This window comes from Anabaenopsis sp. FSS-46, from assembly GCF_029891665.1.
GTDB classification, from domain to species: domain Bacteria; phylum Cyanobacteriota; class Cyanobacteriia; order Cyanobacteriales; family Nostocaceae; genus Anabaenopsis; species Anabaenopsis arnoldii.
Window position 1 is genome coordinate 1 of the sequence record NZ_JANQDG010000054.1, and the last position, 57,671, is coordinate 57,671.

Genomic DNA, 57,671 nt, shown 5'->3' on the forward strand with positions numbered 1-57,671 from the left:
AGCTTTTATAAAGTTCACATGAAGTAATTTATGTAATATTGAATGTGGCTAAAGCCACTCAATCGCTTTAATGCGACTAAAGTCGCTATCGACTTATCCCCATGTCTGAAGCCAGGGGCTTGCGTCTCGTTTGTGGGTCAAACAGTCAATATTCAGTAGGGTGTGTTACCACTAACCGGGTTTGGATGACCTGGAGAAAGTGACAATTCACCGTAACACACCACATTAAACATGAAACATGGTTGATAGATTTCATTATCAGTAATTACCCGGTTATGATATGATATTTAACTTTGGCAGTCGTAACCTCTATAGTTATAGTCTTAATTTAGCTCCTCAAATTCTTATCACTAATGATACCTAAAAAAAGTTATAGTAATTCCCAAGCTTTCCCAGATACAACTCGTTTAGTAGAGCCAAGTCTAGAGTTAAACTCTATTTTTTCCCATGGAGAACTTTCAGAGTTAGTTCACTCATTAGAACTCAAACGGGAAATACCTTTAAAGTATGGTTACAAAGGTCCAGGTGGTAAAATATGGCATAGTTTTTATGAAAAATATCTTATCCCTCAATGGTTTAAACCTAAAAACGTAGAGATTGATTTATTACAGGACAATTTTGACTATATTAATTCTCAATGGCTAACCTCAAGGGATAGCTCTGAGAATTACCAGAGGATAAATATTATAGATGTAGGTGCTGGTAATTCTTACCCAGTGAAAAAATTTATTTCCCGACTGGTTAAATTAGGTAAAATTAATAAATATATTGCCTTGGATATTAGCCAGGAACTTTTAAGTGTCTCAAAAGCCAACTTCACTAAATGGTTTCCCCAAGTTCAGTTTGAGAGTTACACAGTTGATATAGAAAATACTCCTATTTACCCGGAGATTTTAGGGAGTGATAATATACCTAAGATATTTTTACATTTAGGTGTAACTATTGGCAATCATCAAGACAGAAGTAAAGCCTTACAAAACTTCCGACACAGCATGAACAAAAATGATTTGCTGGTGTTCACTAACGAAATTGGTGATAATTCCCAATGGGATGGAATAGCTCGGGGTGGTTTGAAGTATCATGTAGACGGAATATACAGATGGATGACTGACAAGTTAGGCATAGCTGCGGAGGATTGCCAACTTGTAAGAAAGTATGATATAAAAACAGATAGCGTTACAGCTAATATTAAGTTTCATCGCCACTATACTATAAACTTCAGGCAGTTAGGTATAGATAAAACTGTGGAAATTTTGGCAGATGAAGAGGTGACTATTTGGAGACACCATAAACATCAGATACCGGAACTGATGGAGGAGTTGGCAACGGCAGGATTAGAAATTGTTCATTATAGTTGTAATAAGTACCTATCACATATTATGGTGATTTGTCAAGTTGCTAAGTCTGTTTCTACATAGCGCCAGCGTGTCACGCCATGGTCATGGGAGCTAACTAGAATGTTGAACCATTCTAAACTTTCTAAATGGTCGCCAATGACTTGCTTTTGTCCCGGCGTAAGTTTAAACTGTTTAATGATTTGTTCTAGAGTCCAATCACCGCCGTGAGTGCGTAATAAATCCCGAATGGCTGCAAGTTGTTCTTTTGATTTTTTAGGGAATGGTTGCTGCTGTGTGGGTGTAATTGTAGTTTCTGGGATTGTGGTGATACCTGCAATGGCTACTTGGGTATTCACTTCATGGGGTGCTTGATATTCCGGACGCAACCACCGAATTAAATTATTTCGTTCTTCCCCAGCGCGTTCAGCGTTGAGGGCGACTAATTGGGTGAGAATTTGCTCATCACTGATATTTGGTGACCATCCGTAAGCAGCAAAAACCGCCGCGTCTAGTTCATCGTGAATTGATTTGAGGATGGACACTAAAGCTTGATCATTATATTTTCTATCAGCATCTGTGAAGGGTTCCCCCGTGCGTAATTTTTCTAGGAGGTTATACATCCCGGTAATTGTGACATCAGGATGTTGGCTTTGTACTTGTTTGCGGTGTGCGTCGAGTTTTTCCCCTAAGTCGCGGATTTTTTGTTTTTGTTCTGCGGTGGGTTCGGGGAAAGGGAAGGGGTCGAAGCATTTTGTTTTAACATAAACTCCACCCATCCCTAATGTCCCACCTGCTGCTAAAGCCCAAGTAACATGAATCTTACTGGAAAGAACACCTAAAAAGTAGGCATCATCAAGAGCGATCGCAATTAGTTTATTATCGGGAATAACACCTTGAGCTAAAAATATAAACACCCGGTGTTTAGCTGTTTCTACAGTGACAATATATCGCTGTATATCTTGCAATGCTAGCCTAAGTTCAGGTCTAGGGCGACCAAATACCCACCAGTTTTTGCGTAAATTTTGATCACGATTAGCATCTCGTTCTGGTTTGACTTTCTCTAAAACCCATTGATATGCTTGAGGATAAAGTTTTTCAGCTTCGGTTACACTCAGACCAAAGAAATCAATAATCTTGACATGGCGAGAGCGTTGCAATATATCTCTCCCATTAGTGTAAGTAAATAATATTTCTGACTCAATTTTAGTAAAATCAACTGGTTCTATAATAAACCCAGAACCAAAAAGCATTATACCGCGGCTGGAAAGTTGATCATTTGCTTTGAGAGGTTGGATATTAGTAAGATTAGCACCGCTTCGGAGATTACTAAAAATCACCCCGACATTTTGCCATGCAATATCAATTAAATCTGCCGTATCTTCTGGGGTTTCTCCCTCCCCCTTCAAAATTACCTCCCCCAATTGTACCACCTGAGACCCTGGGGAACCTTCCAACTCCGCCGCAGTCATAGCAATTCGCACCGCAGCACCGTCATCAGTCCAAGGGTGGTCAGGAATGGCAAAAATTAACTTAATGGGGTGCTTTGCTTTTAAATGATATTCTATCACACTCCTTAACCGCACCTGACTAATAGTATTAGTCGTAATCAAACCAAAGCGCTTTACCTGACCCTTTCTGACTAAATCTGCGGCTTTGTGCCACCAATACATGACAAAATCAACAGTATCCGGTACATCTTGATATACTTGACGCAAAGTTTCAGTATAACCATCACCCAATAATTCCCGCATTCTGGCATTACCAATAAACGGCGGGTTGGAGACAATATAATCAGCCTCTGGCCATATTGCCATCCGCGGATTACTATAACTATAAATAGGGATTTGGTCTTGAGGGTCTGGGATATCTTCCCCCGTGACTGGGTGCTTCATAGTACGTCCACCCCACCGGGTGCGGGTTTGGTGAGTGGTGGGGTCAATGGCGGGTTTTTTGCTATCCCAAGCTAACACCGCATCTCGATATTCAATATTATTAAATTTCTGTAACACTGGTTCCGGTGGGGAAGTGTTGCCAAATTGTTTAAAATACCATTGTAAATAACCAATCCAGATGACTAATTCGGCAATACTAGCAGCTCTGGGATTTACTTCAATACCTAAAAACTGAGAAACATTAACTTGGTCTAAAACACTAGATTGATATTGTCCGGTAATATCAGCTATGCGGCGAATAACCTCCGCTTCCAGAGTTTTTAGTAAATCCAAGGTGACATACAAAAAGTTACCAGAACCACAAGCAGGGTCAAGAATTTTAATAGTTCTCAACTTTTGCAGAAATTCTCTGATTAATTCTACCGCTTTCTTTTTCTGGGTCGCCGTTGGTTCTAAGTCTCCTGGAACTTTTAATAACTGGTCTACCACAATTTCTGTTTCTAACCAGTCTTGGCGTAATGGTTCTATCACCACCGGACGCACTAACCTTTCCACATAAGAACGCGGCGTATAATGTGCGCCCAACTTACTGCGTTCTTTGGTATCCAAAGCCCTTTCTAATAAAGTTCCAAAAATTGCCGGTTCTACCTGGCTCCAATCTCTTTTAGCTGCTTGTAATAATACCTCTAATTGGGACTTTGGTAAATCAAAAGCTGTGGCATTTGTAAACAAACTACCATTAAATCTTAATATACTATCAAAACCAAAGGTTCCCCCTTCGTCCATGGTACGCCATAAAGTTTCAATCTCTGGCTTAAAGCTGCTGGGTTGACATAGCCATCTTTGGGTTAATGCTTGAGTAAATACCCCTCTTTTGAGTAGTTGCACATCTTCAGCAAACATGGTAAATATACAACGCATCAAAAAATTAGCCACTTCTTGGGGGTGATGTTGCTGTTTTTCTAACCAATAGGCTAACTGAGCTAAATCACCCGCCACATCTCGTGTTACTTTGGCTCTAATTTTCTCTGGGTTGCGCTTTTGGGGTTGAGTGAAAATATCAACAAATAAGTCAAAAATATCAGGTTTTAATAAATCATTTAGTTTAATAATTTGTCTGGCTCCATAACCACCATAATCACCACTAAATCCCATCCACAACTCAAAATGGTCACCAATATCACAAGTTAATAAAAATGGTGGCTTGACCGGTAAATGGGGTGCATAAGCAGTGGCTTGAATAAATGCTTTTTGCATATATTGATCATAAGCCCTTGTGCCGCGTTTGGGTGTACTATTCCCAGATTTTATAGTTCCCTGTTTGGCTTCTAAGATAAAATGTCCCTGTTTATAAAAATCAATGCGCCCCTGTTTGATGTTTCCTGTAGACTGGGGCATTTTAACATTTTTTTCCAGACAATATGGGTCACCGGGAACCCTACCTTGAGGGGGTGGAGGTGGGACACCTAAAGCCGTACATAAATCTAAACAAAATGAGTCTTTGTTAGCTATTTCATTACCACTAGATCCTTGCCATTTATCTAAAAAAATCTCAACTCTTTGTTGATCAAGTTCCTTCATGTTACTGGTGAAAACAGGTATTTTTGTCAATAAATATCAAGATGACCGAATACAAAACCTTAGTTAATTGATGCTATACTATATATAACATTATCATTAAAGCTAACACTGCTATATAAATACCCGGAGTTGCTGAATTTGAAGATGAGCCAAAATCAACTTACCTAACCGCCATTCTTTGCGCCTTTGCGCCACCTGAAACAGCCAGTTAATTCTCATCAATAGCCCCGTAGATGAAGGTAGCAGACATCATGGTAAAAGAAATATTCTCAACTGAGCTTGCACCTGAACCAGATATCACCCATATTGTTACTGAAGATGATACACCAGTGGATAATTTCCTGTCAGAAAAACAACAGCGCTTATTAACAGAGGTATTGTACAACGGTTGGGTTCCACCCGCAGAAACACAAAATTTTATAGCTGCTGCTAATGTCGGGGTGTTTTACAGTATTGGTTTACCTCCCCTGGTCCCTGATGTGTTCCTCAGTATTGATGTTACCATGCCTTCGGATTGGGGAGAAAAAAAGAACCGCAGTTATTTTGTTTGGCAATTTGGCAAAACTCCAGATGTGGTTATAGAAATAGTTTCTAACCGGGAAGGAAACGAATTAGGCTCTAAATTGAAAGATTACGCCAGAATGGGGGTTCCCTACTACGCAGTGTTTGACCCTTTGCAAATGCTCGGGGAGCAACCACTGCGCGCTTATCAACTGAATATTAGACAGTATTTAGAAATGCATAATTTCTGGTTTGCAGAAATTGGTATAGGCTTAACTTTGTGGTCGGGGGTGTTTGAAGGTAAAGAGGATATTTGGTTACGGTGGTGTGATCAAAATGGGGATGTGCTACCCACTGGGACAGAAAGCGCTCAGTTAGCTAGGGAACAAGCTCAGTTAGCTAGGGAACAAGCTCAATTAGCTAGGGAACAAGCTCAATTAGCTCAACAGGAGGCGATCGCAGCCAAGGAACGCGCAGCCCAATTGGAAGCACAATTGAAAGCTCTGGGAATAGAACCAGACCAGTAATAGCTTAAGTAAAAAAACTTAGTTCAACTCACGTTTTGTTACATTAGTTTTAGAAGATGAGGGAGAATAGGGCAGCTAAATGCCTACAATAAAAGGTTTTGACTCTTAATCTCCCTATTGGTATACTGTTAATTTAAGGTATATTCCTGACATCGATCGCACCGCAGTGGGTGACCTCAGAAATTAACTCAAGGCTGATTTTAAATCACTTTTGGCTTCAGCTAAAGCTTCTGGTAATTTATTGGTGTCCCGTCCCCCAGCTTGAGCTAGATTTGGTCTTCCACCACCACCACCACCGCAAATTTTGGCTATAGCGCCGACGAATTTACCTGCTTGGAGTCCTTTTTGATTAACTTCGGGGCTGAAGGCTGCAACTATACTGACTTTACCAGCTTCAGGAATAGAACCCAATACTACCGCACCACGAGTAATCTTTTGTAGTAACCTTTCAGCAGCAGTTTTTAATGATTCTGGGTCAACCTCTTCCATCTGCGCTACTAATACCTGATAATCACCTACAGATTCTACTGTTTGCAGTAGACTGTCAGATTTTGCGATCGCCAGCTGTGATTTCAGGGTTGCTAGTTGTTTCTCAGCGTTGCGCAGTTCAGTTTGCAGTGTGGTGATCCGCTCCGGTAATTCTTCGGGTTTAACCTTAAAGCGATCGCTTAAATCCCTAACCACTGTATCACGAACATTGAGATAATCCAAAATAGCCGGACCAGAAACCGCCTCAATGCGCCGCACCCCAGAAGCCACACCCGCCTCTGAGATAATTTTAAAGCTGCCTATTTCCGCAGTATTACTGACATGAGTACCGCCGCACAGTTCCATAGAGACACTGGGAAAGTCAATTACCCGCACTTGTTCGCCGTATTTTTCCCCAAACATAGCCACGGCACCTCTAGCCTTGGCTTCTGCTAAAGGTAACACTTCTATGTTAGCTGGATGTGCTTCGGCAATCCAGGTATTTACCTGTTCTTCAATTTGTTGAATTTCCTCTGATGTCAAAGCGCGGGGACAGTTAAAGTCAAACCGCAACCTGTCAAAGGAGACCAGGGAACCAGCTTGAGATATACCATCATCAACAATTTTCTTAAGAGCCGCTTGCAGTAAATGTGTAGCGGTATGATTAGCTTGAGCGCGACGACGACAAGCGCGATCAATTTGAGCGGTGACAGTATCTCCTACTCGGATTGTACCGCGTTCTATGCGGCCAAAGTGGATAAAAAAGTCAGATTCTTTTTTCACATCTGTAACCCGCACCAACACAGCATCACCGGAGACATAACCGCGATCGCCAATTTGTCCCCCAGATTCGGCATAAAATGGGGTTTGATTGAGGACAATTTGAACTTCTGTCCCTGCTTCTGCTTCCTCTTGGGCAATACCATCTATTAATATGGCTTCTACTTTAGCAGTGGAAGCGGGTTGACTATAACCTAGAAATTCCGTAGCGTGGATATGTTCAGCTAACTTGTCTAAAGAACCTTGCACAGTTAAATCAATGGTTTCGTGAGCAGCTTTAGCTCGTTCTACCTGTTTTTGCATTTCAGCATCAAAACCAGCTTCATCCACAGTCAGATGATTTTCGGCGGCGATTTCTTGGGTAAGTTCTAAGGGGAAACCAAAGGTATCATATAAAGTAAAAGCACTTTCGCCGCTAATTTGAGTTTTACCTTGGCCTTTCACCTCTTGAATAATTTCCGCGAGCAGTTTTTCCCCTCTATCTAGAGTTTTAAGGAAATTGGCTTCTTCTCGTTGCAGTTCGGCTTTAATTGCTGCTTCCCGTTGACGCACATTGGGGTAAGCTGATTCTGAAAGAGAAATTGCGGTTTCTGCCACTTGGGTGATAAATTCCCCATTAATACCAATTAACCGCCCATGACGGACTACCCGGCGAATTAAGCGCCGTAGGACATAACCACGTCCCACATTAGCAGCGCGAATTTCATCAGCAATCATGTGGACTACAGATCGCACATGGTCACCAATGACTTTGAGGGAAACTTGGGTTTTCTCGTCGCTGCTGTGGTATGATATTTTAGCTATCTGAGCAGCGGTTTCAATAATCGGGAAAATTAAATCAGTTTCGTAGTTATTGGGGACTTGTTGCAGGATTTGCGCCATCCTTTCCAAACCCATACCGGTGTCAATGTTTTTATTTTGCAGTGGGGTTAAATTACCCGATGCATCCCGGTTATATTGCATAAACACCAGGTTGTAAAATTCGATAAACCGGGTATCGTCTTCTAAGTCAATATTTTCATCTCCCCGTTCTGGGTGAAAATCATAATAAATTTCTGAACAAGGACCACAAGGACCCGTAGGACCAGATACCCAAAAGTTATCTTCTTCACCCATGCGCTTAATTCTAGCTACTGGTACGCCGATGTCATCGCGCCAGATATTATAGGCTTCATCATCTTCTTGAAAGACGCTAACCACTAGGCGCTCTGGTGGTAAACCAAAGATTTTTGTGGATAGCTCCCACCCCCAAGCGATCGCCTGTGGTTTAAAATAGTCACCAAAGCTAAAGTTACCCAACATCTCAAAAAATGTATGATGGCGTTTAGTGCGACCAACATTTTCAATATCGTTAGTCCTGATACACTTTTGAGATGTGGTAGCGCGGTTAAATTCCGGTGTGCGCTGTCCCAGGAATATGGGTTTAAATGGTAGCATCCCCGCAATAGTTAGCAGTACGGTGGGGTCTTCGGGAACGAGGGAGGCGCTGGGTAAGATTTTGTGTCCTCGTTGGGCGAAGAAGTCAAGGAATGAATCGCGAATTGCATTACCGCTAAGTTTCTGGGGAGTGGAAGCCATGGGTTGAAAAAGTCGTCTTAATACTTGTTTTTACACAAAAAAATATGCCCCAGGATAGAGTATCTACGCCATAAGTGACTAACAGCCCACCGACAGGTATTTATTCTACTGTTTCTCACCCACAGCGATCTGCTTTTAGCAGTGCTGGCGCTATCACCAGGAGCATCTATAGTATAGGTGATGATGATTCAGCTGTGGCAATTATCCGCTGACAATCCCTGACAGATGCGCCCTGTTCCATCGATTTAACTAAGGCTTGGTAACTAGACCAATTTGCTTGTAATAAAGTCTTTGCTTGTAGCAGATGAAATCGTTGTTTCTGTTCACTAGCGGAAGCAGAAAAACCCAAACCTGCTAAAACTCCCGCTAACTTGCTTTTATCGTCAGTACCGCCTTGTGCATCATTGAAAACTAAAGTTTCGGCGACAATGCCTGCCATCCAGACTGTACAATAACGGTCAAGGATTTGAGCGCTAATTGTCCCCCGTTCTAATTGGGATGCTAATTCCCCATCATCAAAGGTCACACCCCCCTGTCCTGGTTGTCCTTGTTTCCAAGCATCCCAAGCAGTGAGAGTATAACCAGTCACAGGGATATTCAGCAGATGTGCAGCCAGAAAATGACCAGCTTCGTGGTGGATGATGCGATCGCGGTGTTGGGGAGAAAAACTGGCAATCCAATCTAAAATTATAGTGCCACCCCGCCCTTGTAAACTAAAACTGTCAAAAGTGACTATTCCCAAAATACTAAAGGTGGCGATCGCAGGTACTGCGGGGGACAAATGAATTAATGGCCCTAACAAGACTGATAGGGTCATGAGAAATATAGATATTGCTAATAAATTTAAACTAGTTTGACTCATTCCAGGGGACTAAACTGCAACTTAAATTATACCCACATATAGACATTATTACCATTATGTCAACATAATAGAGTGCATACAGCGAGGTAACTCTATTATGGACAACAATCAAATGACTATTTCCATTGGCGACACTGCTCAAGAGCTAGGCGTGTCAGTAAAAACGGTTAAACTTTCGCATTATCAAAGGTGATGTAGATCCTATGGGTATATAATATCAAAATTAATAAAACATTGGAGGTCGAACAATGTTACTCAGTTTTCAAACAGCACTGATACCAAACAACAAACAGGTGTCAGCTTTCCGTGCATTTCTCAAAAACCATAAGTTAGCAGGTGCAATTGCTGACTGTGGTATGTATGAATTTCGACGGCAGTTAGAGTATAAAACGGATAAATTCTCAAGTCAACTAATCATTGTTGATAGGATGTTTCCTAGTTCTCAGATTTGCTCTAACTGTGGTAATCATAGGCATAAAATGCCACTGAAAAACCGTGTTTATATCTGTCCCGATTGTGGACACACTGAAGACAGAGATTTAAACGCCGCCAAAAATATTGACCGGTGGTTTGAGAAGATTTTTATTCCTGAACGGTCAGAAACGGTAAGCTTTACCGGGATTGCTTGCGGAGCGGATAAACCTCTGAGAAGTCATTCTCAGACCGCGATGAAACAAGAAGTTAACGCTAAAATTGCCAGTGTCCAGTTAAGTCTAGACTTGGGGATTTTTGGGTAAGTTTAACCGAGCGGATTCTCTGAGTTCTTGACACTTAGCCTGTGCAGCTTGGTAAGCCGCTAAATATTCGCCACCACCCAACATCACATTACCATAATACTCATAGGGTGCATCCCCATAAACCGGTAATGGGTCATCCTCGGGATAATCTTCCTGTGATTCCTCAATAATCGCTTTTAATTGTTTCCTGGTAAAACTTTGGGCGGCAAAGTACCAAAGTTCTTGAGTTTTTTTGTTTAGGTGTGGTAGACTGGGATCTATAATCTTAATTAGAGAATCCTCCCCAGAGGTATCAGCCAACTCTAGCCAACCATGTTCAATAGGTTGGTAAGGTTTACCCCCTATAGCCAAAAACCCCTGGACATAGTTCGCCTGATCTGTGACTAACAGCGCCCTATAAGCATTATCAAAGGGCTGACGAGCCTTACTTTTAATATTTTGCGCAACTTCCATTGACAGCGTTTCATCCAGTGCCTTGTTCATTGAATGCGGGAATTATGGCATTAACTAGAATATATTATCATTCCCGGCTATGCTGAATATTGCTGATTTTCGCCGAAAACAAAGCCGGAACCTCTCCCCTAACTCCTTGTCCTGTGATCAGTTCCACAACATCCATGCCATTACCAATTACCCCTGGTACACTAGGATAGCCGGCAGTAGCCCCCACAAGAAACAAGTTAGGCAACTCTGTAATATATCCTAACCGATTTAACCCCACTTGTTCAGGTACTAACTTTGCACCGTAAATATTACCTTGGGGTTGTCCGAGATAAAATTCACTGGTGGTGGGTGTACCAGAAACCTTCATGCGCGCGTACTGGTCTACATCGGGAATTAAATCTCGAACACTGGTCATGATCTGCTGGTAAACTTCCCGTTTCTTGGCTTTATAGCCTTGGTGGTTGGTGTCTTGCAGATGTTTAAATGGTTCGTAAGGGCAGACAGTGGCGATTTCTAAGATATGATGACCTGGTGGAGCTATTCCGGCGTTATCTCTAGATTTCATCGTGGGACAAGATAGGAAAATCCAAGGTTGGCTGAGGTCTCCCTGAAATTGGCGTTGATATTCCCTGTTTAAATCTCCTGTGGGATAATACCAAATATTCCAGTTACCAATCCTATAATTTTCTGGTTGAAAGCGACTATCTAAACCCAGGTAAATATTAAATGCACTAGTTGAGTATTCGTAATTGGTAAGGCGTTGACGTTCCCTTAAGCTCAAAGCTGTGGTGTCGTGTATTAACTCTACTGTTAATTTGGGGTCAAGGTCGCTAATATAGCCCTGAGTAGCTTGGTAGGTTTGATCACCAGCAGTTACCCATTGTACTTGCTTTTGATTAACTTCAATATGCTGGACAGGAGTTGAATATTTAATTATACCTCCCCCTTCGGTGATCGCATCTGTAATACTATCTACAAACTGCTTAAAATGGTATTGAGGATAGTAAGCGCCTTCTGAGTAATCCCAAACTAGGGAAGTGTGGATCAGTAAGGCGATTTCATGAGGTGGTAGTGCATAATCACCACTTTGTCCCCCTAGTACTGCTTGTAATTTGGGTGATAAACCCACATGGTCATATAAGTCTTGTAAAGTCCAGTTGCGCTTTCTAAATAAATGGAAATATTTAGGTAACTTCAACCAGTCTGACCAATTCTGATTATACCAACGTATTTCCCCCCCTAGGCTACGCATTTCCTGATGGATCTGCGCAATTGTGTCACAGTAGCCATTAATAGCAGTTGTCTCCTCGGGAAAAGTGGAGAGTAAACGCGATCGCAAGTTTTCCCATCCTAAAGGAATTTTAAAATCTACCTGCGGTGTAATTATCCGGTCTATGCAGTCTGGGTCAAGGCTATGAAAGGGGACATGGCGCTGAATGTAGTTGAGAAATTGCCCAATAGTTTGACTAGGTGCGCATTGAGATATATAATGGACATTAGCGCAAAAACTATAGTCACCATAATCAAAAGTGTGGCAGCAGCCGCCAGGTAGGTAATGTTTTTCTAAAACAGCCACCCTGTATCCTTGCTTAGTTAAACAAGCTGCGGCGGAAAGTCCACCTAATCCGGCCCCCAGAATGACATAATCAAAATTGTGCATCTGGCTGTCCCCTTTTGCTTGATAATTTTTCTAGACCCAGACAACGTAATACTTACTCAGAACCAGATTCACCCCCACCATCTGGGGTAGTCATCATATGTGCGGGAGGTGCGGATTCTGTTTCAATTTCATTTTCTGCTTCTACTTTAATATCTAGCTGTTGATTAACAGTAGCTTCAGGGGTAGATGTGCTTGACTCTGGTTGGTCTGACTCTTGACTAAGACCGGGTTGCTGTGGGGAGGTTTCCCCTTCTTGAGCTAAAACCTGAGATATGGGATTGAAAGCAGTAACAGCCATACTGCTAAATAGTAGCATAAAGGCGACTTTGGCCAAAGACTTCATATCTTTACCTGAATAAGTTTTAACTTCATTTTCAACAATCGTCAAAATCTAGTTATCCTACTCAAGTTAGAACCGCTACAATCTTCAGTCAGATTTCCCAAGAATGGGAAAACATTTATGCTTCTAAATCTGCCAACTGAGGAATTAAAGCCTGGAGAGCAAGACCCCGATGGCTAATTGACCCTTTGATCTCCCGTGACATTTGCGCAAAAGTCAATTGCTGCTCAGGAACGTAAAATATAGGGTCGTAGCCAAAACCACCCTCACCCCTGGGTGTATGGAGAATTTCGCCGCGACATACCCCTGTGGATTGTAAAACTATTTTACCATCAGGACGAGCGATCGCCACTGCACAGACAAACTGAGCTTGGCGATTTTCTGAGTTACCTAACTCTTGTAATAACCTAGCAATGCGACCTGAGTCGCTTTGACCATAACGTGCAGAATAAACCCCTGGTGCGCCATTTAAAGCATCTACTTGTAACCCAGAATCATCACCGATCGCCCATTGTCCTGTAGCTTGAGCAATTTGGGAGGCCTTGAGACAAGCATTGTCTGCAAAAGTTGTACCGGTTTCTGCAACTTCTAATTCTGGTGGTTTGAGGGTTAATTCCCAACCAGAATTAGCGAGATAAGCTTGTAGTTCCCGGAGCTTACCGGGGTTACCCGTAGCTACTACCATTATTTTAGTCATATATTCATTTAACAGTTTAGGTCGCCCAATTTTTTGCCCAAGCCAAGGTTTGATGTACTTCCTCAAGTGTTGCTGCTTCACAATACAGACGTAACACCGGTTCAGTACCGCTAAACCGAATCATTAACCAGCTGTCATCAGCTAACCGGTATTTATAACCGTCGATGGTTTGACAATCAACTACTGCTTTGAGCGCAATTTCCCTTAATGGTTCGGTTTCCAGTTGTTGTAAAAGACGCGATCGCACTGCCATACTAGCTAAAGGTAAATCAATGCGGTCATAAGCGGAGGTGAAACCTGTTTTCTGTTGTAAATCCCGGTAATAATCGCTTAAATCGAGACCAGATGATACAATAGCTTCTAAAACATACAATGCTGATAGCAGTGCATCACGTTCGGGAATATGACTACCATAGCCGATTCCTCCCGACTCTTCACCACCTAACAACACCTGTGCTGCTAACATTCTATCAGCGATGTACTTATATCCCACTGCTGTTTCAAAAACTGGTAAATTATGCAGTGCTGCTACCCGGGGAATTAAATCTGAACCACTGACAGTTTTAACAATTTCACCTGTAAAACCCCGCCTTTGGGTAAGGTGGTCGATTAATATAGGTATTAAGATTTGGGAACTCAAAAAGTTAGCTTTTCCATCTACTGCGCCGATGCGATCGCAGTCCCCGTCAAATACTAACCCCACCGTTAAACCTGATGTGTCTGTTTGGCGGTGGCTTTTAATGACTGAGAATAAACCAGATAGGTATTTTGGTAAAGGTTCTGGCGCTCCTCCTGCAAATAAAGGATCGCGGTTGCTGTTGATTTCTTGAACCCCATGTTTGAGTAATTTTCCCAATCCCCCAGCTGCCGCACCATGCATGACATCGGCGAATAATGTCAGTTTACCACAGGCGATCGCCTCTTGAATCTTGGCAATATTAACTTTACCTTTTAAGGCTGTGATGTAACTAGGCCAGGGGTTAAATATATCTTGTTTTCCGGGTTTAGCTGCTGGTGGTACACCCACAGATAATAAAGTTTCAATTTCTTTTGTCACTTCTGGCGGTACTGAACCCCCACAATGACCCTTGACTTTTAGACCTAAATATGTACCGGGGTTATGACTGGCTGTAATAACTAGCGCCCCCAAAGCATTAAGTTCTTTAGCCGCCCAACTAAAAGCCGGAGTTGGGGCGTAGGTTTCGCTGAGTAAAACATCAAAGCCGACAGCGCAGACAGTATCAGCCACAGTGCGAGCAAAGTCCTCGGCCATAAAGCGGCGATCATAGCCGACAATAATAGTTTTGCTGCCTACTGTAGAATTATATGTATTATATAAGACTTGAGCGGCAACTGGTGCCACTAATGCTAGGCGTTCAAAGGTGAATTCATCAGCAATCACCCCCCGCCAACCGTCTGTACCAAACTTAATAGAGTTAGCAGCAACTGGCATTAAGTTATCCTCACTGTTTACGAGAGGATTTTAGCATTTATAATCGAGGAGTGAATTCTTGCAATGCTTGACTCAATGGATCCGCCGAGGAAGAATTTAACAGACTGAGATTGAGAGGATATCGACTGAGATATTGAGCATAAGAGGGTCGTAAATAAGAAGCATATTCGGGGCGATTGACAAGGTGTGCTTCCCAAAAGGCCAGATTCAAAGCCCGAAGGTAAGAATAAGCTGGCGCAGGATTTGGACCGAGTAAAGCCGGTGGTATAGGTAACACATTATTTTCTGGATCTATTTGGGCGATCGCACTGAAATGAGTAGCATTTTCAATTAATACCAAATACTTATTAGGAGTAGTCAACCAGGTAAAAGGCCGAACCTGCTCAGACACCATAGGGGTAGCAATATCCTGACTATTCGCCACCAGCATCACAGGAACTCGAATTTGACTGATTTCACTTTCACCAAAAATTGAACTAGATACAGGATTAATAGCCAATACAGCTTTAATGCGGTCATCTTGGAGTGCATAATCTTTAACTTCTAACTGCGTAACTTGACACTGTAAAAACAGCGACAAATTAAAAGAGGAAATATTCGGACTACAATCTTGTTGCAGTTGGTCAAAATTAATCTTGGCTCCTGCCAAACTTAACACAGTGTAACCACCAAAAGAATGTCCCATGGCTCCGACTTGCTCAAAGTTGAGTCCTTGGAGGTTAGGATCTGATTTTTCTCTGCGCTCAAGTTCATCCAGGAGAAACTTAATATCTAAAGGTCGGTTAATAAATTCTTCGGCTTCTAATGGCCCAGCCAAACCCGTCAAGTAGCGCCGAACACGTTCCGCATTACTCCCCGGGTGTTCTAATACCGCTACAGCAAAACCGTGGGATGCTAAATGTTCAGCCAAATAAGCAAAAGAAGAACGGTCAGAAGCAATACCATGAGAAATCACAATCAGAGGAAAAGGCGGCGCTGTTCCTTGTGGTAGATAAATATCTGTGGGTATGATGCGAAGAACATCGCGGGACCTATCCCGGAGTATCAATTCGGTTCGTCGCCAAGTAAACGGACCAGATGCAGCTAAATCCGGCCGTTGCTTCCAATTAATGGGCGCACCATGGGCGATCGCTTCTTGTTGAATCCAAGTTACAACCTCATCCCTTTTCTCTAATACCTGCGATAAATCATCAACCAACTTTAGCCCCTCTGTAAAATTTAACCGTACTGTGGGGGAGGGAAAGTGACGCAGAAAATTCACCACTGTTAAGCCTTCTGGAGAAGCAGCAGCTAGTATTAAAGCACCTCTGATGGCGTAAAAGCCATTTTGCCTTGATTCCGTGCGGATTAAGCCCCCTAAACGGTCTATGAGGTCTTCGCCTATAGGTGAGTAACTCACCTGAGATACAAGAGTGGGAGTAACATTAAATTCCTGCTGTAGCACTTCTCGTAATTGAGCCAGTTGCTGGGGATTAACCCGGCGCGCATAAAAGGAAAATTCGTCAGTGATTTTCCCTTTTTGAGCAAATATTGCTAATGAGTCCAGACTCAGGGAGAATTCCCCAAAAGGAGGGTAAAAAAAGCTAATCCGTTCAGCCCCCATTCCGGGGGTAGCAGTCATCAAAGTCCATAGCAGCCCTAAAATTGAAGATTGCCAAAATTTTTTCAATAAAATCATGTCCGTTTAATCAAACTCAATAAAAAATGTTTGCTCTTAGTCAGTACAAACTGTTTATTATTATGTATGAATGGTCGGACATTACATAAACTTTATCAAGTTTATCCGCTTATTTTGCTCCCAGGGGTTTCTCGCCTTTAGAACAACGAGCAAACCATTCCTGATATTTCTTCTGTAGGGACTCATTTGTCACAGCAATTGTAATTTTTACCTGCTCACAGCCGTGATTTTTTTCCTGAGCGATCGCATTTAAAAGTAAACTAGCAATTTTCGGCGAACTGAATTCACCACTCACATTTACATGGGTATTTAGAACCGTTCCTAATGGTCTATCATCCTCGATGAACTCAAGACCAGAAATCTCACCCTGTGTCAAGTCAATTTCTGCCAGTCGTTTATTCTCTGGACTAACTTGCTCCACAATTAATTTTTCACGCCTCACAGGTACTTGTATTATTTGAGTTTCAATTTCTTTGCGAATAATAACATCACCAAGTTTGGATTTTTTATGATCAGCTATCAATCGTTCTTCTATTAAACGAAAAGTATCTTCTTCCTCAACTTCAGTTTGACTTTTAATCATCTTGTTATTCAGCGTTTTTAGTTCAGTTAATTTATCTACTGTTTTTTGACCATCTGCTTTTTGCAGTTTTAAATATTCAGACATAAGCTCTACTCTTGATCAAATGTTTTGATTAGATCACCTTTATCAGGCCTATGGTAGAGTATTTAAACCACCATAGCCTGAGAATCGATAGTGAAGTAGTTCAACCTAGTAACTATTAAAAAAGGTACACCCGCACTTGCTCTTTAATTGGTTATTAGTTGTAATTACTGATTAGCGCTCCTCAACGCGAAGATTAGGAGCATTAACATCTAACTCTTCGTGGCGCACAGTGTCTTGAGTCTCAATTGTTTCTTGCTCTACAACCTTATCGATTTTAATTTCTTCCCGTAAAAAAGCCTCTTTGCGAATTTCAGGACTCTCTTCATGGATTTCTATACGAGCGACTTCCCCCTCACGGAAGTTAGCTTCGCTAGGAGGAACAACCTGACCCACATCTGTTGGAGTCACACGTTCAATAACAACATGCTCTTTTTCTATGGGAACGGAAACCTTGACAGTTTCACTTTCAACGTGCTTACCAATGACTACTTCTCCAGTTTTTTGGCGAACTTTGTCAGCAATTAACCGTTCTTCATACAATCGTAGAGTTTGATGGTCTTGCTGATTTAGCTCGTACAAAGAAGGTTCATGTTCATAAGTGTAAGTATCACGGTTATAAGTATGGGGGGTGGTATCGCGATAAACCCCCCTTACCTGTTCTTCATAGTCATAATCAAGTGTTCTACCTTCTTCAAACTCCGGTAAATTTTCCGCCTGTTCCCTAGTCATACCAATGGCGTAGACGCGACCAGCATCATAGTCAATGCGGGAACGTCCAACGGGTAGTAGTACTTTTTTACCAAATATCCAAAAACCTAAATCAACAACTAGATAACGAAAATGTCCCTCTTCATCGACTAAAACATCACTTACTGTACCAATCTTTTCATCAGTCTTGTCGGTGTAGACACCTAAGCCTTGAATATCATTACCTTGAATAGTTTCACGATAATTTGGAGCCACATCTGCCAATCTGTGAAGAGCCATGACATTTACCTTTGAGTTTTGATACCATCTGTTAATGAATAACATAAAGGTTAATTAGCTATTTTCCCTCTTACTATTGACTGAATTAATACATTGACATCACATCAAAAGTTATATATTTCTGATATTTCTGTTAAATTCACAATAAAAGTAGAGGTAGAGGCGAAATTTCCCCTACCTACCTTTGATATGAATCACCAAATTACATTCCCTAATTAGCTACTCAAAAGGCTTGTTCAGGGTTTCTACTAGCTGCATCCATATGTAATTCCCCTGTAGTATCAATATCTAACTGTTCTCGCCGAATGGTGTCTTGTGCTTCTACCGTGTGGCGGTCTACAACCTTCTTAACTCTAATTTCTTCCCGTACAAAGGCTTCTTTGCGAATTTCCGGCCTTTCTTCGTACAATTCTATCCGTGCTATTTCCCCCTCTTGAAATTTAAGAGCTTTTGGGTCTACCACTGTTCCTATTTCTGTGGGAAGAACGCGCTCAATCAAAACACGTTCTTTCTTCACAGGTACTGTCACCTGTGCAATTTGTGTTTCAACGTGCTTACCAACTTTTACCTCCCCAGTCTTGACCCGATGCTTATTAGCAATCAAACGTTCTTCATATAGCCTGAGAGTTTGATGATATTGTTCATTTAAGTTATATAAATCTGGCTCTCTTTCGTAAAGGGATATATCCTGTTGTTCAGAGATATCTCTACTTTCAGGGCGAAAAACAAGGCGCACCTCTTTTTCATAATCCTCATCAACATTGATAGTTTCTTGGTATTCAGGTAAATACTCAACTTGTTCTTTACTCAGTCCGTCAACATAAACACGTTGGGCGGGATAATTAATGTGAGAAAGCCCAATTGGTAGTAATATCTTCTTACTCACAGAGTCGAAGCTGGTGTCAATAACTAAATACCGAAAACGTCCCTCTTGGTCAACTAAAGCATCAGCTACTGAACCAACTCTAACTCCGCCTTCAGTGTAAAGGTCTAAGGTTTTCACGTCATCACCGCCAAATGTTTCTCGGTAGTTAGGGTCAAATTCTTCAAGTTTGTAAAGAGGCATATACTTACAGGTGTAGAATATTTATACCTATCAGCATAAAAATTCTGATGATTATCTTCCTCTTACTGGCGGCTGAATTGAGGGAATATATTTGATGATTTATAGATGATAAAATTATAATTTAATTTCGTGTCCAACTTGCGTCAGTCCTAAGTCAGACACAGCAATTATTTTAACCATCTCATGGGAAAATGAACAGGGATATTAACCTGTATTCCTCTTCTGTGAGAAAAATATCGAATGAAACACCATTAGAAAACTCGGAAAATAAAAGGATACCGCAATGGTTCATCTGGCTGACTGAAACAGTGCAACAGCGCCCAAATTGTCAATCCCCAATGCAGTGCAAAACCCAATGCAACCACAGGAAAGAACAAAATTCCCCCCAATCCAAATGTGAGAAAAGATATAACCCCAATTGGTACTCCAATTACGGTTCCCCAAAACCAAACATTAAAGTGAAAATTAATGGATTCTTTAGCATTACTCTTCACCACTGGGTCATCGGAAATTAAGTTAATGACAATGGGAACCCCAATAGAGAATAATGTCGTACTAAAGAAAATTGCCCCGTGACACACAGATGACAGCAATTTACGTTTATCAGCATTGTATCCAACTTCCATCCTGGTGTTCTCTCAAGTAGGTTGGTCATTTTCATTTTAACGAATACATCATCGGTTGGGTATGACAGTTTACCGTACTCTAGGAGTTGTTATTACTGCCTGTAACATAAACGAGGAATCAGGTTTAATCCACAGAGGATTTAAACAATGGGTCGCATTAATCCCCATACATTACAAATGCAGATTACCCGGCTGTTTGACCAGGGGCAATCATTTTTTGCTACAATCAAGGTACAGGACTGGCTCAAAGAACGCAAACATAACCCCTGAGATGATGATATTATTTTCCATCAACAGCCTGCGCCCCCTTCCTAGAAGTTATGGTGGTAGAAATTGAACTACGGCGCAAAGATGGACAGCCTGTAGATCCGTGGTTACAAGAACAAGCCAACCTTCATACCTGATAGTTTAATTTACGTACTCCTGGACAAAATGGCCAAATTCCTGTTTTGTTGTGCAAATCTCAAAACAGGATTCAGCCTAATAAATGTGGAAAGTTTATTAACATTGTGTGAGCTGTTTGCACTCTACCACAGTCTTATTGAGATTTACTAGCATTTTAGAGAAAAAATTTTCTGATTTTTATAAAAGTTTCAACTACCAAAATGGTTAAAACCTAATATTTATAGGCTTTTCAGAGGTTATATATCTGTCTGTTTACGAAAATTTACACTAAATTACTGATAAAATATGGCAATAACTCTGCTAAGATATCTTCAGAGCTTATTGAGATATATATTCATTAAACTGGGTAGATATCTCAGGGTAAAATTTCAACCCTCCAACTGCATTTAAAACTATTTATCAGGTGTCAAAATGTCAAAAAAAATTGGTTTGTTCTACGGTACTCAAACTGGGAAAACTGAATCTGCGGCGGAAATCATTCGTGATGCCTTTGGTGGTGATGTTGTGACTTTACACGATATTTCTCAGGCGGATATTGCTGATCTTGCTGAGTATGAATATCTGATTATTGGTTCCCCAACTTGGAATATTGGGGAACTCCAAAGCGATTGGGAGGGTATTTATCCTGATTTAGACGAGGTTGATTTTACTGGTAAGATGGTGGCTTATTTTGGTACTGGAGACCAGATTGGTTATGCTGATAACTTCCAAGATGCTATGGGGATTTTGGAAGAAAAGATTTCCCAACAGGGTGGTAAAACTGTGGGCTATTGGCCTACTGATGGCTATGATTTTGGCGCTTCTAAAGCTGTGCGCAATGGTAAGTTTTGTGGTTTAGCTCTGGATGATGATAATCAATCCGATCTCACAGATGAGCGCATTCAAACTTGGGTGACTCAGTTGAAGACTGAGTTTAGCTTGTAGAAAATAGCAGCCCGGCATCGCCTATGTACCTTTTCAAGAGTCCGTGGCTGCTAAACTTATCACCCCTTACACAGCACAATTACGGTTATTTATGTCTGACTTATTGGATGTTGTTTGGTTAAATAGTAGTTCAGCGTTGAAGCGTTTTGATCAACCATTACTTCAATACCTGTCTAGGTATATGAATATTGCTCAGTGGGAATATCAACAAACACGAGATGAAGCCAGTTCTGTGGATGAAGCTGTGCTGTTGCTGGGTAATTTTTTAGATTCTTGCCCTGATACAGTCCATTTAGCTGGTCATGGTATCAGTGGTGCGATCGCCTTAAGTTATGCTCGTCGCTACCCCCAAAAAGTGCGATCGCTAACGCTCTTAGCTGTAGCGTCCCAACCTGCTAATACTTGGCACGCCCATTATTACTTTCAACGACAGTTGTTCAGCATTAGCCGGGAGCAAGTTCTGGTAAATATTGTTCGTAGCCTGTTTGGCAAACAACCTAGTCATACCACAAAGAAGTTAATCGCTGCCTTAGATAAAGACTTAGAGCAATCACCGTCGCCCCATTCTCTGTTTAAGTTGGTATATTTACCCAAGGGAGGGGTTGCTATGCCCATGATGGTATGCGGTAGCAAGACTGATTGTGTAGTCAATCCACCGGCATTACATGACTGGCGCAATTGGTTCAAACCAGAAGATAGACTGTGGGAATTTCCCCAAGGGTATCATTTCTTTCACTACTTTCATCCTCAACAGGTGGGTGAGCAAATTCTGAATTTTTGGGCAGATCATAACAGGCGATCGCACCCCATATATTGCATACAGTCATGTGCATCAAAAGCCGATGAAAAAAGACTATAAATCTTAACATCTATGAATCCGCAAACAGATATCCTCTGTGAATTAAGTGATTTTCTTTATCCTCGGAGTCCATATTCCGGAGAGTTTAAACCAGAGCATTTGGTTTTTAATGCTAAACTGCAAGACTTTTCTCAACGAGTCAACTACATTTGTAGTTTACAAACTGGTGGTAAGTTGTCCCCACAGGAAGCGTACAAGCAAATTCAGATTCTTTGGAAACAGTTAAAAAGTAGTAAACAAGACTTAGGGATCAGCTAAGTGTATTTTTGATTGTGTACGAAACACTAATTGAGATTTGCCAGCACCGCCTGAATGGTCATACCATTCAGGCGCAATTGAGTTTTGTCCCATAGGCTGAAGAACTAGCCAGAAGGTGAAAACCTTAAAAGATGCCAAGTAAATATAGCTTAACTAGTGAAGACTGTCAGGATCATAAGGTAAACAGTAAAAGTCCCACAGGAGGTTTAATCTTGACTAAGTTAAAAGTTGGCATCAACGGCTTTGGTCGGATTGGAAGACTAGTATTACGCGCCGGTTTGAATCATCCCAGTCTTGAGTTTGTGGGCATTAATGACCTAGTACCACCAGACAACCTGGCTTATCTCCTGAAATACGACTCCACCCATGGCAAGTTAAACAGTAAAATTGAGGCCAAACAAGACGGTATCTTGATTGATGGGCATTTTATCCCTTGTATGTCCGTGAGGAATCCGGCTGAATTACCTTGGGGCAAATTGGGAGCAGATTATATTGTAGAATCCACTGGACTGTTCAGCGATTACGAAAGCGCCAGTAAACACTTACAAGCTGGTGCCAAGCGAGTGGTGATTTCTGCTCCCACGAAAGATCCAGAGAGAGTGAAGACACTGTTAATGGGTGTAAATCATCACCTATTTGACCCAGCTAAAGATTTAATTGTCTCTAACGCCAGTTGTACCACCAACTGCCTAGCTCCCATAGCTAAAGTCATCAATGATAATTTTGGACTGACCGAAGGGTTGATGACCACGGTTCACGCGATGACCGCAACTCAACCCACTGTAGATGGGCCGAGCAAAAAAGACTGGCGGGGTGGTCGCGGTGCGGCACAAAATATTATCCCCTCCTCCACCGGTGCTGCTAAAGCAGTGGCCTTGGTTTTGCCAGAATTAAAAGGTAAGTTAACTGGTATGGCTTTCCGGGTTCCGACTCCCGATGTTTCTGTGGTTGATTTAACTTTTAAAACTGCCCAAGCTACTAGTTACCAAGATATCTGCACGGCAATGGAGCGCGCTGCCGGGGGTGAATTAAATGGTATATTGGGATATACTGATGAAGAAGTAGTTTCGACTGATTTTCAAGGTGATAGCCATTCGAGTATTTTTGATGCTGGCGCGGGGATTGAATTAAATTCCCATTTCTTTAAAGTGGTTGCTTGGTATGACAACGAGTGGGGTTACTCAAATCGCGTGGTGGATTTAATGTTGTCCATGTCACAGAAAGAATAAATTACTTCTGGTTTGTGAATTAGTCAGCTAAGAACAACAAGTTTAATTAAAGTGCATTCTATTGGACAGCCAATTTGGGTAGAAAGCACTTAGAATAGGGCTGAGGCACAAAACTGCCAGTAAATCAGGCCAAATTTCAGTAAAATTGCCTAGTTAGTAATTGTCAGTAAAAGGATGGGGCACCGAACAAGGGAATCAAGAAAGTCCTAAACTAGCACAACTCATGGAGAGAAATATGTCTAAAAGTTTACTAGAACAATTACGTCAAATGACGGTTGTGGTTGCAGATACAGGGGACATTAAAGCCATTGAGAAGTTTACACCCCAAGATGCTACTACTAATCCTTCCCTGATTACAGCCGCAGCACAAATGCCAGAATATCAGGAAATTGTTGATCAAACTTTGCTCCAAGCTAAAAAAGATGCCGGTGCGGCTGCTAGCCAAGGGGATATTGTGACTCTGGCCTTTGACCGTTTAGCAGTGTCTTTTGGGTTAAAGATTCTACAAATTATTCCGGGTCGGGTTTCTACAGAGGTAGATGCTCGCTTGTCTTTTGATACTGAAGCTACCGTTACCAAAGCCAGAGAATTAATTGCCCAATATAAGGCGGCTGGGATTGACCGCTCACGGGTACTAATTAAAATTGCCTCGACTTGGGAAGGGATTCGCGCTGCGGAAATTTTAGAGAAAGAAGGTATTCATTGTAATTTAACTCTATTGTTTGGTCTGCATCAAGCGATCGCTTGTGCCGAAGCCGGTGTTACCTTAATTTCTCCTTTCGTGGGTCGCATTCTCGACTGGTACAAAAAAGATACTGGCAGAGATAGTTACCCATCCGCGGAAGACCCAGGGGTATTATCTGTCACCACAATCTACAACTACTACAAAAAGTTTGGTTACAAAACCGAAGTTATGGGGGCTAGCTTCCGTAACATTGGCGAAATCACAGAATTAGCCGGTTGTGATTTGCTGACCATTTCCCCATCACTGTTGGCGGAATTGCAAGCTACTATTGGGGAACTACCACGGAAACTTGATCCGGCTCGGGTAGCAACCATGGAAATCGAAAAGATGTCTATTGACAAGGCAACTTTTGAGAAGATGCACAAGGCTGACCGCATGGCATCGGATAAACTAGCAGAAGGTATTGATGGCTTTACCAAAGCTTTGATTTCTTTAGAAGAACTATTAGCACAACGCCTAGAGCGTCTCGAAAAAGAAGTAATAGCTAGCGATTAATGTAGCCAAGGGTGAGGATATCCTCACCCTATTCTGTTAGTACCTTAATGTCTGCGCCAGTCATAGATTAATCTACCATGGCGATCGCGAACTAACTGCCAACGCCCATGACGATAGCGTGCCCCACTATAGTGCTGTCTTGGTCTATAGTGATGGTGGTGTCGTCTAATACGACTTCTGTTATATCTATGAGCCTGTAAAACTTCTGGGTTAGTATCTTCCCCCATGAAACTTGTCTCCACTCCCGCATTTTGGTGATAGAGAACATAATTAAGATCAGTATTTTTAGCTTCAGCCATAGCTGAGGGATAGATGAAGGCAAACATCAGAATCCCAACTGAGTATAATTTCTGGAAACCTTTCATGTTTTTGCCTTGCGGTAAATTATGGGTAATGACTTTATTTAATAGCTGAAAATTGGCAACTATACAGTTAACTGTTCACAAGCCCCCAACCGGTAAAAGTAATGAAAGTACTAGTTTTAAATGCTGGCTCCAGCAGCCAAAAAAGTTGTTTGTATGAAATCCCCGATCATACTATGCCTAATCAAACCCCCCAACCCCTGTGGGAAGGCAAAGTTAACTGGACTCAAGACCGGGGTGTAGCAGAGATTGAAGTGAAAACAGCCACGGGTAAAACACTACAAGAATCAATTTATGGTGATTCCCGACGGGCGCACGTAGCCTATCTCCTCTACACTTTGACTCGTGGAGCCACTAAAGTCATAGATCAGCTTTCAGAAATCAATGTAGTAGGGCATCGTGTAGTCCACGGTGGTCAGGAATACAGAAAAAGTGTAATAATTACCGAAGATGTCAAAAGCAAAATCTCCAGTTTATCCAGCCTAGCCCCGGCACATAATCCAGCCGCCTTAGAAGGGATAGAAGCCATTGAACAGAGCTTAGGGGATGTCACCCAAGTGGCAGTATTTGATACTGGATTTCATGCCACCCTCCCCGATGCTGCTGCCATTTACCCCGGTCCCTATGAGTGGGTAGAGCAAGGTATTCGCCGCTACGGTTTTCATGGTATCAGTCATCAATATTGTTCTGGGCGTGCTGCCCAAATTCTCAACCGAGATTTAGCATCTCTGAAATTAATTACCTGTCATTTAGGTAACGGCTGTTCCCTAGCAGCAATCAAAAAGGGTCGCAGTATTGACACCACTATGGGCTTTACACCCCTGGATGGGTTAATGATGGGGAGCCGTTCCGGTGCAATTGACCCAGGGATTTTGATTCATTTATTGCGGCAATCAAATTACTCAGCGGAGAGGTTAGATTATGTATTAAACAAAGCATCTGGACTAAGGGGAATTTCGGGAGTATCCAGCGACTTACCCCAAGTAATTGCAGCCATCGCCGAGGGAGATTACCGCGCCCAACTCGCTTGGGATATGTACGTACACCGGTTAAGGTCTGGTATCGGTTCCATGCTAGCCAGTCTACAAGGATTAGATGCTTTAGTATTCACCGCCGGGGTAGGGGAAAAGTCCCCAGGAATTCGCCAAGCAGCCTGTGAAGCCTTTGGATTTCTGGGACTAAAAATTGACCCGGCAAAAAATCAACAGCAGCCCCTTGATCAAGATATAGCCACAGAAGACTCAACCATAAGAGTCTTAGTCATCAAAACCCAAGAAGACTGGGCGATCGCCCAACAATGCTGGCAAATTATGCAAAAATAATAACTTAATCTTTGCGTAGCTTTGCGGATACTTGGCGACCCTTTGCGTTGAAAACCAGGGGCGGGGTCAACGAGACATTTTCACCCACCCCAGAGAAGGCCAATAGACCCCAATATTAACAGTACTCAATCTTATGGCTACAGCTATTTCATGACTAGTGACGACAAGATTGAGAATTTGCTTCCCCCATGACATATACAATTGTATTCGCCCCCAGTGGAGGAAGCCCCCACTGATTGCTTGCTGGTAAGTCTGAGGAAGCCCCCACTGATTGCTTGCTGGTAAGTCTAGTGAAGCTAACCAATTAATTTTTGCCAGGTCATTTGTCCAACAATACCATCGGCAAGTAAACCATTTTGTCTTTGATATGCCCTAATGGCTGTTCTTGTCTGGGGTCCATAGATACCATCCACACCAGCACCGACACGGTGTTGTAGATATCTCACAACTTCACCGCCAGCGTGGTTAGGTCTGACTATTCGTTTAGCTAAAATCAGATTAATCGCATTCCAGGTACTTGTGTCTGCAATTCCAGTGGGTGGTAGTCCCACAATATTCTGAAAATTGACTGTTGCCGAGCTTGTGGCCTGTCCCATGATGTTATCTTCTACCAAAGGCCTACCATTACTATCGGTAATTTGTAATTGGTTTAAGGTTCTCTGCAGTCTGATAACTGTAGTGTCTATATTCAACTCTTCATCTGGCACCGGATTAACAGGGGTGCTAGGCAGTTCACCCGTCAAGCCTTTGACGATGGCATTAGCAGTTGCCTCCGATTCAAAGATATTCATATCTCTTGGTGAATCAATAAAGCAGCATTCTATAAGAATGGCAGGCATCCTAGTATTTTTCAGGACATATAAGTGAGACCCACTTTTAACCCCACGATTAAAAAATCCTAATTTGACGATTTCATTTAAAACTGGTTGAGCAATTTTCCTTCCAGCATCACTAGTTGCAAATACTTCTGTACCATTAGCCCGACCATTAAAAGCGTTAAAATGTATTGAGACAAAAACCTCAACTTTGTTAGTATTGGCCGTATTAATTCTTTGGAATAGTGAATTCGAGACGGAAGTAGACCTATCTGGTTTACAGACTATGACTTCATGTCCCAAAGCCCTTAACTTTGAGATAACTCTATTCCCCACATCTGTATTTAAAACATCCTCAGATTTGATCCCAACAGCACCTGTGTCTGGAGGCGAATTATGACCAATATCAATGCCAAATTTCATCTGTTGAACCTCTAGTTTTGCTTCTAAGTTCTAATTTATTCTGGTTATACTAGGCCAATTATCAGGTTGTGAACTACCTACACTGACCTGACGCTACACTGTAGGCTTCCGGCTTGATTGACAGATACCCACAGCAAAGTCTTTCAATCCCAAATCAACACCCAGGATTTTATCTCCAAGGGGTTCACTAAAGTCACCCTCTACCTCACAGAAGATGGAAGCAAAATATTTATCTGTAGGGGTCTTGCTCAGGGTAACGGTTTTGAATTTACCCTCAATTGGTCTATGAAAGACTGCCTTAATCAAACCAATTTTGGGAACTGCTAAACAATCCCCTGCAATCTTAACATTTTGGCGATATTGAATTGATTGCTTATGCTGCTTTCATTGAAATCTGGGAAACTTAGCACACCCGTCAAAAAAGTTAGCCTGAGAGGATGTTTGTCAAGTCATGATTAGTGTATCAACTATTGTTTGACCCCACCCTCACCTTTCCCTTATAAAGGGAAAGGTGACTGGATTTTATTGTTTTTTGTGTGTTCGGTGTGTTCCCCATTCCCTGTTCGGTGTGTTCGGTGTGTTCCCTGTTCCCTAAGATAAAAATTACCTGTTGAAAACTTATCAAACATCCTCTTAGCCTTGTTTAAACTGTCTCGGATTAACCTCTCAAGCAATACAACTTGTTTCTCCGCCACCCTAGAATCTGTCAAGATTTAGCTGCGGGTGATTAAAATTCCGCTAAATTTCCTGGTTTGCTACCATACTAGGCGTAAATTTGAGTTAGCATAACCTTGGGTGTTTGGAGAAAGGCGATGAGGAAAAAAAAATTGAGTCAAGCTGGGAACTCCCAAGGTAGTTCAACTCTGGGAAGATTTGAGAGTAAAAGGATGCATTTAACAACGCCAGTTTTAGCTATAGCTGGATTTTTGGCGGTGATGATCCCCAATCCCAGTGTGGCTGTCTCTAACGCTAATGATTACCGTGTCTGTACAGCTCGACTGTTGGATTTGGGACTAACTGAACAGGCTGTATCACAAGGATGTGCAAAAGCACTGCGTCCGAGAGACTTATCGGCTTGCGTGGTGAGAATTAATCAGCAAACTCAAATTAGTGCCGTAGATGCTCTCTCTTCCTGTGAGCAATCCCGGCGACCCCAAGATTTATCTACTTGTGTTGTTGATGTCAGTATTAATACAGATAAAACCGTAGACACAAGAGTTTTAAATTACTGTCTGCGTAGTTTGTTACCTGAGCGTTTCGCTCAGTGTGTGGTGGGTTTACGTAGTGTGATAGATATTGCACCTACCCAAGCAATGGATACTTGTATTGATGCCAGTGACAGTGTGAGTGGCTTTTCACCTCCATCTGCACCGCCTAGAGTTCCTACAAAATTTAGTCCTTCTTTTGAGGTCACTCCCATTGTAGATTATTGAGTAATCGAATAAATTAGCTGTATGAAGTACCGTGCCCCATGGTGGATGGGGTTCCCATCCCCATGAAGAAAGTCAGATAATGGCATCATACAAATGCCATGAGATCAGGGATCTGTCAGTAACAAACTATCTTAATTATATCAGACATTGGTGATAAATTCACTTACCTCTAGATTAGGCGCGGGTATGCTCCCTAGCACCGAGGACTAAAATTTAAAAGCTCTTGCTTGTGAGTTTTTTAAGTGTTTTATCCCGGTTTTATCCCGCACTGCCAAGAGTTGATACTCTCCAGTCCCCAGAGGTGGAGATTCCTGGTTTCAGGGAAGCACTTAAAACTATTTGTTCTCCCCTAGATGCCATCGCCCCCTCTAGGTGCATAAAAGCGCAGTCACTTCAGCAGCGTTGCAGCGAAAGAGCAGCCCCTACCTTTAGAGTATAGTATTCATATTTACATCCCACTGTCATAGTAAGAGGTGTTAATGCTATAACACCTCGACTATCAGTCTTCTTTTCTCCCAAAAACCATCTGCAAAATCATAGGAATCCCACCGCTTTGGTGATATTTATCCCCCCAAGCACGAATGATTTCATCCAATTCTGCCATGGCCTGATCCCATTTTTCGGATGGTATATCAAGTTCTTCTAAGGCTCGCATGGTATTTGGCCGCTGTTCTGACCAATCTTTCATCATCCGGAAATACCGGGCTGTATCTTCCACCATGATGTATGTGCGCTCTTGATCGTCTACTGGCGCATAAAAAGGACGGGTAAGAGCGTAAAAGGGCATTCCCCAAGGAGAATCAATGCGCGTGACTGTACCCGAGTATAGTAGCCGACGCTTGATATGCTCTGCTAAGGCTTCGCTCAAGGGCATTTGATGCTCCGGTGGCAATACCTCTTGCGATCGCCTGTGTAGAAATTCAATCAGATCCAAAAACTCAAGAGATGTAGTCAATTGAGCATCTGGCAGATTACTCGGTAGTTTCTGCTCAATTTGTCTTTTTTCTTCACTGGTCAAACTTGTCCCAGGTACACGAGACATCCCTGGTTGCCAGGGAAACTTTTGCATCCAAACATAAGGTAACTGAATCAGATAGCGAGGTTCTTGAGAACCTAACATCTTTAATAATTTCCCTTCTGTTAGCGCTTGTCTGACTTCCTCCACAATGATTTTTACCCTTTTCGGCTCTAGATGATGCAAGTGACCGGTCATCCGCAGATTTTGTCCTTGCTCTAGATAGGTCATGTATATCGCACATTTAGCCGCCGTTGCTGCTGCATCTAAAAATGCTCCATGCCTATGCCCACTCGTCCGCATGGCACTAAAAGCCAGATAAAGCATGATCTGATCCATGGCACTGGGGCTAAGACGCTTAATCAGATCTATGTCGTTATTCATATTACAGACAGTTGAATAGCAAGTTTACAGATTTGTTAGTCACACAGTAATAACTATTATACATCCAATTGCCGCCAGTGTCTTCAGTTTCCGGCTAATTATCCTTATTATCCTTGAATTCCCGATTTTTTGGGAGTCGCACATGATAATCGAGTGGGTATATCTGACTACAACAACTCTCGCATGGATTCAATAAGATTCCAGCATTCGTCGGTTGTTTACAGATTTCCATTCGTGGTTGGGACTTATTTAGCCATAGGGCGAACCTAATGCCATTAGGTTCACAGACAGCTTTGCCAAGTTGTAACCCAGTTGGTTAAAACTTTCAGCATTTTTTGGGAGTATAGGCAGTTGCTCTAAGGTAAAGTTATCTACCTAAAATTTAGCAGATAATTCTCAGTTCAACATACATTTTATTTTCTTAGGATATGATATTCTTTTTTGGCTTGGTTTTGTATTAATTTTATATAAAGTAATTTATTTTTCATACCCACCTCAATAGCATTAAAATGCTTAATATGCAATTATTTGTCAAGCTTCCCTGATATTTACCCAAAGATGATCATTTATATCCTCATTAGCTCTTCGGGCTGGACATGATCCCGAATAAATCTCTGATTCTCTGAAAGTACTAGGCTAGGAAAATAAGTAAGTATTAATACTCTATATATAATTAACATCAATATATTACCTGAATAATTCATCTGAAAATCGGTGAAAAAAGGACGAGACAAGTAAGCTAAGTTGGGGCATGGGGGATGTAGGCTAAAGGAGTCGTGACAGCTAGTATGGTTTTCCCCAGGTAGTGTCATTTTGCCAATTAGAAAAAGTTCTAACGGGAGGGGATCATTTTCTCCAAACTGTAAGCTGCTACGCCAATCGTTACAAATAACACTCCCATAACTTGCACAACTGCCAAGCTTTCCTGAAGTATTAAAGCAGCAAAAACTACAGTTAAAATTGGCACACCTGCTCCAATAATCGCTGATCGTAAAGCACCTAATTTGCGAATACCAACATTGTTGAGGACATAACCTACTAGAGTTAGAACGCCCAAAATAAAAGCAATCAAAATAAGTTCCAGCAAATTAGATGGCTCAACACTAATATTCAAGTTTCTTGGTAAAGGTAGTATCAAACAGATAAAGCTCAACAGGAACATGGTGCTAAAATTAACTAACGTAAAAGACACTGGATGCAGTTGACTAGCACATATCCTTGTTAAAATCACGTAGCATGCAAAAGCTAAACCAGCTAAAATCCCCGTGGTGCTTCCCAGATTAAAAATACTCGTACCTAGGGTACTAGAACCGCCTAAAACCATTAATTCACCGCATAAAATAGCAACCATAGCAGCAAATCGGAATCCATGAGGGCGATCACCGAACAGTAACCATGAGAGAAATCCGCTGATCATGGGGTAGACAAAGAACAAAGCGATCGCCATTCCAGTAGCTACCTGACCAATAGCAAGGTAGATGAGCACCTGAGATACAAACAGAAAACAACCACTGGCGATCGACATTTGTAAAATTCTTTGTTTCTTCAGACTACGATTCGGAGTAGAGTTACCACCTAATGATTCCACCAGAGTTTGTATATCTTGCCATACTTGTGGATGCATCATGGGAGCCAAGAGCAACATTAGTGGCACAACTACCAGCAGACGTAGCATTAAAATTAAAAATATATTTCCGAGTGTTGGCGAAATAACTCCCTGTATCTCCAAAACTCCCAAATTGTCCTGAGGTTTAAAAAACATCCACTTGATGACTATGTTGTATAGCGATGATACGACTGTTGACAACACAACCAACAAGAAACCGACTTGGACTGGCGAAAACCTGCGGGAGCTAAGTGACCGTCGTGATGGGGGTTTTACTTCTTTACTAGTTGCTGGTTCAGAACTAAGGGTTTTAGTCTTGGGTTCAGATAAAGTACTAGTTAATAAACTCGACTCCCTCACCTCTGGTGGTGATGGGGTTTCAGGTTCTAAAGGTTCGGTACTAGGTAATAAACTCAACTCCCTCACCTCTGGTGGTGATGGGGTTTCAGGTTCAGACACATCTCTATCGGGTAGAGAATTTGGTTTAGTCCCCAGAGATGATATTGTGTTCGACGATAAACCTAGTGTAGAAAGATCAATATTGTTACTTTCTGATAAATCTCCAGTAAAACTTGGCTCGCTGCTGCTAGTTTCGATTACTCCTGACTGTAAATGTGTCTGAGAAGAACGGGGTAGCTGTGACTCCGATGGGTGTAAGATAGTGGGCGGTGATGCTTTGACTGCTGATCTGGAGATTTCCTCCATGGTTTTGACCAGTTCAGCACGCAGATGATTAATCAACTCCTGTGCCATCACTTCCCCTTGCTGCTGTTGGCTCTGCACTTGAGACAACTGTTGAGAAAGATGATTTTGATAACTTTTCAGATCCTGTTGTAAGGACTTAAGGCTAATAATCAGGGTATCATTCAAAGTAGCAAGCATCTGTTCAACATTCTGACTGTTGTTCCCAGCTGACTGAATAGCAGGTGTTTCCTGAGAATCACCTTCTACTGATTTGCGAGCTAAACTGGCCAGTGATAATTGCAGTTGCGAAGATATATGTTTTGCTAAGGCTTCTGATAACTGACGGATTAACACTTGCTGTTCGGTGATTTGCCGTACCTTTTGTAAGTGTTCTTTTTCCTCTAATAACTGCTGAATTTCGTCAGATAAACGAGTTTTATCCGTCTGAAGCCGTTTTATTTCTTCCTGTAACGATCTGAGCACATTTTGCTGGAGACTTTCTAGGTCCTCCACCACAGCCCATAAAGCTGTCTCTGCTGCTCTGGATAGATCACCTCTAACTCGCGGGTTGTCTGGTCGCTTTTCAAATCGCCCCATTAGCTTCTCACCTCTAACACCTGGAAGATAAAGCTCCTTTTTGTCAACTGGCTTGGTACTCATACTCAATTTCTGGATTTTGTCAGACTAGCTGAAACCTTTCGCAGAAACTGCGGACATAAAGGTAATTTTGTCATGCTGAGTGCCCGGTTGGCAAAGTATCTAAATTTATTTATTTACATAACAGCCATACTATACTCTGTTATCTTCACTATCACAGAACTGCTTTTCATGACAGACTTATCTAAATTCACAATTCTCTACGGAGACTTGATGATGGAAAAACATCATACCCCATATAAATACGGTTTTTTCTGGCAGTAACAGGAATTCCTAACAACTTATGAGTAAGTATATTAAGACGACCGTATGAAAAAAGTTATGGGCTTGTATGTTAATTTTGTCTGAATTTATCTTGTGTGACAAGTTACATTCTTAATATCTATTAAACTCGTAATCACCAGAAATTGCCAGTATAATTATCCTCTATAAACTATTTTAATCAATTAACTGTTATTCTGCAAAAACACATTCTGCTTTTGGGGTTGTAGCAACATGAGTTTGAGGTAGAAGGTAGATAAGTATCAGTTGATGAACATAAATAAAGAATATATAGCAATCCTAAATGATTCATGAACAATTTCTGTTCCCCGTTCCCTGTTCCCTGTTCCCTTTCCTCACTCATAATTTCTCAAGTCAAATAGGATGACTATATATTATAGGAATGCAATTCTGGCTGTACTAAAGATGACAGCGCTCAGGATTGCAGTGATTGGAATTGTAATTATCCATGCAACTGCAATATCTTGTAAGGTGCGAAATTTAATTGATTTGGTATTTTGCACCATTCCAATACCAATTACACCGCCAACAAGAGCATGGGAGGTGGAGACAGGTAAACCTAACCGAGAGGCTAGTAGGATGGTGGTAGCGGTTGCAAGTTCGGCACAAAATCCACTACTAGGTTGTAAAGAAATTATATTTTCGCCAATGGTAGCAATTACCTTTTCACCCCACACAGCTAAACCGGCGACAATACCAGCACCACCAAGGATTAAAATCCAGATGGGGATGGTGATGCCATTAATAGGTACGCTACCAGTGAGATTAATATAGACGATAGTAGCTAAAGGAGCTATGGCATTACCCACATCATTAGAACCATGAGCAAAGGCGACAAAGCAAGCACTGAGAACTTGAAAGCGAGCGAATAGGCGTTCTACTTCTCCTCCCTCTGCTGCTAACTGTCGCCAACTAATGACCGTGAGTACAACAGCTGCAACAGCACCTGTAAATAAGGGAATGTCATAACTGGGTAGGTTTAAACCTATTTGCTGATTTAAGTAGTTGGTCAGGGGTTCCGTTAAGGAAGGGAGAAGAATTACACCGAATATAGTAAGTATAATTACACTCAACCAGGGAATCCACTGTTGCATCTGTGCTATTGAATTTGGTTGTTGTAAAATCCAGTGCTTAATTTGACTGTAGAATAGAGCCGCAATGGCACTACTAATAATTGGTGTGCAAATCCAGCCGATGCTGACTAAGCCAATGGATGACCAATTAATTGCACCTCCTCCCCCAGCTACCCAACTAAATCCGGCGATCGCACCGACCACTGCATGAGATGAAGCTACAGGTAGACCGCGAGAGGTAGCAACTTGCAGCCACAAACCACAGGTAATTAAGACTGTTACCATACCAGTTATGTAAATTTCTGGTGTAGCAGTGAATAAAGCAGGATGAGCAATTTTCGTGGCTAAGGTTTGGGATACTTCATGCCCAAATAATACAGCGCCCGTAAACTCTAAAATTCCAGCAATAATTATTGCTTGTTTTAGGGTGATAGCTTTGGAGCCTACAGAGGTTCCCATGGAGTTGGCGACATCATTAGCGCCGAGATTCCAGGCGACGTAAAAGGCTAGTAGGGCGATGATTAAGGTAATGGACATTTAGGGTGGGGGTAGATGGAAAGAAAACAGCGATTCTGTGATCAATCAATAGCAAGGGACTATCGTCAAATCACGAGCAGCGCTATAAATATTATTTTCTGCTGTTATCTTGTTTGCCCGGATTACGGATAAATTAAAATTTTGTATGTTTCTGGTGTAGGTGCGATCGCTTGTGCTACGGCTGCTGATAAATCTTGTAATGGATAGCGATCGCTAATCAAGGCTTGGACATCGATACGCCGATTAAACACAATGTCCGCTGATAAACCCTGAAGCCGATAGGATGAACTGTAACTACCCATCAAGTCAATTTCCCGACGGTAAAGAATATTCGGGTTAATGGGAATTTCTACTTGATCGGGAAATTCGGCGAAGAATAGGATTTTACCACCTTTGCGGGTACATTCCAAGGCTTGAAAGAAAGCCTTATCACTGGGAACTGCTAAGAGAGTCACATCAACGCCCATCCCCCCAGTCAAGGCGTGAATTTTCCCTGGTAAATCAGGATCCCGCGCATCAAAAGCCGCATCTGCACCCACATTCAGGGCTTTCTCAATTCTCGATGGTAATAAATCAGTGGCGATCGCTTTCGCCCCAAAATACTTAACCAACATGACAAACATTAACCCAATCGGTCCTGCACCTGTTACTAGAACAGTTTGTCCTGGGGCAATTTGGGCTTTTTTCACAGCTTTGAGACAGCAGTTAGTCGGTTCTACAAAACTCGCCTCTTCAAAGCTGATCTCATCAGGAATGGGAATTAACCCCCCATTCTGGACAATATGTCCGGGAACCTTGACATACTCAGCAAAACCGCCACCGCTAGCATTAAATCCGGCCGTGGTAGAGATATTTTTATAAACATCGCACATAGAGAAATTATCATTGAGGCAGTAGGAGCAACGCATACAGGGGATATGGTGCATCACTGCTACCCGTTGTCCTACTTGCCAAGATTCTACCTGAGAACCGACAGCGGCAATAGTTCCGGCTGTTTCATGACCAAATATCCGCGGTGGTGCATACAGAGGATAACGAATTTTTTTAATATCTGATTGACACAACCCCACAACTCTCACCTGTACCAGCACCTCATCCGGTTCTAGGTTCGGGACTGGGATTTCTTCGTATGATAGTTGATTTACACCCCTAAATACCTGTGCTTTCACGTTGTTTTTTCCCACTCATCTTTATTAGATTTAACATTTAGTCGAGCTGAAATAATCAACTGTCATCCTCCCTTTTCAAATTAAATTTTCCCAATGAAATAAAATCATGAAAAATTGACCGAGGTGGAGTGATGGTTCATCAGACATATACAGCTGATGTCTTAGTTGTAGGCGGAGGAACTGGGGGAACTGCGGCGGCCATTCAAGCAGCACGAAGGGGAGCAAAAACCATTTTAGTCAGTGAGTTTCCTTGGTTAGGGGGAATGCTCACATCCGCAGGGGTATCTGCACCCGATGGGAATGAGTTAATGGCTTTTCAAACTGGCTTATGGGGCGCATTTTTACAAGAATTGCGACAACGACAGGCGGGGGGATTAGATAATAGTTGGGTGAGCTTTTTTAGCTATGATCCCGGCATTGGAGCCAAGATTTTTGCTGATTGGGTGGAAGAATTAGGGAATCTGCATTGGATTTCTGGACAGGTACCAATAGAAGTATTGCACCAGGGGAATTGTATAACTGGTGTGCGGTTTGCAGACTTCACAGTTACTGCCAAGATAATTCTTGACGGTACAGAATTGGGGGATTTATTGGCTTTAGGAGAAATACCTCACCATTGGGGCTGGGAATTACAATCTCAGTGGGGAGAAAGTAGCGCCCCAGCAGATTATAATTATCTCACACAAAGGTATCCGGTGCAAGCCCCTACTTGGGTGGTAGTGATGCAAGATTTTGGTGAAAGGATTGCTCCGGAAATTCTCCGATCCCCCAATTATGATCCGGCCTTGTTTGCCGGTGCTTGGGATAATTATGGGGCTGAGAAGTTCTTAAATTATGGACGGTTGCCGGGTGGTCGATTTATGATCAACTGGCCTATATGTGGTAATGACTATGGCGAAGGTGTAGGAAGATTAATCGAGTCAGAAGCAGCTAAAAAAGAATTTTTACAAGAATGTCGCTGGCATAGCCAAAATTTTGCTCATTTTATCCAAAAAAACTTGGGTAGGCGCTATGGTTTGGCTGAGTCAGTTTTTCCGGGTAACTGTGGTGCTTTTGCCTTGCATCCTTACTACCGGGAAAGTCGCCGCTTGGTGGGGGTAACTACTGTGGTAGAACAGGATATTTTACCCATGTCTGGGGGTAGGGTCGCCCCTTTGTGCGCGGATACGATTGCTGTGGGTAATTACGTTAACGACCATCATTATCCTGGATTCAATTTACCACTGCAACCGAAATCTATATGCTGGGGGGGGCGTTGGACTGGTACACCCTTTACTGTTCCCTATGGGTGCTTGATCCCCAGAATCACAGATGGTTTATTGGTTTGTGAAAAGAATATTTCTGTATCTCACATTGCCAATGGTGCTACCAGATTACAACCTGTGGTGATGGGTATTGGTCAAGCTGCGGGAATGGCTGCGGCTATGTGTGTTGAGTTGAATTGTCAGCCGAGGGATTTACCTGTGAGACAACTGCAAATTGCTCTGTTAACAGACTTGCAAGTGCCTGGGGCTATTGTACCTTTATTTAATTTAGATATATCAGTCCAAAATCCTGCATGGGTAAATTGGCAATTGTATTATTTAAATCAACCTCAAGCCTATCCATTAAGTGGAAATTACCCTATTTACTTAGATAGTAAACAAGTGTTAACACACAGTGTAAGTTGTTTTACAGGTATTTTTCAGGGGCGAAATCAGCAGGATTACCAATTTACCATGAGAACACCAGATGACTATGATGGTCAAACTTGGCAGATTGTGACTTTGCGATCGCCAATAGAGGAAAAACTACAAAGGTTAATAGATGGGCAACCCCTAACTATTTGGGGTCTCCTCAATCATGCTGGTCATTGGTTAATAGCTGAAGAAGTGGAAATATCCTAAACTAATTTTTTTTTCAGTAAAGCTGACTACTTTTTGAGGATGTTTCCGGAAAGTCTACCAGAAAAACAGTAGTATTAGTCAGAGAGTCCTAAAATAAACATCTATTATGGGAGCTACGATTTCACTTTTGGTTTCAAGTTTAGTTTTCAGTGTATTAGCTGTTAGCTACCAGGTAAAGGCAAATCTCTCATCTGAGATGTTGATATTTTCTTCTAGTTCACAACAGTTCTACTCAGATTCATCTGCATATCAAGCGCAAGCTAATGACAGAGAAAAACCCATACCACACAGGGGTAGTGGGCGTATCAATAGCATAGAAGAGCAGGGTATTGATGGTTGACCGAAGAGTGGCCTATCTGTTAGGTCAGAAGTGAACAGCACCCGGATCAAATCCTCAAGAAGCCTGCGGTAATTGTCTGGTAGGGGTAAATACTGAATGATGGGATGAAGCGCTGATATGTATGTATACGGAGTGACTCTGAACTTCAGAGTCACTTTTAAGTATGTTAGCAGATAATCTGGTTCAGGCTGGAGAACTTACTTTTTAGCTTCAGCAATGGGAACCCACTCAGTGTGGAATGTTCCTTCCTTGTCAAGACGCTTGTAAGTATGTGCGCCGAAGTAGTCCCGTTGCGCTTGAGTGAGATTTTGGGGTAGGCGATCGCGGCGATAGCTGTCAAAATAATCCAAGGATGCACTAAAAGCAGGTACTGGGATACCCACTTTTGCAGCTGTCATAATCACTTCCCGCCAAGCATCTTGTCTGTCGAGAATAGTTTGCTTAAATTCGGGAGCCAACAACAGATTAGGTAATGCAGGATTTTCGTTAAAAGCCTTCTTGATTTTATTTAAGAAGCCAGCACGAATAATACAGCCACCTTTCCAAATCCGAGCCATTTCACTCAGAGTCAAATCCCATTTATAAGTCTGGGAAGCTGTAGATAACAGCGCCATACCCTGAGCATAAGAACAGATTTTAGAACAATAAAGAGCATCACGCACCTTATTGACAAAATCCTTCACATCCCCATCAAACTTAGCACTAGGACCTGTGAGGCTGTGAGATGCTGCTACCCGTTCATCTTTAATAGAAGACATAATGCGGGCGTTAACTGCTGCGGTAATTGTGGGAATAGCCACACCCAATTCCAAAGCAGTTTGTACAGTCCAACGTCCAGTTCCCTTTTGACCAGCTGCGTCAACAATTAAATCTACCAAGGGTTTCTTGGTTTCGGGGTCAACGTAAGGGAAAATATTAGATGTGATCTCAATCAAAAAGGAATTAAGTTCATCGGTGGTGTTCCACTCAGTGAACACCTCATGTAACTGACTTGCACTTAACCCAGCCACATTTTTCAGCAGGTCGTAGGCTTCTGCAATTAACTGCATATCACCATACTCAATACCGTTGTGTACCATTTTGACATAATGGCCAGAACCACCAGGGCCAATATAGGTTACACAAGGGCCATCATCGACTTGGGCGGCAATCTTGTTGAAAATTGGGGAGAGATATTCATAGGAGCTGGGTGTACCACCAGGCATAAGTGAAGGGCCATTCAAAGCGCCTTCTTCACCGCCACTCACACCCATACCAATAAACCGCAGTCCCACAGGTTCTAATTCCTGAGTCCGGCGTTCTGTATCTTCAAACCAAGAGTTACCACCATCGATAATGATATCGCCTTCATCTAGTAAAGGTTTGAGTTGGGCAATTACTGCATCTACTGGCTTACCAGCTTGCACCATCACCAGGATTTTGCGGGGGCGTTCTAATGATGCAACAAATTCTTCTAGGGTAAAGGCGGCTTTGACGTTCCTTCCTGGTGCACGCTGCGCCATAAACGCGTCGGTTTTTTCTCTGGAGCGGTTATAAACTGCAATTGGGAAGCCATTACGCTCGACGTTAAGAGCTATATTTTCACCCATTACGGCTAATCCAATCACACCAAAGCTTTGTAGTGTCATAAATTATGTTTGGCTAACTCTTGCAGATCCTTTTATCTTTAGAGTAAACCGAGATTTTGGCTGATCTCCTAAAGAAGACCTTAAGACTTGAATAAACAGTGAGAATCTATAATTAACACAAGGAAATAGTTGTTGCAACTCTCAGTATTCCAGTCAATTTCGTATACTTGTTACTTAAGTACAAAATCAGGAAATGACAATGTTAACTAAACTCGGGGAATTCCCCATCAGCTGATGGGGCGGGGTAGTTGATTAAATCAATTTCTTTCATATAGAGGATGAGTTAACCCTCTCCATTGCTTTAGACATAGTAGAAGGTCAACAAATCAAAAACAGTCAGGACAGCCTATATGAATGAATCCTTACAGGCACTACCATTATTGGTGTTACTGGTGGGTATAGCAATTGCGATCGCCATTTTCATCAAGTCTGGTTTAGAAAGCATTGGTGTTCCTGCTTTGGTTGGCTATTTAGTAGTAGGATTTGTCCTGCGCCTGATTGATCATCAATGGCATATCCTTTCCCCAGAGGGAGAAGAAATTTTTGACTTCTTGGCAAAATTAGGCATCATTATCTTACTATTCCGAGTGGGATTAGAAAGTGACCTAGCCGGACTAATCCGCCAACTTTACCGTGCCAGCATCGTCTGGGCGGGTGATGTTTTAGTGAGTGGCTCACTTGCTTTTGTTGTCTGCTACTGGTGGCTGCAACTAAGTTTAATTTCCAGTTTGTTTGTCAGTACTGCCATGACCGCTACCAGTGTAGGGGTAGCCGTTGGGGTTTGGCAGGAACAGAAAGCGACAGACTCCCCCAACGGTCAGCTAATGCTAGATGTAGCCGAAATGGATGATATTTCCGGTGTGATTTTGATGGCATTGCTGTTTGCGATCGCACCTATGTTAGAAGAGAGTGCCAACGGTTCTATCTTACCCGTTATAGTTAAAACAGCAGGAGGTTTCTTGCTGAAATCTATATTATTTGCCACTATCTGTTATGTATTTTCCAGGTATTGTGAGGAGGCAGTTACAGTTTTTCTCAGGAGAATAGAAAAACCCCCAGATCCAATGTTGACTGTTGCCAGCATTGGATTCATGATTGCTGCGATCGCTGGTTTATTGGGATTTTCCGTTGCCATCGGCGCCTTCTTTGCTGGACTCGTGTTTAGCCGCGACCCTGAAGCTGTCAAATTAGATACTTCATTCAGTACACTTTATGAATTTTTTGTGCCGTTTTTTTTTATTGGTATCGGTTTGCAAATTGAACCTAACGCCTTAATAACGGCTTTCGGTCTGGGTGGCGCTCTGTTAATTGTAGCCGTACTAGGTAAAATTATTGGTGCTACAGTACCTGCTGTATTTATGAGTGGATGGGTCGGAGCGACATTACTAGGTGTGAGTTTGGTTCCCAGAGCCGAAATTACCCTAATTATCATGCAACGAGGTCTATCATTAGGAAATTGGGTAATTTCTCCACAGGTATTTGCTGCTATGGTTGTTGTATGTGGTTTGACTAGTGTCGCCACGCCTCTGATTGTGCACCGAATGTTGGAGCAATGGCCACAAACACAAACAGGAGAATGATGACAAAAATGGGTTTAAAACCCCTGATGCAATAAGGAGTAACCAAAAATGCTGGCATATATTCTAGCTTTTGTGGTTGGACTAGGTAGTTTAGCCATTTATATAACAGCTTTCTTGTTTCCGGAAATCCACCGTAAAAATGATTTTATCTGGAGTGGTGTGGGACTTTTCTATGGTTTAGTGTTATGGGTGTTTGCTCCGCACATTTCTGGAGGCTTGTTACTGGGTCATATAGCTAGCGTCGCTCTGTTAGTTTGGTTTGGGTGGCAAACTTTTTCATTACGTCGCCAAGTCACCCCCCAAACAGCACAAACCCCAGTCCCCAGTGCTGAAACCATAAAAACTGGGATTCAGGAGCAAATAACTAAGTTATCTCTCCCAGATAGGCTGGCTCAGGTACAACAAAGTATTAGTAAGATATTTAGCGGCGCACAAGACAAGGGACAAGAGGCGATCGCCCGGAAAACCCCTGAAACTCCTAAGATGGAGCCAACCAACTCTACAGCACCCCAGAAACCTCTAGTAGAGATTATTGATAAAACTGCGGTGACACCAGCTTCCCCACCAGCAGAAAAAGTTGCAACCCAGGAAGTCCCCGAACCTACTCCACCAAATCCCCCACCTGCGGAAATGGTAGCTGCAGCACAACCTGAGACGGAAGAAAAACCATCGCTTCCTGCTGAGGAAATTGCACCGGATGCAGCACTTGCACCCCCTGCGGAAGCGCCAGTAGAACAAATACCACCTACTAATCAAGCTGGTTGACTTGGATTAAACCCAAAACATGAAAGCTTCTAAGCTTTCGTGTGCTGGGTTTTACTTCATTTGTTTAAATTTATTGCTACTGGTAACTATCGAGTTTTGTGAGAACTAAAAGCAAATAATATCATTAATTTACAGCAGATTTCATCTGAGTAGATACAAGGGCGGGCAAGATGCCCACCCCACAAGATTTATGATATTAAGATGTGTACTTTATTTACTTGAAAAGTTCTGTATATAGCAATTTACAACAAGTGTTGAATGTTAAGAAAAATCAGCTAAAATAGCCCTAAATATACTATTTAGGACTATTTTTACTAAGTATGTAAAGTTTGGTATCGATATTCAACATTTCTACTTAGGCGGTAACCATTTCTGGTAATAAATTAGGGGATGCCGGATCAAAATGTAAAACTATAATTTGTTCTGGACGCAACCCAATAGATTTATAAGTTTGTCCGTTACTATGGCTAAATTCTACTTCAAAAGCAGCACCATCAGCTAATAACTCGACTATTTTACCAACTTGACCACGCAATAATTTATATTCAGGTAAATCAACTCTTAATGCTACTACCTCTAGTAATTTGGGTGTATTTTGATTCCTTTCGGCTCATCTTCATGTATAAAAAAATAGTTAGAGTAATTTCTTAATTCAAAACTCTGCTATACTATAGTACAGATGAATTACAAGCATTTAAAATAATTAAGCCAAATTAATAATTATCAGGTTAAATAATCATGTCTAGTACACACACAGGTATTGAGTGGACTGATAAAACTTGGAATCCCACAACTGGTTGCGATAAAGTTAGTCCAGGATGTTTACATTGCTACGCAGAGGCTTTGACTAAACGGTTTCCTAATAATTTTAGAAATGGATTTAATTTAACTTTACATCCCGACAGGTTGGTAGAACCTTTAAAGTGGAGAACCCCTAGCAGAATTTTTGTCAATTCCATGAGTGACCTTTTTCACGAAGAAGTACCTCTAGATTTTATACAAAAAGTATTCAAAGTTATTGAGGCTACACCTTGGCACATATATCAAATCTTAACAAAAAGACCTGAACGTTTAGTTGAGTTAGCACCTAATTTACAATTCCATAAAAATATATGGTTGGGTGTATCCGTAGAAAATCAAAATTACGTCCACCGCGTTGATTTGCTGCGTCAAGTTGCTGCAAATGTCAGGTTTCTTTCATGTGAACCACTTTTAGGTTCATTGAACCTGAACTTAAAAAATATTGATTGGGTTATAGTTGGGGGAGAGTCAGGACAAAAACATCGTCCTATGAAAATGGAGTGGGCTGAGGATATTCGTGACCAATGTCAAAAAGCTAAAGTAGCATTTTTCTTTAAGCAAGTTGGTGGGAGAACTTCTAAAGCTGGTGGTAAGTTACTAGATGGTAAAATCTGGGATGAAATGCCTAATGCTTGGCAAAAACACCATCAACAATGGGGTGTATCTCCACAGAAATTAAGAGTTAAAAAAGAAAGTTTAGGGCTTACTGCTTAGGTGTAAATGTCACTTTAACTGCATCTCCAAAGGTAATTTCTCCTCTGTTTTTTCGTCTTTTATTAGCAGGTGGTTCTGCTGTGATTTTTCCTTGGGATTCAAGATTTTTCAGAGCGGCTTTGTAATTCTTCTTAATGTAGCGTTTACCTACATTATGCTGTAGATAAATTTCTTTCATGGTGATTGTTTGTCCTGCAAATTCATCTAGGAGCATTTGTTCTAATTCATCTAGAGGACGATTAAGTTCAAACAGCAATGGCTGCATAGAAGTAGCTGGGTTATATTCAAAAGATGCTACTCCTTGATTTTCTTCAGAACTCTCTTTAGCCATTATCTCTTTCATTATTTCATATCCCCTGAATTCCTTACTGACGAAAATTAAATGATGGCTTGTACGATTTCCATTTTCATTTTTAAAACAAAAGGGTAAAACATACTCACCACCCATTTCTTGCAGAGCTTCGCATATAGCCTCTAAGATTGTTAACTCCCTTTCTCCTGGCTTGAGTGCTTGTAGTTGTGAACGTAGTTTATCTGCTCTTGTTTTTCCAAATAGTGCATTTATATGTTCTTCAACTGCTGTATTACCTAACCCCATATTAATCCGATTGTAATTAAAAAAGAAAAGGCAATCACAGCCCCAGTTTCTGACGACTGAGTTGATAAGTTCTAATGACAATCCTTTGTATCCCCAAGGATACAAAAAATAATGTAGGAACTAAATTTAGCTGTTTAAATGTTTGAACAATATTTTCTCCTACTTCGTAATTGATGACATTAGGTTGATATTTTAAAGTTTGAATACCAGGAATTGCATTGATAGCTGATTGCAGAGAATTAGTATGCTGAGAATTAGCATCATTAAATAATGTCTTCAGCATATTTCGCATATCTGGGTGAGCAATTGCGGTTTCTAAAACCTTGATTGGTGTTGATTTAGAACCATTTTCATATCTACCAGGTCCAGCAAAAAGGTCGATGTAGGCAATTTGAGAACCTCTTTTTTTTGCATGTGGTATAATTACTTTCGCCCAAGCCGGTAGATATTTTTCTACAATTCTGGCTTTAATTAAAGATTGCTCTGTCTGTTCATCAAAGAAGGAATCACCAGCCATACGTAATTACTCTATGTCAAACTAGTAAATATTATAATATATAAGTTATTAATAGATGTCTAAAAAATAATGCAGTTTATTATTGAATATGATATATAGCAATCCTAAATGATTCATGAACAATTTCTGTTCCCTGTTCCCTGTTCCCTGTTCCCTTTCCTCACTGATAATTTCTCAAGTCAAATAGGATGACTATAGTTTGACTTGTTGCCAAGGTTGCAACTAATATTTTAAGAAAAGTAGCAAGAAAGCTAGGTTTAGACCTCAGCCGAAGCAGTAGGGTGTCTTTGATAGCACCATTGAAGGGTTATTTGTGGAGTCTTGAAGAATTACCCGGCTTCTAGCCCAGGAGGGTATCAAACCCACCTAATTATACTGCTAGATAAACAATGCTGGAGAAACATTAAAAAATTCTCCTAAAGCTTTGGCTTGACCTTTACTAATTGCTCTTTTCCCATTGACAACTTCGCAAACAACTCCTTTCGAGCCAATAATTCCTACTAAGTCAGATTGTTTAATTCCCTGAACATCCATTAAGTGCTTCAGAATTGCACAAGGGGACGATGCTTCAATGGGATACTGCTTGTTTTCAAATTCTTCAATAAGAGTTACTAAAAGCTCTAGTATAGCAGTTTGCTCTGGCGTACGTTGTTTACAGGCCATTAATTGCTCAACTGTTTTTAAAGCGCGATCGCATTCTTTTTCTGTGGTGATAACTTGAGGTTGATACTCTAGCAGAAGTTGACTGTAAGTGATTCTGTTAAAAGAAGTCGTCATATTCCTTTGCGCCCGCTTGGCGGCGACCCAACATTAGGAGGATTTTCCCCCGTTATCGGCGGGGACCCGTATCATGGCTTACTTCAATCCACAAAAGTAAGTATTAAAGTTAACAGTTATCAGTCGAACATATTATTATATAATAATTATATCTAGTTCTCAAAAGAAAGGGTCATTTTTCCATTTATCTTTATTATATTCAGCGTGGGTTAAAAAATATTTGTAATAAACTGTTTGAATTTCATAATCAATACTCACAATGAGGCGATAGGCATTACCTTTAATATTGAATACTGTAAAATTGCTGACCACATCTGCTGTGATGTTTTTTGTCTCACTTAATTTAGGTTCTCATTTTGAGAACTAATTGTCAAGGTGATTTCTCGGTATCCATGCCCATCTTCTATAATTGATGGGATAACTTGCATATATAATCATAGGCATGAGACTGTGACAGAACCTGGAAGCTACAAAGATACGGTAAACTTACCCAAGACTCAATTTGAGATGCGGGCTAACGCGATGAAGCGGGAACCCGAAATTCAAAAATTCTGGGCGGAAAATCAGATTTACGATCGCCTGTCGCAGGAAAACCCCGGCGAATTATTTATACTCCATGATGGGCCTCCCTACGCCAATGGCTCATTGCATATTGGTCATGCCTTAAATAAAATTCTCAAAGATATTATTAACCGCTACCAATTACTGAGAGGACGTAAGGTTAGATACGTCCCTGGATGGGATTGTCACGGTCTTCCTATTGAGTTGAAAGTTCTGCAAAACATGAAGTCAGCAGAACGGCAAAGTTTAACGCCTTTGACACTGCGACAAAAGGCGAAAGAGTTTGCTTTAGCTACGGTAGATGACCAACGGGAATGTTTTAAACGGTACGGTGTGTGGGGTAACTGGGAACATCCCTATCTGACTCTGAAGCCGGAATATGAAGCGGCACAGATTGGGGTGTTCGGCGATATGGTGTTAAAAGGATACATCTATCGCGGTTTGAAGCCGGTTCACTGGAGCCCTAGTTCTAAAACTGCTCTAGCTGAGGCGGAGTTGGAATACCCAGAAGGTCATGTTTCCCGCAGTATCTATGCAGCTTTCCCGGTAACAGGTCTGTCTGATGCGGCTAAACCTGTTTTGGGTGAATTTTTACCTCATTTGTCGGTGGCTGTTTGGACTACGACCCCTTGGACTATTCCGGGTAATTTAGCTGTGGCGGTAAATGGTGATTTGAGTTATGCTGTGGTGGAGGTTTCACCCACAGACCCACTGTCGCACAGAGAGTTTTTGATTGTAGCGGCTGATTTGGTAGAGCGTTTGTCTGCTATTTTGGCTGTGGATTTGGCTGTGAGAGCCACTTTTGATGGGCAGATTTTAGAACATACTACTTATCGTCATCCTCTGTTTGACCGCGAAAGTCCCGTTGTCGTCGGTGGTGATTATATTACCACTGAGTCCGGTACTGGGTTAGTACATACTGCCCCCGGTCATGGTCAAGAGGACTATATTGTGGGTCAGCGTTATGGTTTACCTATCCTTGCTCCCGTGGATGATCATGGTAATTTTACTCAGGAGGCGGGTGGTTTTGCTGGGTTAAATGTTTTGGGTGAGGGAAATCAGGCGGTAATTGATGCTTTGACTGCTGCTGGTTCTCTGTTGAAGGAGGAAGCTTACGCTCACAAATACCCCTATGATTGGCGGACAAAAAAACCTACAATTTTTCGGGCGACTGAACAATGGTTCGCTTCGGTGGCTGGTTTTAGGGAAGCAGCTTTAAAGGCGATCGCTGGTGTAAAATGGATTCCAGCCCAAGGGGAAAATCGCATTACGCCCATGGTGGCGGAGCGTTCTGACTGGTGTATTTCCCGTCAACGGACTTGGGGTGTCCCTATCCCGGTGTTCTATGATCAAGGGACGGGGGAAGCACTGCTAAATGAGGAAACTATCAAGCACGTTCAAGGTATTATCGCTGCAAAAGGTTCTGATGCTTGGTGGGAAATGTCGGTGGAGGAGTTGTTACCGGAGTCTTACCGCCATAATGGTAAGTCTTACCGCAAGGGTACTGATACCATGGATGTATGGTTTGATTCTGGGTCTTCTTGGGCGGCGGTGGCTAAACAACGTCCAGAGTTAAGCTATCCTGCTGATATGTATTTGGAAGGTTCTGACCAACACCGGGGTTGGTTCCAGTCAAGTTTGTTGACTAGTGTAGCTGTAAATGGTGTTGCACCTTATAAAACTGTACTGACTCACGGCTTTGTTTTAGATGAACAGGGGCGAAAAATGAGTAAGTCTGTGGGGAATGTGGTTGACCCGCAAATTGTGATCAATGGCGGTAAAGACCAGAAGAAGGAACCTGCTTATGGTGCTGATGTGCTGCGTTTGTGGGTGTCTTCGGTTGACTATTCTGCTGATGTGCGTCTGGGTAGTAATATCATTAAGCAATTGGCTGATGTGAGGAACAAAATTCGCAATACAGCGCGGTTTTTGTTGGGTAGCTTAGATGATTTTGACCCGGAAACGGACGCAGTACCTCTGGATGATTTAGCAGAAATTGACCGCTATATGTTACACCGGATGACTGAGGTGTTTACAGAAGTTACCACAGCTTTTGAGAGTTTCCAATTCTTCCGCTTTTTCCAAACTGTCCAGAATTTCTGTGTGGTGGATTTATCCAATTTCTATTTAGATGTTGCTAAGGATAGGTTATACATCAGTGCGCCGAATTCTTTGCGCCGTCGCAGTTGTCAAACGGTGTTGCAAATTGCTTTGGAGAATTTAGCACGGGCGATCGCTCCGGTTTTATGTCACACTGCTGAGGATATCTGGCAATTTATCCCCTACCATACACCCTATAAGTCAGTGTTTGAATCTGGCTGGGTACAGGTAGATGAAAAATGGTTAAATCCTGATTTAGCGGAATTTTGGCAAGAATTGCGCCAAGTTCGCAATGATGTGAATAAGGTGTTAGAACAAGCTAGGGTAGAAAAAATGATTGGTTCCTCCCTGGAAGCAAAGGTTTTGCTGTACGTGAAGGATGATCAATTACGTTCCCTGGTGAAAAAACTGGATTCTGACAATGGTAATGGTATTGATGAACTGCGCTATCTGTTTATTACTTCCCAAGTGGAACTATTAGAGACTCCAGAAGCATTAGCAGATTTAAAATACAATTTGCAATCTGATAATTGGGAAATTGGGGTAGTGGATGCAGAAGGGAAAAAATGCGATCGCTGTTGGAATTATTCTACCCATGTAGGAGAATCAGCAGAACACCCCCTACTGTGTGAGCGTTGTATCCCAGCTTTAGCAGGAGAGTTTTAATCAAATACAGAATCTCACCCCCCACCCTCAGAGGATGTCTGAGGGTGGGGTAAAACCCATGGAACCCCGTTACAACTTCTGTAATAATTCCTGAGTTAATTGATTAAATGCTTTGGAACCTGATGACTGAGGCGCATTTAAAACTACAGGTAGAAAACTATCCACAGCTTTGGCGACATTCATATCAACTGGTATTTGGGCTTTACAAATTTGTTCTACACCAAAGTCTTCAATGACGCGGTGCATTACTTGTCGATAATATCTAGCGTTGAGAAGATTAGAACTAGCCATTGTAAAGACAATTCCCAGCATTTTGATATCTATTTTGGCTTCTTGTTCGTGACTGTCCTTTAATTGACCAATACGTCGTTCTAATAGCTGGATACCAACCACAGATAAGGGTTCGGGTTTAGCGGGGAGAATGTAAAAGTCACTCGCTGCTAAAGCACTCCGGGTTAATAAATTATAGCCCGGCGCACAATCTAAAAGGATGAAATCATACTCATCACGCACTGGTTTTAAAATATTATTGATCAGGACTCTTTCAAAGCGATTCCATACAGTTTCAAAATCTTGTTCACCTAAAGCTATTGCTTGTTGGTGCAGCATTTCTGACACAACAAATTCATCATATAAGTCAATATCTCCGGGTAATAAATCTAGTCCAGGAAGATTACAAACCTGAGCTTGGATAATATCATGAATTGTCAGTTTTGCGTCTGGTTCAGGGTTGATAATTTGGTCTATTAAATATCTAAATGTTTTGCGGTGTTTGCGAAGTTTAGCAAACTCTAAAGGAGACATCATGCTAAGTGTAGCACTGATTTGGCTGTCTAAATCTAAGACAAGTACCCGCTTACCGTGATTTTGCGCTAAACAGGTGGCGATGTTGACTGTAAGGGTGGTTTTACCAACGCCGCCTTTCATATTTGCAGTAGCTATAATATATCCCATTGGTGAATTCCTCTGATGACGCGTTCCCATATTTAGGTAGGGTACACTGTTACTCAATAATTAAAACTTGTATAAAGTTAATATTTTTGGCATATTTTGGGAAACTTATTTTACAGCTTAAAATGAGGGTATGTAAATCTTTTGAGCATACAAGCTCTGTAGTCGCTGCATTTGCGCCCCTATCTGGTAAAGCAAATCACCTTTACCCAACAGGTAAGCAGCAGATGTTTCTGTCCCTCCCAGGACAATTTTTGAGTCAGCTTCGCTAGCAGTTCGCAGGGCGATTCTTCCCGGTAAGTTAGAACGGATAATGGGGGTAACAATACCCGCTTCTGGGCGCTGTGTGGCTATAATTAGATGTATACCTGCAGCTCTAGCCATTGCTCCCAAACGTTTTATACTTAATTCTAATACTTTACGGACTGCTTTTTCTGCCATAAAGTCGGCATATTCATCAAAGATGCAGACAATACGGGGTAAAGGGTGGGGGGAATTTTGATTATAGGTGATCAAATCAGGACATCTGGCGTTCTCCAATTTGTGGTAACGAGATTCCATTTCTGTAACTAATTCTTCCATGAGTTCTACAGCGCGATCGCTGTCTTTGACTACAGGAGAATATAACCAGGGGATTTGCTCAAATTCTGGGAATGTGACTCTTTTGGGGTCAACTAGTGCAATTTTCAGATGTTGGGGAGAATGATGATATAGTAAACTTAAGAGGATCGATCGCAAAAACTCACTTTTACCGCTCCCAGTAGTACCACCTACCAAAAAGTGACAAGTATTCGCATCGGATAAATCAGCCTCTATCAAATCTCCATCTATACTCACCCCCATAGCGATTTTTATCGGTACTGTGGGTGGTAAAAATTCCTGTTGAATATATGTTTCAAATCTAGCAACTTGACGCTGTGGACGTGGTAAATCAATGCTGACATAACCAGCTTGGGGAGCAATCAAAGGCGGTCGTTCTAAACCCAAGTGTACTTGTAAATCTGCTGATAATTTCATAATGGCATTGACTTTTACACCTAAATCAGGTTTAAGCTTCACCCTGATAAAAGCTGGACCAATCGCCGCACCCTGGTACTCCACAGGTACTTTAAAAGATTGGAGAGCATTAACTAAATCCTCCCCAATAGCATCAGCATTTACAGACTCTCCTCTATTATTTTCCCAAGTATGATCTTGAGTAACTTGATTGTCCCTGTTTTCAGGAACCACACTAAAAAAAGTCCCACACTTTTGCTGCTGGGGACAAATTTCACACAAATGAACCTGAGTTGTTACAGGTGGCCCATCGGGTTGGGGTGGTTCCCAACTCAACCATTGCTGCATCTGTAATAATTTGTAGGGAATCAGTTGATGTATTGTACTTTCTAGCTGTTCCCAAGAATATTGATATTCTTTAAACTCCGGTAAAACACAATAAACCGATGCATCCACAGCCACCTTTTTAGTTTGCCATAGCATATAACTATAAAGTGAAACCTGGGCTAATTGCGCCGATGGGTCTACAGGCTGATAGGTCTTAAATTCTACCACACACAAACGTTTTTTAGCCAAGTTAAAAACTAAGCAATCAAATTCCCCCCTCACCCGTTGCTGTCTGCCATCAGGTAAAGTAAAGTAATGCTCAAGGCTGGATTCTCCAGATATGAAAGTCTGACTAATTAAACTTTCTCCATCGCAATAACTACGATTAGCGATTAACAACTGTGCAAAGCGTTTAATCAGTCCCTGTAAGCCCTCCCAAACTTTTAATAAAATTACTACTGTATCAGGGTAGTTTTGGATTACTCTTTCTAAGTATGGGTAAAATATTAATTTATAAAATATTCCTTGCATTCTAGAGGCAACCTCCTCTATATTTAGCAAGTATGATTCTGGCTCAAATAAAGTCTGAAATTCAGGTTCTACTAAAGCTAGTTTGATCAACTCATCTGCTAATTTGTGAAAGTGGTTACCAATACCTCTAGGAGTATCAGGGGGTAAAAATATTGCTGAGTCGCCAAATTTATGATTTAAATAAAAAAGCCGCGGACATTCAAAAGCGATTCTCACCTTAGTAGGATTTAAGGAGGGGTGAGAAGGTCTTTCTTTTACCGGTTCTGAAATATTATTTTCCATATCTAATAAACTCCGATGTACAGCAGCTAAATACACTGTATCCATAGCTGCATATTGTAATTGCTTTTCGCTCAGGGGGCGTATTCCCCAGTCGCTTGCTCCTGATTCCGCATCTACATTGACAAAGTGACAAAGTTCTGATGCTAAGGTTTTCAGTTTTAAATTAGAAACTTGCAAACGTTCACGGGTAATTTTTCTGGCTATTTTTAGGGTACAGGTAACATTAGTTGCTAGTTCTCCCCCTAAATACCTCAGGTCAAAACTAGCATTGTGAAAAACCTTTTCAATACTAGAATTAACCATGATTTGATTAATAAACTTTGTGGCTAAATGATATTGATCTAATACATCCAGAATATAAGCAGATACCCCTGTTAAATCTTTAGAGTCAGCTAACACCTGAATTAGGGATAACCGGGGATTTTGAGTGTACCAATCTGCAATTTCTGTATCTACCCATAGGAGTTTTGTAGATGCTAACTCAGATATTACATATTTAATTTCGCCTGGGTCTGTGAGGTACTGCATTAACTTTAATTAAGTAAACAAATCACTTGTTCTTTCACTTCAGCATGGGGGTTAACAATTTTTACTTTCTTTTCCTGACATAATAAATCAATTAATAGGTGAGTTTCAGTTTCTTTGAGATTGGGAAACTGACTTGCTGCTTGGGAAATTAGAATAGGGACACCCAGAAAAGCTTGGGTTGTGATGACATTTAATAAAAACTCTTTGATTGGTCTGAAATCTTGTTTAGCATTTCTATTAAAGTTGCTATCATCATTAGGTTCAGGTTTGGTAATAATTCCTAAATCTTGTAGTAAAACACATTTGTGCAATACTTTACACTCACGGATAAAGCTTTGTAATGTCTGTAAATTAATGTTTTTCTTCCCTATAAATAATTCTTGGCAAAGTGCCGAATTAACTAAAGAATGGTAAGTAGCTAAGTGATGCACTGATTGAATAGTCGGTTTAATGTGAATATGTTGAGTATTGTTAAAAATCTGGCTATAGATCTCATAAGATTTCAGTTGTGGTTTTCCTACATTACTAATTCTAATTAGGACAAGTTTCTGACATAGATTTTGCTGAACTGCTTTATGACAGGCGTTCATTACATGGAAGAAATTCGTCATGTTAGAATCTTCTGTCCATACAACACCTATTTTTTGTTTACTACCACGATGTTGATAACTCAAGGAATAGCTCGCATATTTACCTGCAATCATTTTAGATTTTACGGACTGCAATTGTAATGCTTCTAATGCTTCTTGCAGCATCCGCACTAACTCAGGAGATGACAATAAGGAAATTTTACTCAATTTTCCTTGATACTTTTTATATTCTTGTTGCCATAATAATTGAAATTCTGCCCGATCTTTCTCCTCAGAATCGAAACTACCAGAAAAGTCATTCTTTCTGACTTTAAAATTTATGGGCTGTTTTTGTGGCTGTTGTGGTAGGTCAATTAATATAGTTTGTCTAATATTCAAAAGGGAAACTTTATATTTTTGGTACTCTGACCTTCCCAAGATTAACGCATTTCGGGGATTAGTTTTACCACCGGGGAAATTTTTCTCTAATAATTGAATATTTAAGGGAAAAATAGGTGATTCCGGCTGGGGTTGGGCTTGTTGATATATTGTTTGTAACTGGTAGTACCACAGTGCTTCCGCTTGTTTGAGGTCAATGGGTTTTAGGAATATTTCTCTATCGATTCTCGCTTGGTCAGAGTGGGGAATATGATCCCACGTTTGCTTCCAATGATGGGAAACTAAGGTAATTATTATGAGAAAATTGTAGATATTTTCATTATGGATAGTAGTGTTTACCCTAAATATGGATTGCGGATTAGATAAGAAATTGGGTATACTTTCTACCTGATCAAAACATAAAACAATGGGCTGAGTAGCGGTGGATATTTTACCAAAGTTAGCCAAAATCTGCTTGGCTGCATCTTCTGTGTCAATACATTGCTTAACTCTTAAAGTCTGCATTGATTCTTCACTTAAGTCATCACCTCTCAACCACTCGCAAGCGAGGGGATAAAGTTCTGGATCTGTGAGGTCATGTAGAACTCCAAAATAATGATCTGGGTTGTAAATACCAGCAGTTTGATACTTTCTTTTCAGTTGTTTAATAAATTTTTGACGATCATTTAGCAATAATTGCCAAATACTATCATTAAATGGTTTATTTTTTAAGTTTCCTTGAGTGAAGGCTGATAAATTTTTCAGCCACAGAATTAGTTGAGATTCTTGCTGTCCATCTGATACCTGAATTAAACTGTCAACGGTAGCTCGTAAGATATGACGCCAAATATAATTATCATCTACCCAGGGAGTTATATAAGCAAAAAAAGCCTTTGGGTTGAGTTGACGCTTGACTCTACCTAAAAGATAGCTTTTACCGGAACCAGATTCACCTATAAGTAAAATTGTCCGACTACTATTATCTTTAACTACTAAATTCAGCAGGTTTTCAGTTTCTGTGATTACCTCTTGATGGATTGACTCAACCATAGAGTTTAACTCTTGACTTTGACCCCAAAAATTACCCGTCCTCAAATTTACCAAGTCAAAGGGGTTAACTTCGCGTTTAATAATGTCGTTAATAGATGCCATAATTGATTCAGGTGAGGGAGCGAACTGGATTGATAAACTAATATATCTATTGGTCGTTCACAATTATAAAGAACAAGGGACCACCGACGTTTTGCGGAATACCCGCATTAATTTGTTCTGTGGTGTACCGTGTAGGATCTAACAATGAACTCAATTCAATTTTGTCAGTTTTTTGCAACCGATACAGCGCCTGGTCTAGTTCATCTCGTGACAGTGGCGGTTGTAACTTCTGACGTAAGTGAAAAATGGGTAAGTAATTCCTTGTACCTAGTTCTTTATCTAACTGTTGAATTATCTGTAAAATATCTTCATCAGTACAATTAAGAGTTGTTTTTGCAGTAGTAATTTCCGCTACAGCTACATTACCGCGTAAATGCTTGCGCAAAAACCGGAGGTAATTATTGAGTAAGTCTAGGCTAATATTTGCCGTTCCTGTGGGGGTGTATTCATCCCGTAAGAACTCGATTCCTCTTTCAGTTAGCCACACTTGAGATTTTGTTGTTTTGATTTTGAGTTCAATTGCAATCAAACCACGGTCATTCAGGGTTTGTAGTACGGTGTCTCGTTCAGCAGCTTTGAGTGAGGTGATTTTACTGGGGGTGATTTTACCGGATGTTTGAGCAATCTTCTGTAGTACTTTGAGTTCTTTGGGTGGAATGGGAACTTGAGTTAAATCGAGTTTGAGCAGTGCTTGACCGGGGGGGAGAATTTTAACGCTAGCAATCTCACGAGAATAGTCTACCAGCTCGCGATCGCCTAAACTCTGGCAAGTTCGTTTACTACCTTTAAAAGCACTACTTGTCAGGCTGGCTCGATAATTTATACATCCGAGCAATTTTAACAGAAACTTTAACTCATTAGTATCCATACCTGTCAGCCTGATTTGCTATTTCCTAGAAAAATTGACAGTACATATTATAACATTCAGTCTCAGTTATCTAGGAGTGTAGGTAAAAAATATTTCTGAGCCTTTGATATCAAGTCCGCCTTGTGTATTCTGGGTCTGGAGGGATTAGTTATGAAAAATTCAACTAATTTAACAGTGTGCTAGCAGTAAGCTCATGGTTGGTAATTAGACATATATGTAAACCCATAACCAAAGGTAGAAGTCAATGATCGTAAACAAGTTTAAAGTTTGAATAGTATGGAAGCACATCGCTACACCTGAATAATCGCCAGTAGAAAACCTTCAATATACAATTTACAAATATTGTAAGATTATATTTACCAAACTTCTGAGAACCCTATTTTGTGTTACCTTAAAGAAATAGTATAGCAGTCAAATATACGTACGTACATATTCAAGGAACCTATGGGCAATAGTTGCTGCTTATTCAAAGTTAGTTTCATGATTGAGGAGCTTGAAAACTGGCGTAGTTTATCCTGGTATTCTGCTAGGAGACCTTTTTTTGCTCAATCTCTGCAAGTAAGTAACGAGAATTTAAGGTGAATATAGAACAATTTATTCAAAGTGCAGAAGCATTACATAGCCGTTTAGCAGATTTGTACCAAACAGCTAACGTATTACCTTGGATTCCGCCTGAACTGCTACCCCAAGCTATGAAAGAACTTTATAGTAGCTCCAAAATGGTGCGGTCAGCAGCAGAGGAACTTTATCAGCAAAATGAGGAGATGATTCAAACAAGCAATTGGCTAGAAGCTGAACGCCAACGCTACCAGAATTTATTCGACTTTGCACCAGAAGCTTATTTAGTGACTAATACCGCGGGAATCATCGAACAAGCGAATCTGTCCGCAGCTAAATTACTCAACATTTCCAGACCATTACTAGTAGGTCAAGCAATAGTTAATTTTCTCCCTCTGGAAGAAAGACAGCCCTTTCGAGGTGAACTCAGCCAGCTATACCACTCGGACAGAGTCACAAGATTAAGAGTCCGCTTACAACAAAATGAATGTGAGTATTTTGACGCAGCTTTAAAAGTGTCCGCAGTCCGTAACCCAGAGGGTAAAGTAAACTTTCTCTGTTGGCTGTTGCGTAATATCAATGAAGGTGAGAAACAGAAAACAGAAGCGATCAATTATGAGAGTGATTTGATTCATGATCGACCTGTATATAAACACCTGAAAGGAGAAAGCATTCCCCTCAATCCTTTAGTTGTTTGGTATGTACGCCAGGGCTTAGTGAAGCTCAATACTTTTTGCGAAACTGGGGAAGAAATATTCATAGGATTAGCTACCAAAGACATGATTTTTGGCTCTCACATGACCTCTCTACCCATTTATCAAGCCGTAGCCCTGTGTGATGTTGAATTAAGCTCAATTTATGTAGCAGAAATAGCAGCTAACCCAATGCTCAGTCATATGCTGTTACCAAAAATTAATCAACGCTTACAACAGACGGAATCTTTTTTAGTTATTACAGGTAAGCGTCGGGTGGAAGAAAGACTATATCATCTGTTGCAACTTTTGAAACAGGAAATAGGTGAGCCTGTACCACAAGGGACT

The 57,671-nt window shown here is 41.3% G+C and carries 43 protein-coding genes and 3 pseudogenes (1 of these 46 running past the window's edge); 17 read left to right on the top strand and 29 right to left on the bottom strand.

The annotated features are described in order from the left end of the window. The first annotated feature begins 353 nt into the window (after positions 1-353). Positions 354-1,418 carry an L-histidine N(alpha)-methyltransferase gene (locus NWP21_RS05125; protein WP_280791864.1) on the top strand — a complete coding sequence of 355 codons (1,065 nt, stop codon included), beginning with the start codon at positions 354-356 and terminating at the stop codon, positions 1,416-1,418. Here NWP21_RS05125 and NWP21_RS05130 read toward each other — a convergent pair. After that, the gene (locus NWP21_RS05130) at positions 1,391-4,810 is read right to left on the bottom strand and encodes a DNA methyltransferase (protein ID WP_280791865.1); all 3,420 of its coding nucleotides are present in this window, start codon (positions 4,808-4,810) and stop codon (positions 1,391-1,393) included. The genes NWP21_RS05125 and NWP21_RS05130 overlap by 28 nt on opposite strands. A gap of 251 nt (positions 4,811-5,061) precedes the next feature. Here NWP21_RS05130 and NWP21_RS05135 point away from each other — a divergent pair, with 251 nt between their 5' ends. Next, the gene (locus NWP21_RS05135; RefSeq protein ID WP_280791866.1) at positions 5,062-5,838 is read left to right on the top strand and encodes a Uma2 family endonuclease; all 777 of its coding nucleotides are present in this window, start codon (positions 5,062-5,064) and stop codon (positions 5,836-5,838) included. Positions 5,839-6,021: 183 nt separating this feature from the next. Here NWP21_RS05135 and alaS read toward each other — a convergent pair whose 3' ends face one another. Continuing rightward, positions 6,022-8,664 (bottom strand): alanine--tRNA ligase, encoded by a 2,643-nt coding sequence (gene alaS / locus NWP21_RS05140; RefSeq protein ID WP_280791867.1) that lies wholly within the window; start codon positions 8,662-8,664, stop codon positions 6,022-6,024. A gap of 166 nt (positions 8,665-8,830) precedes the next feature. Then, entirely contained in the window at positions 8,831-9,526 is a 696-nt protein-coding gene (locus NWP21_RS05145; protein WP_280791868.1) for an ATP-dependent Zn protease, read from the bottom strand. A 248-nt stretch (positions 9,527-9,774) separates the two neighbouring features. Here NWP21_RS05145 and NWP21_RS05150 point away from each other — a divergent pair, with 248 nt between their 5' ends. Beyond that, on the top strand, positions 9,775-10,263 hold the full coding sequence (locus NWP21_RS05150; RefSeq protein ID WP_280791869.1) for a zinc ribbon domain-containing protein: 489 nt from the start codon (positions 9,775-9,777) through the stop codon (positions 10,261-10,263). Here NWP21_RS05150 and NWP21_RS05155 read toward each other — a convergent pair. From NWP21_RS05155 to NWP21_RS05200, 10 genes are all read right to left on the bottom strand, one after another. Beyond that, positions 10,240-10,746 (bottom strand): hypothetical protein, encoded by a 507-nt coding sequence (locus NWP21_RS05155; RefSeq protein WP_280791870.1) that lies wholly within the window; start codon positions 10,744-10,746, stop codon positions 10,240-10,242. The genes NWP21_RS05150 and NWP21_RS05155 overlap by 24 nt on opposite strands. 37 nt (positions 10,747-10,783) lie before the next feature. Then, positions 10,784-12,367, bottom strand: coding sequence for an NAD(P)/FAD-dependent oxidoreductase (locus NWP21_RS05160; RefSeq protein WP_280791871.1), 1,584 nt, complete (start codon positions 12,365-12,367; stop codon positions 10,784-10,786). A 52-nt stretch (positions 12,368-12,419) separates the two neighbouring features. After that, positions 12,420-12,755 (bottom strand): hypothetical protein, encoded by a 336-nt coding sequence (locus NWP21_RS05165; RefSeq protein WP_280791872.1) that lies wholly within the window; start codon positions 12,753-12,755, stop codon positions 12,420-12,422. A 70-nt stretch (positions 12,756-12,825) separates the two neighbouring features. Further along, the gene (gene rdgB, locus NWP21_RS05170) at positions 12,826-13,404 is read right to left on the bottom strand and encodes an RdgB/HAM1 family non-canonical purine NTP pyrophosphatase (RefSeq protein ID WP_280791873.1); all 579 of its coding nucleotides are present in this window, start codon (positions 13,402-13,404) and stop codon (positions 12,826-12,828) included. Positions 13,405-13,420: 16 nt separating this feature from the next. Then, positions 13,421-14,857: a phosphoglucomutase/phosphomannomutase family protein gene (locus NWP21_RS05175; RefSeq protein ID WP_280791874.1), complete on the bottom strand. Its 1,437-nt coding sequence runs from the start codon at positions 14,855-14,857 to the stop codon at positions 13,421-13,423. 37 nt (positions 14,858-14,894) lie between these two features. After that, positions 14,895-16,535, bottom strand: coding sequence for an alpha/beta hydrolase (locus NWP21_RS05180; protein WP_280791875.1), 1,641 nt, complete (start codon positions 16,533-16,535; stop codon positions 14,895-14,897). Between the two features lie 109 nt (positions 16,536-16,644). Beyond that, positions 16,645-17,202, bottom strand: a complete 558-nt coding sequence (locus NWP21_RS05185; protein WP_271734858.1) for a DUF2382 domain-containing protein — start codon at positions 17,200-17,202, stop codon at positions 16,645-16,647. A 171-nt stretch (positions 17,203-17,373) separates the two neighbouring features. Beyond that, positions 17,374-18,189 carry a DUF2382 domain-containing protein gene (locus NWP21_RS05190; RefSeq protein ID WP_280791876.1) on the bottom strand — a complete coding sequence of 272 codons (816 nt, stop codon included), beginning with the start codon at positions 18,187-18,189 and terminating at the stop codon, positions 17,374-17,376. A gap of 223 nt (positions 18,190-18,412) precedes the next feature. After that, positions 18,413-19,255 (bottom strand): DUF2382 domain-containing protein, encoded by an 843-nt coding sequence (locus NWP21_RS05195; protein WP_271734855.1) that lies wholly within the window; start codon positions 19,253-19,255, stop codon positions 18,413-18,415. 251 nt (positions 19,256-19,506) lie between these two features. Beyond that, positions 19,507-19,881: a DUF4870 domain-containing protein gene (locus NWP21_RS05200; protein WP_271734854.1), complete on the bottom strand. Its 375-nt coding sequence runs from the start codon at positions 19,879-19,881 to the stop codon at positions 19,507-19,509. 147 nt (positions 19,882-20,028) lie between these two features. On the opposite strand from NWP21_RS05200, the pseudogene NWP21_RS05205 reads away from it, so the two are divergent. From NWP21_RS05205 to NWP21_RS05230, 6 genes and pseudogenes are all read left to right on the top strand, one after another. Beyond that, positions 20,029-20,285: pseudogene (locus NWP21_RS05205) on the top strand (hypothetical protein). Positions 20,286-20,697: 412 nt separating this feature from the next. Then, positions 20,698-21,210 (top strand): flavodoxin FldA, encoded by a 513-nt coding sequence (fldA, locus tag NWP21_RS05210; protein ID WP_271734852.1) that lies wholly within the window; start codon positions 20,698-20,700, stop codon positions 21,208-21,210. Positions 21,211-21,301: 91 nt separating this feature from the next. Further along, entirely contained in the window at positions 21,302-22,069 is a 768-nt protein-coding gene (locus tag NWP21_RS05215) for an alpha/beta hydrolase (RefSeq protein WP_280791896.1), read from the top strand. Between the two features lie 12 nt (positions 22,070-22,081). Then, positions 22,082-22,327 carry a hypothetical protein gene (locus tag NWP21_RS05220; protein WP_271734849.1) on the top strand — a complete coding sequence of 82 codons (246 nt, stop codon included), beginning with the start codon at positions 22,082-22,084 and terminating at the stop codon, positions 22,325-22,327. Between the two features lie 212 nt (positions 22,328-22,539). Then, positions 22,540-23,556: a type I glyceraldehyde-3-phosphate dehydrogenase gene (gap, locus tag NWP21_RS05225; protein ID WP_280791897.1), complete on the top strand. Its 1,017-nt coding sequence runs from the start codon at positions 22,540-22,542 to the stop codon at positions 23,554-23,556. A gap of 235 nt (positions 23,557-23,791) precedes the next feature. Beyond that, on the top strand, positions 23,792-24,796 hold the full coding sequence (locus tag NWP21_RS05230; RefSeq protein WP_280791877.1) for a transaldolase: 1,005 nt from the start codon (positions 23,792-23,794) through the stop codon (positions 24,794-24,796). A gap of 44 nt (positions 24,797-24,840) precedes the next feature. Here the strand turns inward: NWP21_RS05230 and NWP21_RS05235 are convergent, their stop codons facing one another. Continuing rightward, positions 24,841-25,161 carry a hypothetical protein gene (locus NWP21_RS05235; protein WP_280791878.1) on the bottom strand — a complete coding sequence of 107 codons (321 nt, stop codon included), beginning with the start codon at positions 25,159-25,161 and terminating at the stop codon, positions 24,841-24,843. Positions 25,162-25,262: 101 nt separating this feature from the next. Here NWP21_RS05235 and NWP21_RS05240 point away from each other — a divergent pair, with 101 nt between their 5' ends. Beyond that, a complete protein-coding gene (locus NWP21_RS05240) occupies positions 25,263-26,480 on the top strand; it encodes an acetate kinase (protein WP_280791879.1) in 1,218 nt (405 codons plus the stop codon). A gap of 296 nt (positions 26,481-26,776) precedes the next feature. Here the strand turns inward: NWP21_RS05240 and NWP21_RS05245 are convergent, their stop codons facing one another. Further along, positions 26,777-27,718, bottom strand: a complete 942-nt coding sequence (locus NWP21_RS05245; protein ID WP_280791880.1) for an N-acetylmuramoyl-L-alanine amidase — start codon at positions 27,716-27,718, stop codon at positions 26,777-26,779. Between the two features lie 887 nt (positions 27,719-28,605). On the opposite strand from NWP21_RS05245, the gene NWP21_RS05250 reads away from it, so the two are divergent. Further along, a complete protein-coding gene (locus tag NWP21_RS05250) occupies positions 28,606-29,151 on the top strand; it encodes a hypothetical protein (protein WP_348519754.1) in 546 nt (181 codons plus the stop codon). Positions 29,152-29,650: 499 nt separating this feature from the next. On the opposite strand, the gene hetR is transcribed toward NWP21_RS05250, so the two are convergent. The 4 genes from hetR to NWP21_RS05270 all read right to left on the bottom strand — a co-directional run bounded on the left by hetR (position 29,651) and on the right by NWP21_RS05270 (position 36,558). After that, positions 29,651-30,550, bottom strand: coding sequence for a heterocyst differentiation master regulator HetR (gene hetR / locus NWP21_RS05255; RefSeq protein ID WP_280791882.1), 900 nt, complete (start codon positions 30,548-30,550; stop codon positions 29,651-29,653). Positions 30,551-31,382: 832 nt separating this feature from the next. Further along, positions 31,383-33,500 carry an EamA family transporter gene (locus NWP21_RS05260; protein WP_348519755.1) on the bottom strand — a complete coding sequence of 706 codons (2,118 nt, stop codon included), beginning with the start codon at positions 33,498-33,500 and terminating at the stop codon, positions 31,383-31,385. A 653-nt stretch (positions 33,501-34,153) separates the two neighbouring features. After that, complete coding sequence (locus NWP21_RS05265; RefSeq protein ID WP_280791883.1) at positions 34,154-35,389, bottom strand: inorganic phosphate transporter; 1,236 nt, start codon at positions 35,387-35,389, stop codon at positions 34,154-34,156. Positions 35,390-35,511: 122 nt separating this feature from the next. After that, positions 35,512-36,558: a zinc-dependent dehydrogenase gene (locus NWP21_RS05270; protein ID WP_280791884.1), complete on the bottom strand. Its 1,047-nt coding sequence runs from the start codon at positions 36,556-36,558 to the stop codon at positions 35,512-35,514. Between the two features lie 131 nt (positions 36,559-36,689). Between NWP21_RS05270 and NWP21_RS05275 the strand changes: the two genes are divergently transcribed. After that, complete coding sequence (locus NWP21_RS05275; protein WP_280791885.1) at positions 36,690-38,444, top strand: FAD-dependent oxidoreductase; 1,755 nt, start codon at positions 36,690-36,692, stop codon at positions 38,442-38,444. Positions 38,445-38,981: 537 nt separating this feature from the next. On the opposite strand, the gene gndA is transcribed toward NWP21_RS05275, so the two are convergent. Next, complete coding sequence (gene gndA, locus NWP21_RS05280; RefSeq protein WP_280791886.1) at positions 38,982-40,412, bottom strand: NADP-dependent phosphogluconate dehydrogenase; 1,431 nt, start codon at positions 40,410-40,412, stop codon at positions 38,982-38,984. 350 nt (positions 40,413-40,762) lie between these two features. On the opposite strand from gndA, the gene NWP21_RS05285 reads away from it, so the two are divergent. Then, a complete protein-coding gene (locus NWP21_RS05285; protein WP_271734585.1) occupies positions 40,763-41,992 on the top strand; it encodes a cation:proton antiporter in 1,230 nt (409 codons plus the stop codon). 48 nt (positions 41,993-42,040) lie between these two features. Then, a complete protein-coding gene (locus tag NWP21_RS05290) occupies positions 42,041-42,757 on the top strand; it encodes a Ycf66 family protein (protein ID WP_280791887.1) in 717 nt (238 codons plus the stop codon). A 355-nt stretch (positions 42,758-43,112) separates the two neighbouring features. Here the strand turns inward: NWP21_RS05290 and NWP21_RS05295 are convergent. Beyond that, positions 43,113-43,355: pseudogene (locus NWP21_RS05295) on the bottom strand (DUF4926 domain-containing protein); the annotation flags it as partial. A 140-nt stretch (positions 43,356-43,495) separates the two neighbouring features. Between NWP21_RS05295 and NWP21_RS05300 the strand changes: the two are divergent. Further along, complete coding sequence (locus tag NWP21_RS05300) at positions 43,496-44,272, top strand: phage Gp37/Gp68 family protein (RefSeq protein ID WP_280791888.1); 777 nt, start codon at positions 43,496-43,498, stop codon at positions 44,270-44,272. On the opposite strand, the gene tcmP (NWP21_RS05305) is transcribed toward NWP21_RS05300, so the two are convergent. The 4 genes and pseudogenes from tcmP (NWP21_RS05305) to NWP21_RS05320 form a co-directional block, all read right to left on the bottom strand. Further along, the gene (gene tcmP / locus NWP21_RS05305) at positions 44,262-44,975 is read right to left on the bottom strand and encodes a three-Cys-motif partner protein TcmP (RefSeq protein ID WP_348519756.1); all 714 of its coding nucleotides are present in this window, start codon (positions 44,973-44,975) and stop codon (positions 44,262-44,264) included. The two genes, NWP21_RS05300 and tcmP (NWP21_RS05305), sit on opposite strands and share 11 nt — an antisense overlap. Further along, positions 44,905-45,387, bottom strand: coding sequence for a three-Cys-motif partner protein TcmP (gene tcmP, locus NWP21_RS05310; protein ID WP_280791890.1), 483 nt, complete (start codon positions 45,385-45,387; stop codon positions 44,905-44,907). Before tcmP (NWP21_RS05310) ends, tcmP (NWP21_RS05305) begins: the two co-directional genes overlap by 71 nt. A 378-nt stretch (positions 45,388-45,765) precedes the next feature. Next, the gene (locus tag NWP21_RS05315) at positions 45,766-46,164 is read right to left on the bottom strand and encodes a transcriptional regulator (RefSeq protein ID WP_271734590.1); all 399 of its coding nucleotides are present in this window, start codon (positions 46,162-46,164) and stop codon (positions 45,766-45,768) included. 159 nt (positions 46,165-46,323) lie between these two features. After that, positions 46,324-46,482 (bottom strand): annotated as a pseudogene (locus tag NWP21_RS05320) (type II toxin-antitoxin system HigB family toxin); the annotation flags it as partial. 132 nt (positions 46,483-46,614) lie between these two features. Here NWP21_RS05320 and ileS point away from each other — a divergent pair. Then, positions 46,615-49,491 carry an isoleucine--tRNA ligase gene (gene ileS / locus NWP21_RS05325; protein ID WP_280791891.1) on the top strand — a complete coding sequence of 959 codons (2,877 nt, stop codon included), beginning with the start codon at positions 46,615-46,617 and terminating at the stop codon, positions 49,489-49,491. Between the two features lie 69 nt (positions 49,492-49,560). Here ileS and NWP21_RS05330 read toward each other — a convergent pair whose 3' ends face one another. The 4 genes from NWP21_RS05330 to NWP21_RS05345 form a co-directional block, all read right to left on the bottom strand. Beyond that, positions 49,561-50,445 carry a ParA family protein gene (locus NWP21_RS05330; protein ID WP_271734593.1) on the bottom strand — a complete coding sequence of 295 codons (885 nt, stop codon included), beginning with the start codon at positions 50,443-50,445 and terminating at the stop codon, positions 49,561-49,563. Between the two features lie 117 nt (positions 50,446-50,562). Then, on the bottom strand, positions 50,563-53,106 hold the full coding sequence (locus NWP21_RS05335; RefSeq protein ID WP_280791892.1) for a DNA translocase FtsK: 2,544 nt from the start codon (positions 53,104-53,106) through the stop codon (positions 50,563-50,565). Between the two features lie 5 nt (positions 53,107-53,111). Then, on the bottom strand, positions 53,112-55,205 hold the full coding sequence (locus tag NWP21_RS05340) for an ATP-binding protein (protein ID WP_280791893.1): 2,094 nt from the start codon (positions 55,203-55,205) through the stop codon (positions 53,112-53,114). 46 nt (positions 55,206-55,251) lie between these two features. Beyond that, a complete protein-coding gene (locus tag NWP21_RS05345) occupies positions 55,252-56,073 on the bottom strand; it encodes a transcription factor RcaD (protein WP_280791894.1) in 822 nt (273 codons plus the stop codon). 578 nt (positions 56,074-56,651) lie between these two features. Between NWP21_RS05345 and NWP21_RS05350 the strand changes: the two genes are divergently transcribed. Further along, on the top strand, positions 56,652-57,671 hold the 5' portion of the coding sequence (locus NWP21_RS05350; protein WP_271734601.1) for a helix-turn-helix domain-containing protein. Its footprint extends 144 nt past the window's final position; only the first 1,020 of its 1,164 coding nucleotides appear in the window; its start codon is at positions 56,652-56,654; its stop codon lies off the right edge, out of view.

Bases quoted from the DNA above. Each gene is read 5' to 3' on its own strand.
- NWP21_RS05185 (WP_271734858.1), bottom strand. From the start codon at position 17,202: ATGTCTGAATATTTAAAACTGCAAAAAGCAGATGGTCAAAAAACAGTA.
- NWP21_RS05160 (WP_280791871.1), bottom strand. From the start codon at position 12,367: ATGCACAATTTTGATTATGTCATTCTGGGGGCCGGATTAGGTGGACTT.
- NWP21_RS05265 (WP_280791883.1), bottom strand. From the start codon at position 35,389: ATGTCCATTACCTTAATCATCGCCCTACTAGCCTTTTACGTCGCCTGG.
- NWP21_RS05335 (WP_280791892.1), bottom strand. From the start codon at position 53,106: ATGCAGTACCTCACAGACCCAGGCGAAATTAAATATGTAATATCTGAG.
- NWP21_RS05340 (WP_280791893.1), bottom strand. From the start codon at position 55,205: ATGGCATCTATTAACGACATTATTAAACGCGAAGTTAACCCCTTTGAC.
- NWP21_RS05290 (WP_280791887.1), top strand. From the start codon at position 42,041: ATGCTGGCATATATTCTAGCTTTTGTGGTTGGACTAGGTAGTTTAGCC.
- NWP21_RS05155 (WP_280791870.1), bottom strand. From the start codon at position 10,746: ATGAACAAGGCACTGGATGAAACGCTGTCAATGGAAGTTGCGCAAAAT.
- NWP21_RS05260 (WP_348519755.1), bottom strand. From the start codon at position 33,500: ATGAGTACCAAGCCAGTTGACAAAAAGGAGCTTTATCTTCCAGGTGTT.
- alaS (WP_280791867.1), bottom strand. From the start codon at position 8,664: ATGGCTTCCACTCCCCAGAAACTTAGCGGTAATGCAATTCGCGATTCA.
- NWP21_RS05150 (WP_280791869.1), top strand. From the start codon at position 9,775: ATGTTACTCAGTTTTCAAACAGCACTGATACCAAACAACAAACAGGTG.
- NWP21_RS05345 (WP_280791894.1), bottom strand. From the start codon at position 56,073: ATGGATACTAATGAGTTAAAGTTTCTGTTAAAATTGCTCGGATGTATA.
- NWP21_RS05215 (WP_280791896.1), top strand. From the start codon at position 21,302: ATGTCTGACTTATTGGATGTTGTTTGGTTAAATAGTAGTTCAGCGTTG.
- rdgB (WP_280791873.1), bottom strand. From the start codon at position 13,404: ATGACTAAAATAATGGTAGTAGCTACGGGTAACCCCGGTAAGCTCCGG.
- NWP21_RS05180 (WP_280791875.1), bottom strand. From the start codon at position 16,535: ATGATTTTATTGAAAAAATTTTGGCAATCTTCAATTTTAGGGCTGCTA.
- NWP21_RS05220 (WP_271734849.1), top strand. From the start codon at position 22,082: ATGAATCCGCAAACAGATATCCTCTGTGAATTAAGTGATTTTCTTTAT.
- NWP21_RS05175 (WP_280791874.1), bottom strand. From the start codon at position 14,857: ATGCCAGTTGCTGCTAACTCTATTAAGTTTGGTACAGACGGTTGGCGG.
- NWP21_RS05315 (WP_271734590.1), bottom strand. From the start codon at position 46,164: ATGACGACTTCTTTTAACAGAATCACTTACAGTCAACTTCTGCTAGAG.
- NWP21_RS05245 (WP_280791880.1), bottom strand. From the start codon at position 27,718: ATGAAATTTGGCATTGATATTGGTCATAATTCGCCTCCAGACACAGGT.
- NWP21_RS05240 (WP_280791879.1), top strand. From the start codon at position 25,263: ATGAAAGTACTAGTTTTAAATGCTGGCTCCAGCAGCCAAAAAAGTTGT.
- NWP21_RS05285 (WP_271734585.1), top strand. From the start codon at position 40,763: ATGAATGAATCCTTACAGGCACTACCATTATTGGTGTTACTGGTGGGT.
- NWP21_RS05195 (WP_271734855.1), bottom strand. From the start codon at position 19,255: ATGCCTCTTTACAAACTTGAAGAATTTGACCCTAACTACCGAGAAACA.
- NWP21_RS05200 (WP_271734854.1), bottom strand. From the start codon at position 19,881: ATGGAAGTTGGATACAATGCTGATAAACGTAAATTGCTGTCATCTGTG.
- NWP21_RS05230 (WP_280791877.1), top strand. From the start codon at position 23,792: ATGTCTAAAAGTTTACTAGAACAATTACGTCAAATGACGGTTGTGGTT.
- NWP21_RS05190 (WP_280791876.1), bottom strand. From the start codon at position 18,189: ATGGCTCTTCACAGATTGGCAGATGTGGCTCCAAATTATCGTGAAACT.
- fldA (WP_271734852.1), top strand. From the start codon at position 20,698: ATGTCAAAAAAAATTGGTTTGTTCTACGGTACTCAAACTGGGAAAACT.
- NWP21_RS05125 (WP_280791864.1), top strand. From the start codon at position 354: ATGATACCTAAAAAAAGTTATAGTAATTCCCAAGCTTTCCCAGATACA.
- NWP21_RS05145 (WP_280791868.1), bottom strand. From the start codon at position 9,526: ATGAGTCAAACTAGTTTAAATTTATTAGCAATATCTATATTTCTCATG.
- NWP21_RS05250 (WP_348519754.1), top strand. From the start codon at position 28,606: ATGCATTTAACAACGCCAGTTTTAGCTATAGCTGGATTTTTGGCGGTG.
- hetR (WP_280791882.1), bottom strand. From the start codon at position 30,550: ATGAATAACGACATAGATCTGATTAAGCGTCTTAGCCCCAGTGCCATG.
- NWP21_RS05275 (WP_280791885.1), top strand. From the start codon at position 36,690: ATGGTTCATCAGACATATACAGCTGATGTCTTAGTTGTAGGCGGAGGA.
- NWP21_RS05135 (WP_280791866.1), top strand. From the start codon at position 5,062: ATGGTAAAAGAAATATTCTCAACTGAGCTTGCACCTGAACCAGATATC.
- NWP21_RS05235 (WP_280791878.1), bottom strand. From the start codon at position 25,161: ATGAAAGGTTTCCAGAAATTATACTCAGTTGGGATTCTGATGTTTGCC.
- NWP21_RS05330 (WP_271734593.1), bottom strand. From the start codon at position 50,445: ATGGGATATATTATAGCTACTGCAAATATGAAAGGCGGCGTTGGTAAA.
- tcmP (WP_280791890.1), bottom strand. From the start codon at position 45,387: ATGGCTGGTGATTCCTTCTTTGATGAACAGACAGAGCAATCTTTAATT.
- gndA (WP_280791886.1), bottom strand. From the start codon at position 40,412: ATGACACTACAAAGCTTTGGTGTGATTGGATTAGCCGTAATGGGTGAA.
- NWP21_RS05300 (WP_280791888.1), top strand. From the start codon at position 43,496: ATGTCTAGTACACACACAGGTATTGAGTGGACTGATAAAACTTGGAAT.
- NWP21_RS05130 (WP_280791865.1), bottom strand. From the start codon at position 4,810: ATGAAGGAACTTGATCAACAAAGAGTTGAGATTTTTTTAGATAAATGG.